General features: G+C 33.8%; 51 protein-coding genes, 1 tRNA gene and 1 pseudogene (2 of these 53 cut by a window edge). 23 read left to right on the top strand and 30 right to left on the bottom strand.

Going from position 1 to position 57,671, the window contains the following annotated elements:
• Positions 1-689: the 3' portion of a DeoR/GlpR family DNA-binding transcription regulator gene (locus H3U96_RS00825; protein ID WP_065651155.1), read on the top strand. Its footprint begins 133 nt before the window's first position; 689 of the gene's 822 nt are visible here — the last part of the coding sequence; its start codon lies off the left edge, out of view; its stop codon occupies positions 687-689.
• 460 nt (positions 690-1,149) lie between these two features.
• On the opposite strand, the gene H3U96_RS00820 is transcribed toward H3U96_RS00825, so the two are convergent.
• The 4 genes from H3U96_RS00820 to H3U96_RS00805 are packed head-to-tail and all read right to left on the bottom strand — an operon-like array spanning position 1,150 to position 5,511.
• The gene (locus tag H3U96_RS00820; protein ID WP_086360968.1) at positions 1,150-2,082 is read right to left on the bottom strand and encodes a sugar kinase; all 933 of its coding nucleotides are present in this window, start codon (positions 2,080-2,082) and stop codon (positions 1,150-1,152) included.
• Positions 2,083-2,098: 16 nt separating this feature from the next.
• Positions 2,099-3,082, bottom strand: coding sequence for an ABC transporter permease (locus H3U96_RS00815; protein ID WP_198195298.1), 984 nt, complete (start codon positions 3,080-3,082; stop codon positions 2,099-2,101).
• Positions 3,079-4,572, bottom strand: a complete 1,494-nt coding sequence (locus H3U96_RS00810; protein WP_065578794.1) for a sugar ABC transporter ATP-binding protein — start codon at positions 4,570-4,572, stop codon at positions 3,079-3,081. Before H3U96_RS00810 ends, H3U96_RS00815 begins: the two co-directional genes overlap by 4 nt.
• A 51-nt stretch (positions 4,573-4,623) precedes the next feature.
• Entirely contained in the window at positions 4,624-5,511 is an 888-nt protein-coding gene (locus H3U96_RS00805; protein ID WP_065578795.1) for a substrate-binding domain-containing protein, read from the bottom strand.
• Between the two features lie 504 nt (positions 5,512-6,015).
• On the opposite strand from H3U96_RS00805, the gene H3U96_RS00800 reads away from it, so the two are divergent.
• Positions 6,016-6,759 (top strand): Imm52 family immunity protein, encoded by a 744-nt coding sequence (locus tag H3U96_RS00800; protein ID WP_198195297.1) that lies wholly within the window; start codon positions 6,016-6,018, stop codon positions 6,757-6,759.
• Positions 6,760-6,802: 43 nt separating this feature from the next.
• The gene (locus H3U96_RS00795; RefSeq protein WP_165601667.1) at positions 6,803-7,372 is read left to right on the top strand and encodes a hypothetical protein; all 570 of its coding nucleotides are present in this window, start codon (positions 6,803-6,805) and stop codon (positions 7,370-7,372) included.
• 174 nt (positions 7,373-7,546) lie between these two features.
• Here the strand turns inward: H3U96_RS00795 and H3U96_RS00790 are convergent, their stop codons facing one another.
• A complete protein-coding gene (locus tag H3U96_RS00790) occupies positions 7,547-8,017 on the bottom strand; it encodes an ester cyclase (protein WP_065578798.1) in 471 nt (156 codons plus the stop codon).
• A 184-nt stretch (positions 8,018-8,201) separates the two neighbouring features.
• Between H3U96_RS00790 and H3U96_RS00785 the strand changes: the two genes are divergently transcribed.
• A complete protein-coding gene (locus H3U96_RS00785; RefSeq protein ID WP_198195296.1) occupies positions 8,202-8,567 on the top strand; it encodes a helix-turn-helix domain-containing protein in 366 nt (121 codons plus the stop codon).
• Between the two features lie 71 nt (positions 8,568-8,638).
• Here the strand turns inward: H3U96_RS00785 and H3U96_RS00780 are convergent, their stop codons facing one another.
• Complete coding sequence (locus H3U96_RS00780) at positions 8,639-10,168, bottom strand: tannase/feruloyl esterase family alpha/beta hydrolase (protein WP_065578800.1); 1,530 nt, start codon at positions 10,166-10,168, stop codon at positions 8,639-8,641.
• Between the two features lie 277 nt (positions 10,169-10,445).
• Here H3U96_RS00780 and H3U96_RS00775 point away from each other — a divergent pair, with 277 nt between their 5' ends.
• Together H3U96_RS00775 and H3U96_RS00770 are read left to right on the top strand one after the other, a co-directional pair.
• Complete coding sequence (locus tag H3U96_RS00775; protein WP_173795332.1) at positions 10,446-10,892, top strand: LexA family transcriptional regulator; 447 nt, start codon at positions 10,446-10,448, stop codon at positions 10,890-10,892.
• On the top strand, positions 10,889-12,154 hold the full coding sequence (locus H3U96_RS00770) for a Y-family DNA polymerase (protein ID WP_198195295.1): 1,266 nt from the start codon (positions 10,889-10,891) through the stop codon (positions 12,152-12,154). Before H3U96_RS00775 ends, H3U96_RS00770 begins: the two co-directional genes overlap by 4 nt.
• Before the next feature lie 28 nt (positions 12,155-12,182).
• Here the strand turns inward: H3U96_RS00770 and H3U96_RS00765 are convergent, their stop codons facing one another.
• From H3U96_RS00765 to H3U96_RS00745, 5 genes are all read right to left on the bottom strand, one after another.
• Entirely contained in the window at positions 12,183-12,557 is a 375-nt protein-coding gene (locus H3U96_RS00765; protein ID WP_198192069.1) for a hypothetical protein, read from the bottom strand.
• A 70-nt stretch (positions 12,558-12,627) separates the two neighbouring features.
• Positions 12,628-13,758: an ABC transporter permease gene (locus H3U96_RS00760; RefSeq protein ID WP_065578805.1), complete on the bottom strand. Its 1,131-nt coding sequence runs from the start codon at positions 13,756-13,758 to the stop codon at positions 12,628-12,630.
• A gap of 5 nt (positions 13,759-13,763) precedes the next feature.
• The gene (rbbA, locus tag H3U96_RS00755) at positions 13,764-16,559 is read right to left on the bottom strand and encodes a ribosome-associated ATPase/putative transporter RbbA (protein ID WP_198195294.1); all 2,796 of its coding nucleotides are present in this window, start codon (positions 16,557-16,559) and stop codon (positions 13,764-13,766) included.
• A 13-nt stretch (positions 16,560-16,572) separates the two neighbouring features.
• Positions 16,573-17,646 (bottom strand): HlyD family secretion protein, encoded by a 1,074-nt coding sequence (locus H3U96_RS00750; protein WP_198195293.1) that lies wholly within the window; start codon positions 17,644-17,646, stop codon positions 16,573-16,575.
• Positions 17,647-18,020: 374 nt separating this feature from the next.
• Complete coding sequence (locus H3U96_RS00745; protein ID WP_065578808.1) at positions 18,021-18,644, bottom strand: hypothetical protein; 624 nt, start codon at positions 18,642-18,644, stop codon at positions 18,021-18,023.
• A 258-nt stretch (positions 18,645-18,902) separates the two neighbouring features.
• Between H3U96_RS00745 and argE the strand changes: the two genes are divergently transcribed.
• On the top strand, positions 18,903-20,060 hold the full coding sequence (gene argE, locus H3U96_RS00740; protein ID WP_086320650.1) for an acetylornithine deacetylase: 1,158 nt from the start codon (positions 18,903-18,905) through the stop codon (positions 20,058-20,060).
• A 411-nt stretch (positions 20,061-20,471) separates the two neighbouring features.
• On the opposite strand, the gene rnz is transcribed toward argE, so the two are convergent.
• From rnz to H3U96_RS00725, 3 genes are all read right to left on the bottom strand, one after another.
• A complete protein-coding gene (gene rnz / locus H3U96_RS00735) occupies positions 20,472-21,389 on the bottom strand; it encodes a ribonuclease Z (protein WP_086320651.1) in 918 nt (305 codons plus the stop codon).
• Positions 21,390-21,592: 203 nt separating this feature from the next.
• Positions 21,593-22,021, bottom strand: a complete 429-nt coding sequence (locus tag H3U96_RS00730) for a lysozyme inhibitor LprI family protein (protein WP_198195292.1) — start codon at positions 22,019-22,021, stop codon at positions 21,593-21,595.
• A gap of 61 nt (positions 22,022-22,082) precedes the next feature.
• Positions 22,083-22,310, bottom strand: coding sequence for a YccJ family protein (locus H3U96_RS00725; protein ID WP_065578811.1), 228 nt, complete (start codon positions 22,308-22,310; stop codon positions 22,083-22,085).
• A 76-nt stretch (positions 22,311-22,386) separates the two neighbouring features.
• Here H3U96_RS00725 and yaaA point away from each other — a divergent pair, with 76 nt between their 5' ends.
• Entirely contained in the window at positions 22,387-23,160 is a 774-nt protein-coding gene (gene yaaA, locus H3U96_RS00720; protein ID WP_086360994.1) for a peroxide stress protein YaaA, read from the top strand.
• Between the two features lie 14 nt (positions 23,161-23,174).
• Positions 23,175-24,134, top strand: coding sequence for an AEC family transporter (locus H3U96_RS00715; RefSeq protein WP_065578813.1), 960 nt, complete (start codon positions 23,175-23,177; stop codon positions 24,132-24,134).
• A 7-nt stretch (positions 24,135-24,141) separates the two neighbouring features.
• Here the strand turns inward: H3U96_RS00715 and H3U96_RS00710 are convergent, their stop codons facing one another.
• Entirely contained in the window at positions 24,142-24,999 is an 858-nt protein-coding gene (locus H3U96_RS00710; RefSeq protein WP_198195291.1) for a carboxylate/amino acid/amine transporter, read from the bottom strand.
• Between the two features lie 259 nt (positions 25,000-25,258).
• Between H3U96_RS00710 and H3U96_RS00705 the strand changes: the two genes are divergently transcribed.
• Positions 25,259-26,851, top strand: a complete 1,593-nt coding sequence (locus H3U96_RS00705) for an ABC-F family ATPase (protein ID WP_065651174.1) — start codon at positions 25,259-25,261, stop codon at positions 26,849-26,851.
• A gap of 67 nt (positions 26,852-26,918) precedes the next feature.
• Here H3U96_RS00705 and H3U96_RS00700 read toward each other — a convergent pair whose 3' ends face one another.
• Positions 26,919-27,260, bottom strand: coding sequence for a YggL family protein (locus H3U96_RS00700; RefSeq protein WP_065651175.1), 342 nt, complete (start codon positions 27,258-27,260; stop codon positions 26,919-26,921).
• A gap of 27 nt (positions 27,261-27,287) precedes the next feature.
• Entirely contained in the window at positions 27,288-28,592 is a 1,305-nt protein-coding gene (rhlE, locus tag H3U96_RS00695; RefSeq protein WP_198195290.1) for an ATP-dependent RNA helicase RhlE, read from the bottom strand.
• 277 nt (positions 28,593-28,869) lie between these two features.
• Here rhlE and nikA point away from each other — a divergent pair, with 277 nt between their 5' ends.
• The 7 genes from nikA to clcA all read left to right on the top strand — a co-directional run bounded on the left by nikA (position 28,870) and on the right by clcA (position 36,726).
• The gene (gene nikA, locus H3U96_RS00690) at positions 28,870-30,435 is read left to right on the top strand and encodes a nickel ABC transporter substrate-binding protein (protein WP_065612909.1); all 1,566 of its coding nucleotides are present in this window, start codon (positions 28,870-28,872) and stop codon (positions 30,433-30,435) included.
• A 23-nt stretch (positions 30,436-30,458) separates the two neighbouring features.
• Positions 30,459-31,403, top strand: a complete 945-nt coding sequence (opp1B, locus tag H3U96_RS00685; protein WP_034903040.1) for a nickel/cobalt ABC transporter permease — start codon at positions 30,459-30,461, stop codon at positions 31,401-31,403.
• Between the two features lie 2 nt (positions 31,404-31,405).
• Positions 31,406-32,233, top strand: a complete 828-nt coding sequence (gene opp1C, locus H3U96_RS00680) for a nickel/cobalt ABC transporter permease (RefSeq protein WP_370545621.1) — start codon at positions 31,406-31,408, stop codon at positions 32,231-32,233.
• Positions 32,226-33,092 (top strand): ABC transporter ATP-binding protein, encoded by an 867-nt coding sequence (locus tag H3U96_RS00675; protein ID WP_198195288.1) that lies wholly within the window; start codon positions 32,226-32,228, stop codon positions 33,090-33,092. Before opp1C ends, H3U96_RS00675 begins: the two co-directional genes overlap by 8 nt.
• The gene (locus tag H3U96_RS00670) at positions 33,092-33,871 is read left to right on the top strand and encodes an ABC transporter ATP-binding protein (RefSeq protein WP_198195287.1); all 780 of its coding nucleotides are present in this window, start codon (positions 33,092-33,094) and stop codon (positions 33,869-33,871) included. The genes H3U96_RS00675 and H3U96_RS00670 overlap by 1 nt, the downstream gene beginning before the upstream one ends.
• Positions 33,872-33,874: 3 nt before the next feature.
• On the top strand, positions 33,875-35,200 hold the full coding sequence (locus H3U96_RS00665; protein ID WP_198195286.1) for an MATE family efflux transporter: 1,326 nt from the start codon (positions 33,875-33,877) through the stop codon (positions 35,198-35,200).
• Between the two features lie 131 nt (positions 35,201-35,331).
• Positions 35,332-36,726 (top strand): H(+)/Cl(-) exchange transporter ClcA, encoded by a 1,395-nt coding sequence (gene clcA / locus H3U96_RS00660; protein ID WP_198195285.1) that lies wholly within the window; start codon positions 35,332-35,334, stop codon positions 36,724-36,726.
• A gap of 156 nt (positions 36,727-36,882) precedes the next feature.
• On the opposite strand, the gene H3U96_RS00655 is transcribed toward clcA, so the two are convergent.
• From H3U96_RS00655 to H3U96_RS00630, 6 genes are all read right to left on the bottom strand, one after another.
• Positions 36,883-37,317 carry a hypothetical protein gene (locus H3U96_RS00655; protein WP_086356932.1) on the bottom strand — a complete coding sequence of 145 codons (435 nt, stop codon included), beginning with the start codon at positions 37,315-37,317 and terminating at the stop codon, positions 36,883-36,885.
• A gap of 488 nt (positions 37,318-37,805) precedes the next feature.
• On the bottom strand, positions 37,806-39,719 hold the full coding sequence (locus tag H3U96_RS00650; RefSeq protein ID WP_198195284.1) for a hypothetical protein: 1,914 nt from the start codon (positions 39,717-39,719) through the stop codon (positions 37,806-37,808).
• Between the two features lie 419 nt (positions 39,720-40,138).
• Positions 40,139-40,345 (bottom strand): hypothetical protein, encoded by a 207-nt coding sequence (locus H3U96_RS00645; protein WP_065578823.1) that lies wholly within the window; start codon positions 40,343-40,345, stop codon positions 40,139-40,141.
• A 979-nt stretch (positions 40,346-41,324) separates the two neighbouring features.
• Positions 41,325-41,774 (bottom strand): hypothetical protein, encoded by a 450-nt coding sequence (locus tag H3U96_RS00640; protein WP_131798842.1) that lies wholly within the window; start codon positions 41,772-41,774, stop codon positions 41,325-41,327.
• 482 nt (positions 41,775-42,256) lie between these two features.
• Complete coding sequence (locus H3U96_RS00635) at positions 42,257-43,324, bottom strand: acyltransferase (protein ID WP_065578826.1); 1,068 nt, start codon at positions 43,322-43,324, stop codon at positions 42,257-42,259.
• A gap of 232 nt (positions 43,325-43,556) precedes the next feature.
• Positions 43,557-43,633, bottom strand: a tRNA-Ile gene (locus H3U96_RS00630).
• Between the two features lie 220 nt (positions 43,634-43,853).
• Here H3U96_RS00630 and H3U96_RS00625 point away from each other — a divergent pair.
• Positions 43,854-44,213, top strand: a complete 360-nt coding sequence (locus H3U96_RS00625; RefSeq protein WP_065578827.1) for a DUF4156 domain-containing protein — start codon at positions 43,854-43,856, stop codon at positions 44,211-44,213.
• A 60-nt stretch (positions 44,214-44,273) separates the two neighbouring features.
• Here H3U96_RS00625 and serC read toward each other — a convergent pair whose 3' ends face one another.
• The 6 genes and pseudogenes from serC to H3U96_RS00595 all read right to left on the bottom strand — a co-directional run bounded on the left by serC (position 44,274) and on the right by H3U96_RS00595 (position 51,985).
• Positions 44,274-45,359 (bottom strand): 3-phosphoserine/phosphohydroxythreonine transaminase, encoded by a 1,086-nt coding sequence (gene serC / locus H3U96_RS00620; RefSeq protein WP_198195283.1) that lies wholly within the window; start codon positions 45,357-45,359, stop codon positions 44,274-44,276.
• Positions 45,360-45,516: 157 nt separating this feature from the next.
• The gene (gene argH / locus H3U96_RS00615; protein WP_198195282.1) at positions 45,517-46,893 is read right to left on the bottom strand and encodes an argininosuccinate lyase; all 1,377 of its coding nucleotides are present in this window, start codon (positions 46,891-46,893) and stop codon (positions 45,517-45,519) included.
• Positions 46,894-47,139: 246 nt separating this feature from the next.
• Positions 47,140-48,351, bottom strand: a pseudogene (locus tag H3U96_RS00610) (argininosuccinate synthase); the annotation flags it as partial.
• Between the two features lie 107 nt (positions 48,352-48,458).
• Positions 48,459-49,238, bottom strand: coding sequence for an acetylglutamate kinase (argB, locus tag H3U96_RS00605; RefSeq protein WP_198195280.1), 780 nt, complete (start codon positions 49,236-49,238; stop codon positions 48,459-48,461).
• A 73-nt stretch (positions 49,239-49,311) separates the two neighbouring features.
• Positions 49,312-50,322 (bottom strand): N-acetyl-gamma-glutamyl-phosphate reductase, encoded by a 1,011-nt coding sequence (gene argC, locus H3U96_RS00600; protein WP_198195279.1) that lies wholly within the window; start codon positions 50,320-50,322, stop codon positions 49,312-49,314.
• A gap of 199 nt (positions 50,323-50,521) precedes the next feature.
• Positions 50,522-51,985, bottom strand: a complete 1,464-nt coding sequence (locus tag H3U96_RS00595) for an aminoacyl-histidine dipeptidase (protein ID WP_198195278.1) — start codon at positions 51,983-51,985, stop codon at positions 50,522-50,524.
• Between the two features lie 150 nt (positions 51,986-52,135).
• Here H3U96_RS00595 and gpt point away from each other — a divergent pair, with 150 nt between their 5' ends.
• The 5 genes from gpt to proA all read left to right on the top strand — a co-directional run bounded on the left by gpt (position 52,136) and on the right by proA (position 57,156).
• The gene (gpt, locus tag H3U96_RS00590) at positions 52,136-52,669 is read left to right on the top strand and encodes a xanthine phosphoribosyltransferase (RefSeq protein ID WP_081298886.1); all 534 of its coding nucleotides are present in this window, start codon (positions 52,136-52,138) and stop codon (positions 52,667-52,669) included.
• A gap of 29 nt (positions 52,670-52,698) precedes the next feature.
• Positions 52,699-53,955 (top strand): esterase FrsA, encoded by a 1,257-nt coding sequence (frsA, locus tag H3U96_RS00585; protein WP_198195277.1) that lies wholly within the window; start codon positions 52,699-52,701, stop codon positions 53,953-53,955.
• A gap of 26 nt (positions 53,956-53,981) precedes the next feature.
• Positions 53,982-55,091 (top strand): glutamate 5-kinase, encoded by a 1,110-nt coding sequence (gene proB, locus H3U96_RS00580; RefSeq protein ID WP_086361057.1) that lies wholly within the window; start codon positions 53,982-53,984, stop codon positions 55,089-55,091.
• Positions 55,092-55,361: 270 nt separating this feature from the next.
• The gene (locus H3U96_RS00575; protein ID WP_198195276.1) at positions 55,362-55,892 is read left to right on the top strand and encodes a hypothetical protein; all 531 of its coding nucleotides are present in this window, start codon (positions 55,362-55,364) and stop codon (positions 55,890-55,892) included.
• 10 nt (positions 55,893-55,902) lie between these two features.
• The gene (gene proA, locus H3U96_RS00570) at positions 55,903-57,156 is read left to right on the top strand and encodes a glutamate-5-semialdehyde dehydrogenase (RefSeq protein WP_198195275.1); all 1,254 of its coding nucleotides are present in this window, start codon (positions 55,903-55,905) and stop codon (positions 57,154-57,156) included.
• A 70-nt stretch (positions 57,157-57,226) separates the two neighbouring features.
• Here the strand turns inward: proA and yegQ are convergent, their stop codons facing one another.
• Positions 57,227-57,671, bottom strand: partial view of a tRNA 5-hydroxyuridine modification protein YegQ gene (yegQ, locus tag H3U96_RS00565; RefSeq protein WP_198195644.1) — the 3' end only. It continues 893 nt past the right edge of the window; 445 of the gene's 1,338 nt are visible here — the last part of the coding sequence; the start codon falls outside the window, past its right edge — the gene reads right to left on this strand; it ends in the stop codon at positions 57,227-57,229.

Below are 57,671 nucleotides of genomic sequence, written 5' to 3'. Positions count from 1 at the left end.
TAAATTATTTAGAACAACAAGGTTATCTTAAGCGATCCTTCGGCGGAGCTATATATTTACAGCCAAAAGATAATTTTGATAAATCTCATCTCGACTCAAACAATGAAGCCAATAACTCTTACTCAGATATTAGTTTGATTATGCGATGTTTATCATTCATTAATGATGGTGATACAGTATGTTTATTAAATGGCAGGATAACTAGCAAACTGATACCATATTTATATAATAAGAAAAATCTCACATTGCTTGTAAATGATTTAAGTTTTGCTATGTTAGCAAAAGATTATATTCAAGGAGAAATAGTATTAATTGGAGGAGTATTTAATCAAAAATATACCAATTTTGATAAAAAAGATGTGCAAACGATCTTAACTAAATATGAATTATCTACTGTTATATTTGAAATAGAGGCAATCAACATCGATGATGAAATTGCTATATCTAATGGTCAATTGATGGAAGGATATCAATTATTATTAAACAACGCTAATTGTCGCATCGCACTTCTACCCAGTCGAATTGAAGAAAATGATACTTTTGGATTCGCTTCTCTTCAACAAATTGATGTCATCATTCTTTCTAACTCAACAATGGCAGAATATCATCAGCAGATAACTAATTGTTCATTTAAACAATCTAGTGTCAATAAAGATAGCGTTATCTATCAAAACTCAATGAAAAACTAAAATTAATTTAGAATTCCTGCAAATAAATATGATATCAGTCATGCTTATTTGACTAGCTGAGCGTTAGTAGTAGTTAAGTAATTTATTTCAATAATATATTTACTAAAAATATCATTAATACAAGGAGTTTATTATTGATTTCTTAGAAACAGTAATACCTTGAATACTTTGATATAAACTATTATTTAGTTAGATTTTTTTATTTGGTATTGTAAGCTAATTTTAGTTAAGATTCGCCCTAAAATTAGTGACAACGTCACTCAAATAAACAGAAATTTTGGTAGCTACTTTCAATATTATTGATTGCTGAAGGCGTAAAACAATATATAAAAATTATTGATTATTATTAATATAATATACTGTTTTCTATCGAAAAGTTAATTAAAAAGCCCCCCAGTAATTGGTTGTCCAACTATTGGGGGTCACTTCAAATTAGGGGCTTAATCATGATTGAAATAAACTATTTTTGTAGGAATTTTTCAAGCTGCTCTAATGTTGACGTACCTTGCATTGGTCCTTGTTTTGTCACCGCCAATGCACCGCAAGCATTAGCATAAGTTAAGGCTTTTTGGGCTGTAAAACCTTTATGAATTAAAGCAACATATGCGCCACCAAAGCAATCCCCGGCTCCAGTCGGATCTATTTCGCTAACTAAATGAGGTTGCACATCAAAAGATTCACTTGCTGAATAATAACTCGCTCCCTTATCACCTTTTTTTATAACAATAGACGATATACCATTATTTAAAAAATAATCGATTGCTTGTTTCTCATTATCCGTATCGGTTAATAATGTGACTTCACTTTCACTTGGTAAGTAAATATCGGTTTGTTGTAATATTGCTAACAGCGCCTCTTTCACGCCAGGCAGATTTAACATTTCCTTGCGGATATTAGGATCAAAGGAAATGATACCCTTATTTTGTTTAACTATAGCTATAGCTTTTTTAGCGGTATCAAGAATTTGTTTAGAAAACAATGAAGACCCCATTATATGAAGATGATCACAATCTTCTAAAATCTTTTGACTTACCATGTCTTCATTAATCAGAGCACAAGCAGCATTTTTTATATTAAAAATAAAATCCCGACTACCATCCTCATGATAAGTTACAAATGCGCTTCCCGTAGTTTGGTCATCCATAACTTTAATATGAGAGATATCAACACCATCATCAGCCAGTTTTTTTATATTTAACTCACCAAAGCCATCATTACCAACACAACTTATCATCGCTGCTGGTTCATCTAATTTCGCCACTTGATCGATAAAAATTGCTGGAGCGCCACTGGCAAATGGGCCCTTCCATAGTCCATCATGAGTAAATAATTGCCCTTTTTGGTTAGCCATAATTTCGACAACAATTTCACCTAGTGTAAATATTTTTTTCATATTAATTCAACTCCATTTAAACTCTGTTTTTCTTATTACGAACATCAATATATACAGCTAATAGAATGACTAATCCTTTAACAACTAGTTGATAAAAATAAGGAATGTTCATTAAGTTCATACCGTTATTAATAACACCGATGATTAGAGCGCCTATCATTGTTCCAATAATTGTGCCGTGACCACCATTTAAGCTTGTTCCACCTAAAACAGCTGAAGCAATAGCATCTAATTCATAACCTTGTGCGGTACTTGGTTGACCTGAATAGAGTCTTGATGCTAACAATAATCCACTAATTCCTGCCATTAATGCAGTTATCATGAAAACTTGTATTTTTAATTTTTTAACATTAATTCCAGAATAAACAGCGGCTTCTTTGTTGCCACCAGTGATATAAATTTTTCTGCCAAATGTCGTTTTAGATAAGATAAAATGATTGACTAATAACAATATTAATAGCACCCATATTGGATTAGGAATTGAAAAAATATCATCATTACCTAATTCAAGAAATACATCATCCATAATCATCTCGGGTTTACCATCGGTAATGATATAAGCAATTCCGCGGAAAATCCCCATGGTTGCCACAGTAACAATAAACGATGGAATACCAGCAAGAGCCGTTAAACTACCATTTATAAAACCAACAACAATTGAAAGTAGCAAGGCTATAGATATAGCAAGATAAAATGGTAATCCCCAAAGTAAAGCAAGTGCCGCTAATGTACCTGTTAACGCTATAGTTGAACCAACTGATAAATCGATATCACCAAGTAACAATACATATGTCATACCAAATGCAGTAATCGCAATAATTGATACTTGCAAGACGATATTCATAATGTTGGTACTCGTTAAAAAGTTACTATTCATAAATGAAAACAGAATGAATAAAGCAATTAGCCCGATAACAATTCCCCCATATTGACGGAATACTTTAAAAAAAGATTCTTTAAAATTACTATTATTCATCGAGGTATTTTCTTTAGTATTCATGCAGATGCTCCTGTTGCTATATTCATTACTTCTGGTTGAGTTAACCCTTCAGTATTAAATTCCTTTACAATTTTTTTATTACGCATAACAAATAGACGATCACTGATAGACATCACCTCGGGTAGTTCTGATGAGATCATAATGATTGCAGTACCTTTTGATGATAGTTCTCTTATTAATTTATAAATTTCCAATTTGGCACCAATATCTATTCCCCGAGTTGGTTCGTCTAAAATCAAAATTTTAGGTGGCTTCACTAACCATTTGGCAATAACGATTTTTTGTTGGTTACCACCACTTAAACTACCGGTTACTTGGAATGGATTATTGGTTTTAATAGCCATCTTTTTTATATATTTAGTCGAATTTAATAATTCTTTTCTATTATTGATGATAAAAGATGGCTCATATTGAAAGGCAATATGATTAATATTTGAATGAACATCATGCATCAAAACCAAGCCTTCTTCTTTACGATTTTCGGTAACGAAAGCAAGGCCATGTTCAATGGCTTGAGTTGGTGAATTAATATTGACTTTTTTACCTGAAATAAAAATCTCACCTTGGTATTTAGTTACCCCAAACAACGCTTTCATCACTTCTGACCTACCGGCACCAACTAAACCAAAAAAGCCAACTACTTCACCAGAATGCACCTTAAAGCTAATATTTTTGAATTCTCTAGAATGATCTAAATTTCTAACTTCTAATAAAGGTGGATCATCCTGAATTTGATGTGGTAATTTTGGTGGATAAATATTTTGTACTTCACGGCCAACCATTTCAGCAATCAACTCATCGATGGTGGTTTCGTTTTTTTGATGGGTGGCAATATACTCGCCATCACGCATAACAGAAATATCATCAGAAATACGCATGATCTCATCCATCCGGTGCGAAATATATATAATGGCAACACCTTTCTGTTTAAGCTTCTCTATTATATTGAAGAGTAGTTCTGCTTCATTATCACTTAATGATGAAGTCGGTTCATCCATGATTAATACTTTCGCGTCATAACTAAGTGCTTTTGCAATTTCAACCAATTGCCGTTGCGCCATAGACATGGTTCCAACAATTTGTGCTGGATTCAATTTGATACCATACTCAGCAAACAATGCATTACAATTTTTAATCATTTGATTATCAGAGATAATGCCGTATTTATTTGGTTCATTATTGGCATAAATATTCTGAGCAATCGTTAGGTTATTACTTAAACTCAATTCTTGGAAAACAATAGCAATCCCTATCTTTCTTGATTCTGTTGGATTCTTTATAGTAATAACATTGCCTTGATAAGTAATTGTTCCACTACTTGGCGGATAAATTCCGGCTAGAATTTTCATTAATGTAGATTTTCCTGCGCCATTTTCGCCCAATAGCGTATGAACTCTACCTTGGTAGATATCTAAACTAACATTTTTCAAAGCTTGAATCGGACCAAAATTTTTGGCAATAGAATCCACAGATAAAATGATATTATTCATTAGTTGATTCCTTGTGGAAGGGATAGATATTACCCTATCCCTTATTATGAATTATTCTTTTCCTGTGTATACACCAGGGGTGACTGGGATTACTTCATCGACTTTTTTACCATTTAAATAGTCAATTGCAGTAGCTACAGCGATTTCACCTAATTTATTTGGATATTGTTGAATTACAGCTACGAATGTCTTTTCTTTATCTACAGCTTTTCTTGCTTCATCCATGCCATCAAAACCAATGATTTTTATATCATTATTTTTAACAGATTTCGCCGCGATAACCGCTGATAATGCAGCATCATCACCAAAACCAAAAATTCCATTTAAGTCTGGGTATGCTTGTAACATATTTTGTGCAACAACAAGAGCTTCTGCACGAGTAATTCCTGTTTGAATAGACACTATCTTGACGTCTGGAGTTTTAGACAATCCTTCTTTAAATCCATCAACACGATCAACAACTGATTGCACCATAGGATAATCAATAACACCAACCGTTCCTTTACCGTTTAATAATTTCCCCATTAACTCACCGGCAGTAACACCACCAGCATAATTGTTGGTCGCAATATGACTAACTACTTTGACGCCAATGGCAGGAACATCAACAGTAATAACTGGAATATTCGCCTTTTCAGCTTTCATAATTGCAGCTTGTACACCTTTTGAATCAACTGGTGATAAAATAATTAAATCCACTTTTTTAATAATAAAATCTTCAATGTCTGAAATTTGCTTATTAAGATCTTGGCTAGCGATGGATAGTGATAAATCAACATTTTCCTGTTGAGCTTTTTGTTTTATAGCATCTGCTAATGAGATATAAAAAGGATGTTGTTGGGTTAATAATGAAACACCTATATGATATTGCTTAGCATGTGCGCCGAAAGTGAAAAAAAATAGAAAACACACAAAAAAGAGTTTAGATATTTTTTTCATAGAAAGAGCTCCTTAATTTCAAGCATGATAATTAACCTTATAGGAAAGAATAAATCATCCAATCTTTTATTCTTTATCATCATGCAACTATCAAAATACAATACAAAGAAAAATATTCTTAAAAAGATTTGAAACCATAATTTTTCTCTATTTACTGCAATATTCGTAACTTTACGCTACGTATTATTAGTATAGTTTTTGAAACAAATTTTATTGTGACGAAGCTCTCAAATTTTCAAAATAAAAGCAAAAATATAAAAATATATTTTCATTTTAAAAGTTAAATATTATTTATAGAAGATTTAAAAGTAAGCTAGCAACATCAATATTGACTACTACAAACTCAATTAAAAACAGACTAAATAATCTAGTTAAACCTTTTTAATCGCCAAATTTTTGCTTATTTAAATTAAAAAATAATAAGTAAAACTACTTTCATTTTTAATGATAAATAATGTTATGATTAATTTGTAAAAATGAAAGATAAAAAATAAGGATGTTTACATGGAAATAAACATGACGCAATTTGATATTAAAATTCATCTTCCTAGAAAGCAGCAAATTGTATTTACCGATCTTAATCAACAACTACATGACATATTAAATATTTATCAACACTGTATAGATGACAATGCCCACTGGTATCCAACTCGAAGTACAGCCAAAGGTAAGGCTAAAGCTTTAATTTATGGTTCTGAAGGATTTACCGAATATGGATTAAAAAAACTATCACGTGCTTGTAAACAAATCGACACAAGAGGCAGTGTTTTATTATGTTTTGCCGATAGTCAAAAATTATCTAATTGTAATCTGATGTTCTATTCCGGATACAAAGCTATCGGAGGTTTTCAGGCGGGTACATCTTCCGTTGGTTTTTCTTTTGATTTACCTGAAAGTAAACAAATTATTGATAAAATGGCATCGTTTATAACTGGATTAGCACAAAAATTTAGCCATAACTTTATTACTATGAATAGTAGAGAAATTCCTAGTTCAATTTATATCTTTCCGCCACGTATAAACTTATCTTTAATGGCTTACATACCTAGTCCATTACAACATAAAGATTATCCAGAAGTTTATCAATTAATACCAATTATAAAAGAGAATAAGCATGTTGGTACTGTCATTATTTTATTTGATCATTTTCCTAATAGACAAAATATTAATGATGATATTAAAACTATGAATAATGTGGAATTGAAATTGCGTGAAGCAGATCTTTTACCTATGAAAAACGATTTATAATCTATAACATTAATATAAAAATTTGAGAATTAAAATGGTTGAAATGATAAACAATAAATCTACTTTGTTAGATGCAACTAAAATTCTAGTTAACACAGCGGCGATTATAGCTGTAATAAAATATGACCCTGATGTCAATCCATCACGAAGTGAAATTGAAGCCAAGAAAGCGATTAAAAATGGGCCGCAAACAATTAAAAGCAACTCAAGATTAACGGCAGAACAAAAGGCAAAAATAACTCAAGATGCCGCTGATAAATTAGCCGAAGCACTATTTTTAAATAGAACAATTTATCATGTTGATGCGAATAGTTATATCGATGAATTAATTACCAATATGCAAAGTGAGCATATTTCATTACCTAATGAAAAATCAACTCAATTATTTCAGCGATTATTGGCGGCTTATCATTATTTAGTTGATTTAAAATTTACTGAAATTAAGGTCATTGAAACCTATTTATATGCTTATGCATCTGACCCAACGTTTAAAGATAACCCTATAGTTAAGGCATGGATCGAAAAAACGGATCAACCAGCACAACAACAATTTCAAGATATGATTTATGTAGCTCGTAAATTCGATTTTATTGAAAATTATCTTAACGAATAATAAAACATATAAAACAAAGCCCTTCTTTATAAGGGCTTTATAAAAGCTAATTTCAATAACATTGATTAGCATAAAATGTCTAGATTAATAACAATTAAGGTGATGACGATTAATTTAATTCAATTGAATATAAAAAAGCGCCATTAAATCGCTTATAAGTTATCGAATCAATCATTAAAACATCGTATTATTATTTTCTGCCTGCTCTGGTACATTTTGGATCACATCCCAATGTTCCACTATTTTTCCATCTTTAACTCGGAATATATCAACCACCGCTTTACCAAGATCATCATTATTGATTTTAGAATGTACATGTAACCATACAATATCGCCTTCTACTGATGAACGAATTATAGTATTACTTGATTGTGGATTTTGTTTAAAGAAGCCTTCGAAATACGTAATCGCAGGTGCTCTACCATTAGCAACATAGGGATTATGTTGTTTATAATCTTCAGACAGCGTTTTAGTTGCCTCAGCCACTTGATGCTTATTAAAGAAGTTATTATAAAAATTGATAACCAGTGTACGATTTTCTTCCTCTTGAGCAAGATTTCTTTGCTTTAGATCTTTTGCAACGGCAATACCAGTAAAACTCAACAAACAAATACCAATAACAAAGCTTTTTTTAATTACATTCATACCAACTCCAATTTCTATTTTAATTTAGATAAACTCTTTTTATAATGCTTTATTAGTCTATAATGTAGACCACTTAGATAGTAACAATAAAAATTAAATTAAACAATAAGTAACATAAATATGACTAGGTCAACTCAATGTGACTTAATCTGTTTAGGCAAACGAGATAACGATAATTATGACAATGGCTAAAACGACAAAAAGTGAACTATTTGAATTTGACCATCCATGTCCTATTCGTGATGTTCTCGATAGAATTGGCGATCAATGGAGTCTGTTAATTCTAAAATCATTAGAACATAATGCGAAGCGATTTAATTCTTTACATAGAGAAATTGGCGATATATCACGGCAAATGCTGTCACGGACATTAAAAAGACTTGAGAAAGATGGCTATATTACTCGAACCGTTTATGCACAAGTCCCTGCTCGTGTAGAGTACGCTCTAGCTGAGCTTGGTATATCATTTCTTAAACCAATGAACACATTAATACAGTGGGCGGATGATAATCATCAAGCGATTTGTCGAGCGAGAAAACGGCAAAATTAGTCATTATTTGAATAGTTATTTTTGCAAGGATAAAAAAGCTAACCAAATATATTGGTTAGCTAATGATTTAATTACTGACAGATAAAGTTTTCAGGATTATTCGTATCCCCTTTACCTTGATAAATCGTTTTTTGTGGATATTGGCATAAAGGACGTTGTATGGTAACCTGACCATTTTCAATTTTTTGGGCAGTTAATCTGTTTGGCGCTTGTTTTTTCTCAACCCAATTAACGAGCGACTCAAAACCATTAATTTTATCTGGGCCATCACCACCATTACAATGATCAACACCAGGAGCTAGGTAGAGTTTTGCAAAATCATCGACTGAATCTTTACCGCCCATAATCTTCAATACATTATTATAATATTGAATTGTTCCTTTCGGTGCGATCAGGCGATCATTCAAACCATGCCAAATAATCATTTTGCCACCCAATTTTTTAAATTGGCTCAAATCGGCATTATCAGTTCCCATTATTGGACGGAATAACTCTACTGATTCATTAAAATAGTTATCAAAACCGCTGTAACCTAATGTTTTCCAGTCAAAATTAGGATCTTGTTTAATCCAATACTTTAAATAATCCTCTGGAATAGGAAAAGGCCCTTTATTACTAGCTAAAACATCAAGTGGTGCAGTCGGTTCAATGCTAAACCATAAAGATTTGCCATTTTGATCTGTTGGTCCTTGCCAAATTTTTCTTAGTGTGAGAACTTCGTCCTTATCAAGTCCTGCTTTATTTAGCAATTCATCGCTGATTTCTACTGCTGCTGGATCACTAACTAGGCCATCTTTAATACCATCTTTTTCATCAGCCAGTTCAATAATCGCTTTTCTAACTTTTTCCAGTTTATCGTTATCGATCGGTTTACCTAGCTCTTGTTGCATAACAATTTGAGGCCATATTTCTGCTGGTACAAATTTATCCCAATGGATTGCTGGTGCTGCAATATACAAACCATCATAATCAGCCGGATACCTTTGTGCTTCCATTAGCCCTTGTCTTCCACCAGTTGAACAACCATTCCAATATGCATAATTAGCAGCTTGACCATAATATGACGCTATGACTTGTTTGGTTTTTACAGTCATCTCATGTACACTACGATAAGCAAAATCAGTTATCGAATCGGCCTGTAATTTACCATCTTTAAAGACAAATTTGCCTTCCACTAAATTACCTGTATGTCCAGTATCTGTAGCGGCAGCAACATAACCATTTTTAGCCGCTACGGCTAATTTATCAAATGGTATAAATCCTGCATATCCACCACCACCTATTGCTTGTAATCGCTGATTCCAATTAGTAGGCAACCAAACTTCGACATTAATAGCCGGTTCAATGGATAATTCGACGCGACAAATCTGCGGTAAATCAACAATTTCTTTAGCTTTAGCACCTCTTAAAGTATCAGCCAATTTAGAACTTGGTGAAAAACGATCGGCAATTATTTCGCTACTTACTACTTTAGCATTCTCTAATTTCAAATTTGCCAATGCGTGACAACGCTCTTCGACATTAGCTTTCGCGGAAGTCGCATAAGCAGAAGATGCTAAACAACTTAACACCGATAAAAACAATAAACTGTATTTCATCATATCCTCATCCCTATCCTCAAAAAATATAATTTATAAAACTAGTTATCATTAATATTAGTCATTAGCCGTATAAATAACAACATTAATCATGATTATTTTTATCAGTGAATATCACTTATCGATAGTAATTTAATACCTATTTTAATCATCTATTTTTATTTTTTTACACTCATTTTTATTGAATTAAGAATTTTATACTGTATATTTATACATATATTGTTTTTTAATACGAATTATCCAGCACTATTCGTTTTTATTAATTTTTCGGAGTCTTTTCTTGAATAAATATTGTGTTGTCCTTGGGCAAGCTAATAGTTCGCTCACTGCTTATTTACCTTTAGTTGATACACCAGTAAGAGCTGGATTTCCATCTCCTGCTGATGATTATTTAGAAACAAAACTGGATCTAACTAGTCATTTAGTGAAGCATCCTAGTGCAACTTACTATATTAAAGCGATTGGTGACTCGATGATTGATTATGGCATTTATAGTGGTGATCTCCTTGTTGTCGACCGATCTTTACAACCGAAAATAGATGATATTGTTGTTGCTGCTGTGGATGGTGAATTAACCTGTAAATGTTTAAGTTTTATTAATGGCGAACATCATTTATTGTCTGGCAATAAACTTTACCCACCGATTTCATTAGTCGGCAAAGACGTGCATATTTGGGGAGTGGTAATACATACCATTCATTCCCTACGTAAACGAGGACACTCATGATTGGCTTAATTGATTGTAATAATTTTTACGCATCTTGTGAGCGGGTATTTAATCCAAAATTAGAAGGAAAACCAATTGGTATTCTTTCAAATAATGATGGTTGTGTAATAGCACGCTCTAATGAACTCAAACCGTCAGTTGCTATGGGCATGCCGGCCTATCAAATCCCCTCCCATATTCAAAAAAAAATTACCTTATTAAGCTCTAATTATGAACTTTATGGTGATATGAGTCAGCGAGTATTTGATACCGTTCGTCATTATGCTGCGGATATCGAACTCTATTCGATCGATGAAGCTTTCATTCATCTAAACGGGTTTAGCCATGCTTTAAATCATTGTCAAAATTTAAAAGCAATAGTAAAACGTGATACAGGTATCCCAGTCAGTATCGGGATTGCCGCAACTCGCACCCTAGCAAAGTTAGCTAATCATATCGCCAAAAAATACCCTATTCATCAGGGTGTTTATTGTTTTCCTACTAATCAAGAGGAGATAGCAACCACCTTAAAACAATTTTCGGTTGAAGATATATGGGGAGTTGGTTGGCGAATTGCTCAACGGTTAAAAGTATTAGGCATTCACACCGCTTGGGATTTGCACCAAACAAATTTAAAACAAATTAGACAGTCTTTTTCAGTTGTCCTTGAACGTACCGTGCTTGAACTCCGTGGTATTAGTTGTATTGAATTAGATGACCTGCATACCGCTAAAAAAAATATTATGACATCACGTAGTTTTGGTCATTTAACCAATGATCTATTTGATATACAAGAAGCAATTCGAGTACATGCAAGTCGTGGTGCAGAGAAACTAAGAAAGCAAAAATCAGTTGTCAATGCCGTATTGATCTTTTTAAAAACCAACCGATTTCGACCAGAATTACCTCAATATAATCCGTCAGTTGTGGTGCCATTATTATCGGCGACCGATGATTCAAGAGTTATTATTCATGCGGCCCAAAAAGGGTTACAATCCATTTATAAACCGGGTTTCTTATTTATGAAATCCGGTGTGATGTTACTTGATTTAAAAACTAAAGATAATTATTGTCAATCGGATTTATTTACTGCTGAAACATCAGCAACTGAAAAACACAAAAGTGAACAATTAATGAAAACCATAGATGACATCAATCAGAAAATGGGAAAAAATACTATTCACTTAGGTGGTATCAGACAAACTGCTGCATGGCAAATCAAGCGAGAGCGACTTAGCCAACGATATACGACTCGTTGGGATGAGTTACCTTTGGTAAAATAGATAACGGGTTAACCGCTAAGATAATAATTTAATCAATCGATTGAATTGAATTACCTTGTTCATTTCTTACATCAACATATACATCCCATTTTCTATAATCACTATTAATAGATTTTTCACAAGAAATTGAAAGCCCATATTTATGAGGAAGATTTTTTAAGCCTAAGCGTATTTTATGCCACTTTACCTTTAATGGTAAAAGGCAGTTAGATGCGTAAAATTTTCTATTTGCTTCAAGTGTATGTAAATTAGTATGATGTTCTTGATTATAGGTGGCTATAAATTCAGCCGCCTTATTATCAATTTCACCGAAAACTTCATCAAGCGTCATAGCCTGTGCAAAAGGAACAGTAATAACAGCTACAATTGCGATACTATATTTTAGTAAATGAATCTTTTTCATAAAAAACTTTAATAATTTAAATTATTAAGTGCAAATAAAGTTAATTTTTGCACTTTTATTATTCATAAAATTAAGAGCCCATATTAACAATTGAGCTACGAAAGCGTTTCAGTGCAATAAGGAAAAATACACTACCAATTCCTAATAACCACGCATACGAGGTCCAAACCACACTTAAACCAGCTCCTCGATATAAAATTGCCTGTCCTAATTCGACAAAATGAGTGGTTGGCGCAAATAACATAATATTTTGCACCACTTCCGGCATACTTTCTCTTGGCGTACTACCACCTGAAAGCATCTGTAACGGTAGAAGGATCAAAATAAATAGCATCGCAAATTGTGCGGTTGATTTAGCCACCGTCGCCATAAAGATACCGAGTGACGTTGTCACGAATAAATGTAGCGCTGCACCTATTAAAAATAAGGTAATCGAGCCCTCAATTGGCACATTTAACCAACCATGAACAACGACTAACAGTGCACCCCAAGTCGAAACTAATACCACCAGCCCCATAGACCAAACTTTAGAAATCATGATTTGAAATGGTGTCACAGGCATTGACAACAAGTGATCAATAGTACCATGCTCACGCTCTTTCATTAACGCCGCACCGGTTAAAATAATCGACAACGTGGTAACAATATTGATAATCTCCATGACAGAACCAAACCAAGAACGGGTTAAATTAGGGTTAAAGGCCGCATGAACCTCAATATTAACTGGCAAACTGGTTGGTTTATCAATTTGATTAAAGTATTTAGTTATTTCGCTGGTGACAATTTGCGTAATATAACCATTACCTACAAAAGCCTGCCCCATTCGGGTTGCATCAATATTCAGTTGAATTTCTGGACTTTGGTTATTTAACACATCACGTTGAAAATTAGGTGGTATATTTAATGCAAAAGTATAACTATCGGTATCCATTCCGCGATCAACTTCATCCATTGAATTTAATTTAACTGGCTTATTAAACATTGGCGGATAAAACGCTGCGATAATTTGCCTTGATAAAGGCGAATCATCTTCATCAACCACCGCAATTGAAGCATGATGAAGTGAATCTGAAGTTGCGGTAGCGGCGGTATAAATATCCAGCGTAAAGCAGTAGGCGATTAACAATAACATGATTGGATCACGAATCAATCCCCATAACTCTTTAATACCTAAGCGATAAATATTAATAAAACTTTGCATAATATCTATCCTTCTTGTTTCTTGAGGAGGAATATACTTGCACCAAGTATAATCGGAATAGTAATTAGTAAGGTAAATATCGAGTTATGTAAATCAAAAAATCCTAATGCCTTATTGAAAACACCTCGAGCAATAATAAGCATATGGGTAGTTGGATAGACTTCACCAATATATCGCCCACTCCCTTCTAATGATGCTACTGGATTGAGTAACCCCGAAAACTGTATCGCCGGTAACATGGTACCAACACAGGTTAAAAAGATAACCGCAATTTGACTACGTGTTACCGTCGAAGCAAGTAAACCAAAGCCAGTAGCAATGATACAATAAGCTAATCCAGCTAAACATAAAGTTAGCAAACTGCCTTTTATCGGTACACCAAATATCGTAACCGCCATAAGCAACAGCAATAAAAAGCTAAGCATCGAAATAACAATATAAGGAACCTGTTTACCTAATAAAAACTCAGTTCGAGTAACAGGCGTTACATATAAGTTAATTATTGATCCCATCTCTTTTTCACGCACTACGGATAATGCTGCTAACATTGACGGAATCATTAAGAGTAAAATAGGAATGACCGCTGGCACCATCGCTTGCAAACTTTTAATATCCGGATTATAACGATAGCGGGTCTCAATATTTGCCAATGAGCTAGATGCGGTGCCGGTAGTGGTTTTTATTTTGTCACTTAACCACGAAAGGTGCATACCTTGTACATATCCTTTAATCGTGTCGGCACGTAACGGCATGGCTCCATCAATCCAGATACCGATATTAACTGGGTCACCGCGTTGAATATCACGACCAAAATTAGGGGGAATTTCAATAGCCAACGCTATCTCATTACTTCTCATCCTATGGTCCATATCATCATAATCAATGATTGGCGGTTTCTCGATAAAATAACGCTTAGAACCAGATAGATTAGTAATATAATTTTGGCTGGTGATCGTTTGATCACGATCTAATACTGCAAAATTTAAATCCTCAACATCCATCGTGATACCATAGCCCATCACCAACATTAAGATCGCTGAACCTAATAGTGCCAATAAAGCGCGCAATGGATCTCGAGATAACTCAAGTGTTTCACGCCATAGACAACCAATCAAACGAGTTAGACTAAATCCTTGTAGATGTTGATTACCTGTCTGAACTGGTTTATTCGGAACAGTTTTCGGCTCTTCACTGATTTTTTCATCGCTATGAGTATCATCTGCTCCGGCATCAACTAAATATCGAATAAAGGCCTCTTCAAGGGTTTTCGCATCTTTAGAATTAATGATATTATCTGGCGTATCACTAGCTAAAACTTTACCAGCATGCATTAACGAAATCCTATCACAACGCGCCGCTTCATTCATAAAGTGGGTAGTGATAAATACGGTGACTTTATCTTTTCGCGATAGTTCAATAATTAAACGCCAAAAGTCATCACGAGCAATCGGATCGACCCCAGAGGTAGGTTCATCGAGAATAAGAATTTCAGGATTATGCACCACAGCAACCGATAAAGAAAGTCTTTGCTTAACACCTAACGGTAGACTATCTGGCAAACTTTTCAATTCATTTTCCAGACCAAAACGCTTAACTAACTCCTCAACTCTTGCCGGTATTTTACTTTCTTCAATACCAAATAAACGAGCATGTAACACAAGGTTTTGCTCAACCGTCAATTCACTGTAAAGTGAGAACGCCTGCGACATATAACCTAAATGGCGTCTTACATTAATATCACTGGCATCAACCGGTTTACCAAATAACCACGCTTCACCTGACGAAATTGGTAATAGACCGGTTAACATCTTCATGGTGGTTGATTTACCGCAACCATTTGATCCTAAAAAACCAAAAATCTCACCTTGTTTTATGGAAAAATTAACATGATCAACCGCAATAAAATCGCCAAATTGCTTAGTTAATCCTTTTGCTTCGATTGCAACTTTTAAATCTTGATTTAAATCTAATGGTGGGATTTCAACAGCTTGATAACCTTCCCTAGCATCTTCGGGCATTAATTGAATAAAAGCATCATCTAAATTATCTTTCCCTGTTTTGGCTAACAGTGCTTGTGGTGTACCTGTTTCGAGGATCTTACCGCCATACATTGCTACTAACCAATCAAAATTTTGCGCTTCATCCATATAAGCGGTAGCAACAATAACACTCATTTGTGGACGTTGCTCACGGATTTTATTAATTAGTTGCCAAAATTGTGCACGAGAGAGCGGATCAACACCGGTTGTTGGTTCATCAAGAATAAGTAAATCAGGATCATGAATCAAAGCCGAACATAAACTTACCTTTTGTTTCATTCCGCCAGAAAGACGACCCGCAGGCCGAGATAGAAAAGGATATAAACCAGTGCTTTTAGTTAACTCATCAATACGTCGCCGTCTTTCGGCGGCATTATTACCAAATAGACGGGCAAAAAATTGTAAATTTTCTTCGACTGACAGTGTAGGATAAAGGTTTTTACCTAATCCTTGTGGCATATAAGCAATACGGGTACATACGTTTTGACGATGTGACTTATCTTTCATATCCCCATCTAAAACGTAAACTAATCCCTCTTGGATGACATGCGCGCCGGCTATCAAAGATAATAGACTAGATTTACCCACTCCATCGGGACCAATCAATCCCACCATACATCTTGGTGGGATAGCAATACTGACATCCTTGAGTGCACAAGTTTTTTTATAATGTAATGTTACATTACTGACATTGACAACTGCATCTTCAATGGTTTTACCTTCAGCAAGTAACCTCAAATCCTTTTTATCCGATTCTGACATATGCTATCTCCAATTATTTTGTTTGGCATTTTGCAACATCAGATAAACCTGAAGGCCACTCCGTATTAGGATCAAGTCTAACCCATGCAACGCCAGGAAGACCGGTTTTAACATGAGTAATATAACATCTTAACAATTCTGGGCTTAATTGTGCTTTAACTCTAAACATCAATTTTTGACGTTCATCTTTAGTTTCAACTGTTTTAGGCGTAAATTGTGCCACACTAGATACAAACGAAACTTTGGCTGAAATAGCTTTATCTGGAAGAGCATCCAACACTAGTCTAACTTCATCACCAATACCCACTTTCCCCGCAATTGTTTCTGGTAAAAAGAAAGTCAAATAGACATCGGATAGATTGACTAGATTTAACACTTTACCACCAGAAGGTAACACTTCACCAGGTTGTGCTATACGATATTGAATACGGCCATCAACAGGAGCGGTTAAGGTACTATCATTAATATCAGCTTGAATTTGATTAATATTCGCTAACGCTACATTTATCGCTGATTTAGCACTTTCTACGCCAGCTTGAGCAGCTTCAATCGCTGCATCAGCAGCGGTAACTTGTGATTTAGCTGAATCTAATGCAGCTTTGGCACTATTTACTTTAGCAGTATCATCATCAAATTGTTGTACTGAAATCGCTCCTTTTTGATAAAGTGCAGCAGTACGTTGTAAATGCTTATTGGCTATATCTAAGTCACTTTCTCTTTGTGTAACACCAGCTAAAGCAGCAACTTTATCACTCATTTTTAAAGCTACTTGTGCTTTTGATGTCGCTTCATTACTCATAGCTTGTCGATGTTGAGCTTGGGCTTCATTTAATTGTGCTTGTAACGTATCAGTTTGCATAATGACTAGCGGTTGGCCTGCAGTGACAAAATCGCCCTCTTCAACATTAATCTTTTCAATTCTACCGGCTAATTTGGTAGAGATATTGATTTCAGTAGCTTCGATACGTCCGTTGCCACTAGTAAAATCAGCACCATAGCCATCAGGCTTAAATTGCTGCCACAAAATAAAACCAATAATAACAACTACAACTGCAATAACAATCCATTTTTTGTTTATTTGTTTCATGAATAACACCTTATTCTAAAGTGACAAATCTAAAATATAACTTAACGAAAAATTTAATAGTTAGAAGCGATTTATTTTCAATATGATCATCATAGCAAATGTCTTTTATAAATAACATCAGCTCGCAATACAAACGCAGTAAAAGCTAAAAAAGGTCATTTATAATTTTAAATAGAGATCACAATAAACGTAGATGATGATTTATAAAGAAAAGCAAAAAAAAATGAATATCCAATTAATTTAATTGAAAATTATTTTAATATATTATTGATTTAGTCAATGGAAAAAGGTTAATAAAAAAAACTAAACTCCAAATCAATATAAAATTAATTTGGAGTTATCTTATAAATGTTAAACGATTATCTTGAAAAAGATCATAAATCCGGTCTAAACCGTTTTAATTCTTTTAATGGAATATCACCTTGAACTGAACATTGAATCATGACTTTGCCACTAAACCTATCATATTCAAGAAACAATAAATTTTCAGCAGTGCCTCTTACTGGAGAGTCATTGGTTAATACATGTTTATTGTCAGACCAAACACCATCTTTATAAAATAACGCATTGGCAACATCAAGCGTACCATCAGCCGATATTTGCCAATCAACCCATGGTAACGCACTTTTAATCTCTTCAAAGGTATTATCGGTGTTAAATCCCCAAAAATAGTACTTCAGATGTTCATTGTAAATATATTGGGACTGATCAAAACTTTCGATTTTTAAACCATTAAAGATAATGGGTGGATCAAATGTAAGTCTACTTTTTTTAGGATTATTATTTGATTTAGTGACAAATTTGCTATAACCATTTGGTAAATTTACGATTGGAAAATAATTACGATATATTTTTTTATTTAAATCTGAAAAAAAAGTCTTATCACATTGGGTAAAGCTTTTTAATAAATGACTAAAATCATCATCAAATGATGGATTTTGGGCATTTGCGAAAAATGGCATGAGTAAACCAATAAAACATAATGATTTAATCTTCACTGTCTATTTCCTTATTAGTGATTGATAATAATTTTTTACTTTGAGTAGCTTTAAAATAAGTTATTATATCAATAATGACAAATAATATTTAGCCTATCTTTAACTATAATAGTAGCGAAATATTCAAAGATAAAACAATTAGTTGCTAATCAATAACCGTCTAACAAAATAGCAACAAACTATTGCTAGCAGTGTTGTAAGGAAATATAGTAATTAAATATATTTTTCCCAGCGGACTTATTTAATAAAGGTGATTTTATGGCTCTTCCTTCTTTTTTGACAATTTATAATGAATTAATATCCACTCCAACTATCAGTAATGTAACCAATGAAAAATTAGATTATTCTAATAAACCACTAATTGATAAATTAGCCCAATGGTTTGCTGATTTAGGCTTTACAATTGACATTCAACCTGTACCAAATACTCGTAATAAATTTAACATGTTAGCCACCTATTCCAATAGTGACAATAAAACTCAAGGCGGCCTATTATTAAGTGGTCATAGTGATACAGTGCCTTTTGATGATGGACAATGGAGCAAAGATCCATTTAAGTTAACCGAAGAAAATAATAAACTCTATGGGCTAGGCACTGCAGATATGAAAGGATTTTTTGCATTTATATTAGATGCGTTGCGTGATATCGATCTTAAAACATTAACCAAACCAATTTATGTATTAGCGACCGCAGACGAAGAGACATCAATGGCTGGCGCTTCATTTTTTGCCCAACAAACGCAACTACAACCAGACTGCACAATTATCGGCGAACCTACCTCATTGATTCCTATTCGTGCTCATAAAGGATTTATATCTAATTCAATTAGAGTTATTGGTAAGTCAGGCCATTCAAGTGATCCAGACAAAGGTATTAATGCTATCGAAATCATGCATTTAGTGATTGAAAGATTACTTATTTTGAAGCAAAAATTCAAACAACAATATCATAATGATGGCTTTAGCGTACCTTATCCAACCATGAATCTTGGTGTTATTCATGGTGGTGATGCAGCTAATCGTATTTGTGGCTGTTGTGAATTGATTATTGATATTCGGGTTTTACCAGATAACGATATTGACTCACTTTATAATGCCCTTTGTGAAGCATTACAACCCGTTATGGACCAATATCCTAATCGAGTTTCCATCGAATATGAGGTATCACCAATACCGGGCTATGAATGTAAAAAAGATCATCCAGCATTAAATCATATCGAAAAACTGGTTGGTCACACCGCGCAAACTGTTAACTACAGTACTGAAGCGCCATATTTAAATCAAATCGCCCCAACCATTGTATTAGGGCCAGGCTCAATTGAGCAAGCTCATCAACCAGATGAATTTATTTCAATGGATTTCTTAAAACCAACCAAATTAACCATTGAAAATTTAATTAAAGATTTTTGTTTATAAAAAGTACATTCGCCGGCAAAGTCGGCGAATCAGCTTAATGCTATTAAAGCACAATAATTCATTATTTTTATATTAAGACAGTATAGACTTCTCAATATTTTTTACAAAAACTTACTTTTTCATCCTACATTTATCACTTAATAAAATTTATTTATAAAGTTATCTAACCACTACAATCATAAATAAAAATTTTCTGTAAATAGTGATACTAAATGATATTAATGAATCATTTTAATCTTAAGACGGTATAGACTCCTCAATATTTTTTACAAATATGGTCATCTTGATTTAGTAAAAATATACAAGAAAAGTCATGTTTTAATTATTGTTATAGTTATAGTTATAGTTATAGTTATAGTTTTGGCTTTGATTAGTTTTATTAGTAATAGCCGACAAAGTCGGCGTGATTGATTAAACTTGAAAAGTAGCAAAATCAGTAGCAATTTCAGTATTAGCAAAGATGCTCCTTGCTTCATTAACCAGTTTTTGATTATCTTGAATACTATATCTAGGGCTAATATGCGTTATGATTAACCGTTTAGCATTAGCTTGCTTAGCTATATTGGCAGCGTGTATTGTCGTTGAGTGCCCACGTTCAATGGCTTTTGCCTCAAGAGCTTGCTCTTGAGTGGCCTCATGCACTAATAAATCGACGTTTTCAGCTAAATCAATGGATGCTTGACAAGGGATGGTATCACCCAAAATAGCTACTTTTTTGCCTTGCTTAATATCGCCTTGATAATCCTTACCATTAATTGTTCTACCATCTTCTAAAGTAACGGTTAAACCTTCTTTTAAATGAGCATAATGTGAACCTATTTGGATGTTATCTTTTTTTAATTTATCAATATCCAGCGTTGCAGGAAGATCCTTTTCAACAATACGATAACCAAAACAAGGCACTCGATGTTGTAATAATTTGGCGTCGACGCGAAATTTATTATCTTCAAACACTAAGCTATCTTGTTCAAGTTCAATAATATTTAAAGGGTAAGTAAGCCATGAAGAACTAATTTCAATCACTGTTTGAATAAATTGTTTAATACCTTTAGGTCCAACTAACGTTAATGCCGATTGATTTTGCATTAATGAACGAGTTGTCAACACCCCCGGTAAACCAAATAGATGATCACCATGTAAATGAGTCAAAAATATCATCTCCAATTTGGCTAAACTAAAATTGGCCTTTTGCATTTGCATTTGCGTTGCTTCACCACTATCAAACAGCCATAATCGCCCTCGTTCTTGTCGGAGATCAAGCATAACACTACTTACATTACGTTCTGCGGTTGGTGAACCGGCACTTGTCCCTAAAAAAGTTAATTTCATATCAAGATCAAATTGTCATTTAAAATTTTATTATATACTGAGAATAACTATTGATAATTTTATTTTGCTATAAGAGATAGAAAAATTATTATAATAGTAACTATAATAATTAATTCATTTATAACAGTAGGTTAAAACCAAAATGTTTATATCTCAAAAATCAATACAATAATTTAAATAAGGATTTCATCTTGTACTTTAATTTATTTAAGATAAAGATCTAGTTGTTTTGCTCGTTGAAAATTTAGTTCAGCAAGGCAAGAAAATTTCATCATATCTAGCGCATTATCAATTGCTCCACCACCTAACGAACGTGCAAAATCACACTGCAGATTGCGATATTTAATAAATTCTTGGTTAGATTTTTTCAATCTAGTTTTGGCAATTACGATGTATTCTTTATCTTCAAACCAATTATCAAGTGCATTGAAAAATTTCTTTTGCGATTTATCTAATTCCGCTTGACTAATATAAAAAATTTTTTCTAAACATTCAGTCATGGCTCTTTCTGAAGGCTCGCCACTACAGTAGATGCGCAATTCGTACTGATTTAAATCAGCATATTTTGAATTAGCAAAAACCTGTAGTGGCATAAAAATAATAAATATAGTCATTAATTTTATTATTTTCACAAAACTCTACAATCCTATTGATAACACTAAATTTAGTTAAATTATTGATTTATAATACATATTAAACGTTTTTACGTTCAATGGTCTGTTCGCCCCAAAAGAGCTTATTAGCTTTAGTTTTAGCGAAGGCGCGTTGTAACACTTCATCGCTACCTTCTTCCCAAATTTGTTCTGCTAATTTTTCATCATCATTAGCGAGTTCAAAAATAGCCTCGGCAATTTCAATAGAGGTTTCACGAATATTTGCCCAAGATCGAATATCATGGATTTCTTTTTTGGTACTATTCATATTTATTCTCCTTATTTGCTAAGATTACAGGTAAAATAAACCCTATTCGCACAAAACACAATAGGTAACACTCTTTATGCTAACTATCATCTCTCCAGCCAAAACCCTTGACTATCAAAGTCCATTAATCTCTACAACCCATACCCTACCCGAATGTTTAGAGGCAACAAAACAACTTATTACTGTTTGTAAAAAGCTAACTAGCGATGATTTAGCTAAATTAATGTCTATCAGCCCCAAACTTGCGGCAGTCAATTATGAAAGATTCCAGAATTGGCATCCTGATTTTAATTTACAAAATGCCAGACAAGCGATCCTAGCTTTTAAAGGCGATGTATACGAAGGTCTACATGTTGAAGATTTTACTGCTAGTGACTTGCAATTTGCGCAATCACATTTACGTATTCTGTCTGGGTTATATGGCTTATTAAGGCCACTAGATTTAATTCAACCTTACCGTTTAGAAATGGGTATTCGGTTAAAAAATGGTAACAATACTAATCTTTACCAATTTTGGGGAGAAAGCTTAACCGATAAACTCAATGAAGAGTTAGCAAAATCATCTCAACCAACTTTAATTAATTTAGCCTCTAATGAATACTTTAAAGCGATACAAGTTAAACACTTAAATGGCAAAATTATTCAACCGATTTTTTTAGATAAAACCAAAGATGATTATAAAGTGATCAGCTTTTACGCCAAAAAAGCACGCGGATTAATGAGTCGATTTATTATAAAAAATAACATTAATAATTATAATGATATTAAAAGTTTTAATTTAGATGGCTATCAATTTGATTCTAATCGCTCAACTGAATTAGAATGGTACTTCACCAGAAAACATGCATAGAAAGATATATTAAGATGGAATTTCTAATCACATTATGGCAGCAGTTTTTAACCACCTTACCTTTATTTATCTTAATTTTGTTAGGTTATATTGCTGTAAAAATGGGCCGTTGGCAAAAAACGGTAACCGATAGTGTAACTAAATTCACTTTTTATATTGCTTTCCCAATTATGCTCTTTCAAATTATGAGCCACTTTTCTGAACATTCAGAAATCGATATTAATCTTTTATTAGTATTTTTTGGTGGCTCATTTATTGTTTTTGCCTTGAGTTGCTTTATTGCGGTTAAATTTTTTAAACTTAATGGTTCTGAAAGTACCATGTTTGCTATGGGTGGAATTTACACAAATACCGTATTTGTTGGTATTCCAATTATCAATATGTTATTGGGTGAAAAAGCGATTCCTATAGTCGCCATTATCGTAATATTTAATGCTTTAATTTTATGGACTTTAGCAACAGTATCCATTGAATTTGTGCAAATGGGTAAACTATCAAGCAAAGGGTTTATCAAAGCCTTTAAAAATGTATCGAAAAATCCAATCATCATCGGCATATTTGTCGGTATAGCGGTTAATTACTCTGGTATACCTTTACCTATATTTATCGAGAAATCGACCAAAATGGTCAGTGATATGACCGCACCGCTATCATTAATAGTATTAGGTATGGGACTGGCTGAATATAAAATTCGTAATGATCTCCATATTACTATAGCAATCTGTATTATCAAGCTATTTGTGTTACCAATTGCGACTTATATTCTAGGTAAATTGTTAGGATTACCTCTTTTAGAGCTACAAGTTATTGTATTATTAAGTTCCGTATCAATAGCCATAAATTGCTATATGATGGCAAGACAGTTTGAGGTTTTACAAGGACCTATCGCATCTAGCTTATTGATATCAACGGCGTTGTCATCGATAACAACACCGTTAATTCTATCAATAATGTTACAGTTACCTTTTGCTTAAGATTAACTTATTTCACCGCAAAATTTTTGAATTTGTGGTGTAAAATCAAGGCAAAAACAATAACTGCACTACCAATAGTGAATCGCCCCCAATCTATTGATTGGTGCCAAATAACAACATTAACTAAAATACCAGCCGGAATAACCAAATTATTCATAATCGCCAGTGTACCAGAATCGACTTTAGTCGCGCCTAAATTCCATAAGAAATAACATAATCCCGAAGCCACAACACCTAACCAAATAATAATCCCCCACTGTAATTGAGTGGTAGGCAGTTTGTCAGCATTACCAAATAATAACCAACCAATAGTTGCTACAACTATTGCGCCAAAATAGACCCAAGCAAAAGCTTGATGTTGCGATAATGGATAGAGTTCCATAATACGTTTATAACCGACTTGTCCTAAAGCAAAGACGATATTGGCACCCTGAATTAATAAAAAGCCAATGATAAAATCACGACTGATGTGGTCATAACGGATAATTGCCGCACCAATGACCGCTATAATGGCCGTTAATAAATAATTAAGTCTTAGTCGATGCCCTTGCAGTAAATCATAAATAATAGTGACATAAATTGGTGTTGAAATGGTAAATAATAAAACCTCTGGCACCGAAATATATTGGAATGAGTTGTAATAAAAGAAGTACATAATTCCTAATTGGCATGCACCTACTCCCATCAAAAGCAACATCTGCTTTACAGAGACATTTTTAAAACGTAAAAAAGGAATAAAGGTAATAAAAGCCAGCAAAACGCGCATGACTACCGCAAACCAAGTATCAACTTGACCACTTAAATAAACCGCAATAAAACTAAATGAAAACGACCAAACAATGGTGACAAAAATAAGGTAATACATAGCAAATTTGTACCGAAAATAAAAAGTCAGGCATGGTAACAATTCGTTTTAATAATGTAAACAATAATTAAAACCAAATGTTTACCAATGGTGAAAAATTTTGCCGAACAAAACTTTTTAAGTACAAAATTAACAACTAAACTGCTAAAAAGGTCATTATTATGGCATAATGTGAGCTAAATCACATTTTTGCCAGTTACTTTAAATCTCATAAAGAGTTTTATGGTTTAGTTGCAAATCAATTCGAGAGTAATTATCAGTGTTAACAACAAGCAATATCACAATGCAATTCGGCAGTAAGCCACTATTTGAAAATATTTCCGTCAAATTTGGTAATGGTAATCGTTATGGATTAATTGGCGCCAATGGGAGTGGTAAATCAACTTTTATGAAAATTATTGGTGGCGATTTAGTGCCAACTTCAGGCAATGTATCGCTTGATCCACATGAAAGATTGGGTAAATTACGCCAAGATCAATTTGCTTTCGAGGAGTTTACTGTTCTCGATACCGTAATTATGGGACATACAGAATTATGGCAAATCAAGCAAGAACGTGATCGCATTTACTCGTTAGCAGAAATGAGTGAGGAAGACGGTTTTAAAGTCGCTGATTTAGAGACCCAATATGCCGAAATGGATGGTTATAGTGCGGAGGCCAGAGCTGGTGAATTATTGCTTGGAGTTGGTATTCCTATCGAACAACATTATGGCCTAATGAGTGAAATTGCTCCAGGTTGGAAACTACGGGTATTATTAGCCCAAGCGCTATTTTCAAATCCGGATATTTTATTACTCGACGAACCAACCAATAACTTAGATATTGATACTATCCGTTGGTTGGAAGATACCTTAAATGAACGTGAAAGCACCATGATTATTATATCGCACGATCGCCATTTCCTTAATATGGTCTGTACCCATATGGCTGATATGGATTATGGTGAACTTCGTATTTATCCTGGCAATTATGATGATTATATGACTGCCGCTACTCAAGCAAGAGAACGTTTATTAGCTGATAATGCGAAAAAGAAAGCACAAATAAGTGAATTACAATCCTTCGTCAGTCGCTTTAGCGCTAATGCCGCTAAATCAAAACAAGCAACATCACGAGCGAGACAAATTGAAAAAATAAAATTGGAAGAAGTCAAGGCATCCAGCCGACAAAATCCATTTATTCGCTTTGAGCAAGATAAAAAACTATTTCGTAATGCACTAGTGGTAGAAAACCTCACTAAAGGTTTCGACAATGGTCCTTTATTTAAAAATCTTAATCTCATGGTCGAAGTTGGCGAAAAAGTAGCAATTTTAGGGACTAACGGTATCGGTAAAACTACCCTACTCAAAACATTGATGAATGAATTAACGCCAGAACAAGGTGATATAAAATGGTCAGAAAATGCCAATATTGGTTATTATGCGCAAGATCATGAATATGAGTTTGAACAGGACTTAACTGTATTTGAATGGATGAGTCAATGGAAACAACCTAATGATGATGAACAAGCGGTACGAAGTATTTTAGGTCGATTATTGTTCTCACAAGATGATATTAAAAAGCAAGTTAAAGTTCTATCTGGTGGTGAAAAAGGCCGTATGCTGTTTGGCAAATTGATGATGCAACGACCAAATATCATTGTCATGGATGAACCTACCAATCACCTTGATATGGAATCGATCGAATCATTAAATATGGCATTAGAGCTTTATCAAGGAACGTTATTTTTTGTATCGCATGACCGCGAATTTGTCAGCTCACTGGCTAGCCGTATTATTGAAATCACGCCAGAAAAAGTGATTGATTATACAGGTAATTATGAAGATTACTTGCGAAGTCAAGGCATCGAATAAAGGTGCATAAAAAGCAATAAAAATAGCCACATAAGTGGCCATTTTTTTATTGGCTGGTTATAAAGAATTAAAAATCTAATTCATCCCACCAAATATCGATTAAAGCGCTGGTTTTAACATTTTTTAAACCATGACTCTCAAGCCATTTAGTGACATTGTCACGGTCCTCTTCAGTACAATTACCTAATTTTTGAGTACAAATAATCCCCTTCCAAGTCAAATAACCACTTCCTTCGTAAGCCAAACCATTAGCTTGTATTGCTTCAACGATAAATTGATCGACAACGTTATCGATGGTTTCTTCATTAGTACCTTCGTCAAATGACCAGCTTACAGTAAAACCTAACTCTTTAAATTCTTCAATATGTAATTTTTTTCTTAAACGACGACTGCGATTAACCTTAGCCATAATAATATCCTTCTTCTTTTTAATAATTTAGTTAGTTTTAGAATGTGTATGATGGCTTGATTGCTTCATACTATTCTGATGATTTTTAGAAGTTCGAGATTTATCAGCACTTCTTCTTTTTGTTGGAGCTCGTCTGGCTGGCGCTTTTTTGACTGGCTCCGCTTTAATTCGAGGATCGACTTCAAATCCTTGAGTAAAAATTTCTGGAATCGGCTTTCTAAGTAATTTCTCAATTGATTTTAATTGAGGAAGTTCATCAATACAAACCAGCGATATAGCTTGACCTTGATTTTGCGCTCGCCCTGTTCGACCAATTCGATGAACATAATCTTCTGCTACTTGTGGCAGCTCATAATTAATAACATAAGGTAATAACTCAATATCCAATCCTCTGGCGGCGATATCTGTAGCGACTAATGCACGTATTTGTCCCGACTTAAAATCAGCTAACGCTTTCGTTCTGGCGCCCTGACTCTTATTACCATGAATTGCTGATGCTTTAATTCCATCTTTGGTTAACTGTTCCGCTAGATGGTTAGCGCCATACTTGGTTCGCGTAAAAATTAACACCTGTTGCCATTGATTTTTGCCAATTAAATAAGAGAGCAATTCACGCTTACGACGCTTATCCACCCGATGCACATATTGTGTAATTTGCTCAGATGCACTATTGGTTTTCGCCACAGCAATCGATTCAGGCGAATTTAAGATGGTATTCGCTAATTCTTTTATCTCGTCAGAAAAGGTGGCAGAAAAAAGTAAATTTTGGCGTTTTTTCGGTAATTTAGCAATCACGCGGCGGATGTCATGAATAAAGCCCATATCTAACATACGATCGGCCTCATCCAAGACTAAAATTTTTATCGGCGAAAGATCGACAGCATTTTGGTGCACTAAATCTAATAATCGTCCTGGAGTGGCAATTAAAATATCCACTCCACCGCGAAGTTTCATCATTTGTGGATTGATACTAACACCACCAAATACCACTAATGAACGAATAGTTAAATAACGGCTATAATCACGAATATTTTCACCGATTTGCGCTGCTAGCTCACGTGTTGGTGCTAAAATTAAGGCATATAAAGGGCGTTTACCTTTCCTTGGTTCTGAGTTAGCTGAATTTTTTAATTGCATTTGATGCAATTTTTGCAATATTGGTAAACCAAAACCAGCAGTTTTACCGGTACCAGTTTGGGCACTAGCCATTAAATCTTTACCTGACAGTATTACTGGAATAGCTTGTTGTTGGATAGGAGTGGGATCGGTATAGTGTTGCTCTTCAATAGCTTTTAATATCTTGGCATCTAAGCCAAGAGAGTCAAATGACATGTAATGATTCCTAAATAATCGAAAAAATGAATAATCGTAAACATTATAAAGCAATTTGATAATAATTGTCTGATTATTTTATCTTTTCATTGCTAGTTATTTAATATATGCTACCATTTTAGTAAATAACCCTATAAAGTTTAGAGTTATTTGTCGCTTAAAATTTATTCATAGTATTTTGCTTATATTTTAAGCGATTTGCGTAGTCAATATTGATTATCATTATCATTTATTGTATTGTTGCTACCCCAAAATATAATTATTTTATGGAATAGGTATGTCTTTTAACTTTCCTCATTTAAAAAAATTACTTATCGTCTTGGTCTTAAGTTGCTTTAGCCTTAATTGTTTAGCCAAAGATGATATTACTTTCGCAAATTTTCGTGATATTCGTGATTTAAATCCACATTTATATTCAGGTGAAATGTGGGCACAAAATATGTTGTATGAATCATTAGTTCACTATAATGAAGATGGAACTTTTTCTCCGTGGTTAGCAGAAAGCTGGACTATCACTAATGAAGGTAAAACTTACACCTTTAAATTAAGAAAAGATGTCACATTCAGTGATGGAGCAAAATTTGACGCGCACAGTGCCAAGCTAAATTGGGATGCCGTGTTATCCAACAAAGTTCGTCATACTTGGTTAGAAATGGTGCGTTTAATAACCGAGATCAAAGCAGTAGATGATTATACTCTTGAAGTTAATCTTTCTGAGCCTTACTACCCGTTCATGATTGAAATCGCCGTCACTCGCCCTATGCGATTTATTTCCCCAAATTCTATGATTGATGGTGAAACTAAAAATGGTGTGAAATCTTATATTGGTACCGGCCCATATGTTTTAGGTGATCATAAGAAAGATCAGTATGCAGTATTTAATGCTAATCCAACTTATTGGGGAACTAAGCCATTACTGAAAAAAGTAACTATGAAAGTAATCGCTGATAATCAAAGTCGACTAATGGCCCTTGAAAAAGGTGAAATCGATCTGATTTATGGTAAAAATATGGTTGATGCGGATTCATTTGAGCGTTTTTCTAGCATGGATAAGTTTCAAACCTTAATGTCAAAACCGGTTTCCAGCCGAATTGTTTTAATGAATACTACAAGAAGCCAATTGAGTGATGTTAATGTCCGCCAAGCTATTGAACATATTATCAGTAAGAAAGATATCTCAGAAGGTATATTCAATAATAGCGAAGCTCCAGCGGATACGTTGATGGCAACCAATATTCCTTATGCCAACATTGGTTTAAAACCATATGTATACGATACAAAATTAGCTGAAACGTTACTGGATAAAGCTGGCTGGCTAAAAGTTAAAGGTGAAGATTATCGCCAAAAAGATGGTAAACCGTTTGAGATCACTCTTTATTATGATAGTAATACTGCCTCTCAAAAAACTATTGCACAATATATGCAAGACGAATTTGAGCAAGTGGGATTAAAGCTTAATATTCATGGTGAAGAAGAGCAAGGTTACCGTGATCGCCAAAAAGCGGGTGATTTTGATATGGTATTCGATATTTCATGGGGAACACCATATGATCCGCAATCATTTTTATCAGGAATGAAATTACCGGTTTATGGTGATTATATGGCGCAACAAGGCTTGAAAGAAAAACCACAAATTGATGCGAGTATTAGTAAAGCATTAATTTCAACTGATGAAAAAGAGCGACAAGATCTATTCCGTTATGTGCTAGAAACCTTGCATAATGAAGCGGTTTATATTCCGCTGACTTATGAGCGTAATCGTGCGATTGCGGTTAAATCTCTAAAAGGAATTGAGTTCGCCCCTTCTCAATTTGATATTCCATTTGAGAAAATGCATTTTTAATAAACTAATATTATTGGCGAATAATGTTAAATTATATTATTAAACGTTTAATGATGATGATACCGATATTATTCGGTATCTCTTTTATCGCTTTTTTTCTTATTAATTTAGCTCCATCCGATCCTGCAGAAGTTGCATTACGCTTAAACGAAATCATGCCAACACCAGATGCTATTGAAAGTATGCGTCAAGAATTGGGATTGAATAAACCTTTTTTAGAACGCTATTTTATTTGGCTATATGATGTTTTACATCTTGATTTTGGTCGTTCATTTATTCATCGAGATAGACTCGTTTGGGATGAGATGATCCGCAGTTTAATTCCAACATTAATTTTAGCGATGTCGGCATTTGCATTAACACTTATCATCAGTTTAATTTTAGGTGTTTTATGTGCCATCTTTGCCAACTCAGCGTTTGATCATATTGTTCGAATTATTATCTTTTTGGGTACTGCAATGCCTAGTTATTGGTTAGGTTTACTCTTTATTTGGCTATTTGCCAATTATTTAGATTTACTGCCAACCAACGGTTACGGAACATGGCAAAATCTCATTTTACCTACCTTAACCTTATCATTTGTCTATATCTCAACTTATATTCGTTTTATCCGTAATAATATGTTGGAAAATATGCATAATTATTCGGTGTTTTATGCTCGTAGCCGTGGTTTAAAAGAAACAACGATAATTGTTAAACATGTGTTAGTTAATTCTCTGCATACGACTATCACCGCCTTAGGCATGACTATTCCGCAATTAATAGCAGGATCTTTTGTCGTCGAATATATCTTTTCGTGGCCAGGACTTGGTCGTTTATGTATAGCAGCTATCATGAACCGTGATTATCCGGTCATTCAAGCTTATATTCTTATCATGGCAATTCTATTTGTAGTTTGTAATTTTATTGTTGATATCATTCATCAATGGTTAGATCCACGATTACGAGATAATGGTGGTGCCGTATGAATATAGCTAAACAATTGATTAACAATAAAACAGCTTTAATCTGTTTAATCATCATCACAACAATCGTTATATTAGGTATTTTAGCACCTTATATTGCACCGTATGATCCCAATAAAGTTCGTATTGTGCGTAAATATGCTGCCATGTCTAGTCAACATTGGCTTGGTTGTGATCATCTTGGTCGCGATATTTTATCGCGTTTGCTTTATGGTATCCGATCTACCCTGTTTTTATCCTTACTTACCATGATCATTACTATCGTGGTTGGTAGTCTGATCGGCCTTATCTCAGGTTATCAACGAGGCAAACTTGATGAATGCATTATGCGCCTTTGTGACATTATGCTGTCATTTCCTAGCCAAGTCATGATTTTAGCGATTGTTGGTGTGTTAGGTGTAGGTATTGAAAACGTCATTATCGCCAATATTGTGGTTAAATGGGCATGGTATAGCCGTATGATTCGTAGTTCAGTCATAAAATATAGCCGAAAAAATTATATCCTTTTTTCACGTGCAATTGGCGCACCACATTCGTTTATTATTTGCCGTCATTTATTACCTAATGTTATGTCAGAGCTGGTAATATTAGCAACCTTAGATACCGGTTGGGTGATCTTAAATATCTCAGCACTATCCTTTATTGGATTAGGTGTTCAAGCACCTACTGCCGAGTGGGGGTTAATGTTAAGCGAAGCGAAAAATGTCATGACTCAACATCCGATGCAGATGGTCTTTCCTGGTATCGCAATTTTAATTGTCGTTGCCGCATTTAATATGTTAGGTGATTGTTTAAGAGATATTTTAGATCCTAAGGACCAAAAGCATGAGTAGCTCGCTATTAGAAGTGAATAAACTTACGGTTACCCTCGACAATGGTAACAAGCTATTAGATGATGTCTCATTTACAATTAATCGTCATTCATGTTTAGGTATCGTTGGTGAAAGTGGCAGTGGCAAAAGTTTAACATGTAAAGCCATTATCGGATTGTTAGAGCCCTATTTTAATGTGTCAGGTCAAATATTATTTAAGCCACACCAAGCTAAACTAACCTTAGCTAATAATGGTGATCTATTACAACAGAATAAACAAACCTTAAAGCAGATACGTGGTAAGGTAATTTCGATAATATTACAACATCCTATGAGTGCCTTCGATCCGCTATATTGTATTGGCAAGCAAGTAGTTGAAACACTGCAAGCACATCAAGATATTAACAAAAAGCAAGCCATGACAAAAGCGTTAGAAATGATTGAAAATATTGGCCTTAATAATCCACAAGAGATCTATAAAAAATATCCTCATCAATTAAGTGGTGGCATGTTACAGAGAATAATGATTGGTTTGGCATTAATGCTTGAACCTGAACTCATCATTGCTGATGAACCTACTACAGCACTCGATTCAATTAGCCAATTTCATATTTTAAAAATGTTTACCGAGATAAAACAGAACTCGAAAACAACCGTTATTTTTATTTCTCATGATTTAGGTGTGATTCATCATATTGCTGATGATATTATTGTGATGAATAAAGGGAAGATTGTGGAATCGGGTAGTCGTGAACAAATTTTTTACCATCCTCAACATGACTATACTCGTTACTTGATAGATACACGCAAACAGTTATTAAATAAGTTCAATGCTATTATTGGTTTCAATAATCCAAATTTGATCACGGAGACAACTTAATGCCACCGTTATTACAAGTTGAAAATGTAAAAAAGTCTTTTTTACAACCGAATCAAAATCTGTTTAGCCGAAAAAAGAATACCGTCATCAATGGCGTTTCATTCGAACTAAAACAAGGTGAATGTCTTGGCATTATTGGCGAAAGTGGTAGTGGTAAAAGCACATTAGGTAAACTGATTTTAGGTTTAGAAAAACCTGATAGTGGTAACATCTATTTTAATGGTCAGGATATAGCTAAACGGGCTTGGAAAAAGTCAGCAATGCGTAAAGATATCAGTGCGGTATTTCAAGATTATAATGCTTCAGTCAATCCGTATTTTACTGCATCCCAAATTATTGCTGAACCAATTGACATCTATGAAAAACTAGCCAAAGATGACCGTAAGCTGCGTATTAACGCTTTATTAGAACAAGTCGGTTTAGACAGCTCTTTTTATAATCGTTTTGCTCACCAAATGAGTGGTGGTCAATTACAGCGTGTTTGCATTGCCAGAGCAATTGCCTGCTCTCCGCAATTTATCTTATTTGATGAAGCTGTGAGTTCATTAGATATCTCAGTACAAACCCAAATATTGTCACTACTTGCCGATTTACAAAAGCAATTAAATCTTACCAGTATTTTTATCACCCACGACTTAACGACCATTACTTATCTTTGTAACAAAGTGGCATTTTTTTATAAAGGTGAGATCATTGAATATATTGATAGTATAGACAAACTTAATCAAGTCAAAAACCCTTACTCTATCCAACTTCTCGAATCAGTTTTAGGTTTTTAAAAAATGGCAAACCCATCAATATCAAATCAACAGTATCAGTTTAGCGATTATCTTAAATTAGTGATTCCCTTTGTACTGTCAACTATCACCACTCCCCTGCTTGGCGTAGTTGATACTGCTTTAGTTGGTCATTTACCTAATCCTGCTTTTATTGCTGGCATTGCCATAGGAACAGTAATATTCAATACCATTTACTGGTTATTTGGCTTTTTAAGAGTCAGTACCACAGGTTTCGCAGCTCAAGCCTTGGATAACGCATTATTACTAAAATCTTCGCTTATTCGCCCCCTTTTTATTGCGATTTTTTTAGGTTTGGTATTTATTATTTTTCAAAAGTTCATTTTTTCTGCTTCAATGCAGATCATTAATCCTAATCAAGAAGTTCAACACTATGCTGATAGCTATTTTTCCGTATTAATTTGGGGAGCACCTTTTGTGCTTATCAATTATGTGTTAGTTGGTTGGTTAATGGGTATCTCTAAAGTGAAAGCAGTATTATTTTTGCAAGTTTTCATCAATGTACTTAATATCATAATGGCGATGCTTTTTGTCTGGTGGTTTCGTTGGGACATCAAAGGAGTCGCATTCGCAACGTTAATCGCCCAAATAAGTTGTTCTTTAATCGGGATTTTGTTCATCTATCGATATCTACCAAAAACGCATCAAAAAACTGACTTAAAAGCTATTTTGTCATGGCAATCATTAAAAGGGGTCATTTTAGTCAATACCAATCTAATGATAAGGACTATCTGTTTATTAATAGTCACCAATCATTTTATTTCGATTGGCTCAACATTCGATACCGAAGTATTAGCCGCTAATACCGTCTTATTTCAGATCCATTATATGATGGCATATCTGTTTGATGGTTTTGCTAATGCATCAAGTGTATTTAGTGGTCGCGCGAAGGGCAATAAAAGTATGGAGCTCTATAACCAAACTTTACGCTGGTCATTGCAAGCCTGTTTTATTTGCCCAATTATAATAATTGCTATTTGGTTGGCGTTTGACACCTCAATTATCAAGTTACTTACTAATCAAACGGAAATTATAAATCTTACTCTGCAATATCAATCATGGTTAATTATATTCCCTATCGTTGCCGCAGGTGGATTGATTTATTATGGTGTTTTTTCAGGTATTAGTTATACTTCATCAATCCGTGATTCAATGTTATTAGCGTTATTGCTTTGGTTTATAGCACAATATTTTGCAGTGCCAGTTTGGGGAAATCATGGATTATGGCTGGCTTACAGTTTATTTAGTTATGGCCGAACAATATTTTTAGTTATTTGGATTAAAAAATCGCGCAGCTATATTACTGCTTAATGGCGCATTATCGCAGATTTTTAATCAGATAATCGTCCTAGTAGCAAGTATTTTAGTACAAATTTGAAACTATCTTTTTCGATTAAACAGGCGTAAAATTTGCCTTCATTGTTCTAATTACAGTCAATATTGTGCCTAGTTATTCTGCTATCAAAAAAAGAATTCAACTTTATCATAAAATACGTAGTTTTCAGGATAAAGCCCCACTAATCGTACTAATAGTTGCCGGTGTTATCGGCACTATCACGGGTATTGTTGGCGTATTATTTCAATATGCAGTGAATTGGGTTATCTCACTGCGTAAAACATTATTATTTGATCTAATCGACAATGAAATAATTAATTATCTGTTAATCTTTGCTATCACAGGAACAATGGGCGGGTTAGCTTACTATTTAGTCAAACGTTTTGCTCCTGAATCTGGCGGTTCAGGTATACCAGAAATTGAAGGTGCATTACTTGATTTACGTCCAGTTCGTTGGCGATCTGTCCTACCAGTTAAATTTATTGGTGGCATTGGTGCTTTGGGCTCTGGTATGGTGTTAGGTCGTGAAGGCCCTACTGTTCAACTCGGTGGTAATATTGGTGCAATGGTCTCTGATCTGCTCAAAGTTAAAAATAAAGCTTATCGGCATACTTTTTTAGCAACCGGAGCCGCCGCAGGCATTACTGCAGCATTTAATGCGCCGTTAGCTGGAATACTGTTTATTATAGAAGAGATGCGCCCACAGTTTCGCTACAATTTGACCTCAATAAAAGCCATTTTTGTTGGCGTGATTATGGCCAGTATCATGTATCAATTTTTATATAATCAGGAATCAGTCTTTCAAATCGGCCACTTTAATGCTGTTCCTATTGAATCTTTATGGCTCTATCTCTTGTTAGGGACTTTTTTTGGCGTTATTGGTGTTTTATCAAATAAGTGCATATTGACCTTACAAGAGCAATTCAAACAATTTTATCAATTTAATCAATACTACTTTGTTATCACTGGATTTTGTTTGGCAGGGTTATTTGGAGTTATAAGCTTCAACCTCCCTGAAATAACCGGTAGCGGTTTTGATTTTATTCCTAATGCAGTTGCAGGTAATTATGCAATTAATAGTTTGATAATGATTTTATGTTTGCGCTTTGTCACTACCGTTTTATGCTTTAGTTCCGGTGCGCCAGGTGGCATTTTTGCCCCAACTTTAGCCCTAGGGACAACGGTTGGGATCGCTTTTGGGGTGATTGCGCAACAAATTTACCCAAATTATCATATTGAACTCGGTGCTTGCGCTATTATTGGAATGGGTGGATTATTTGCGGCAACTATACGCGCGCCACTCACAGGGATTGTCTTGGTAATGGAAATGTCAGATAACTATCAGCTTATTTTACCGATGATTATTACTTGCTTAGGTGCGACACTCATAGCCCAAGCGCTAGGAGGAATGCCACTATATACGTCTATTTTGGAAAAAATCTTATTAAGAAACAAACTTCAATCAGATAACACTACTCAGCTAACGGCAAGTAATTCTTGATAAATTACAGCATAAGTAAACTAGCTGTTGAGGATGATTGAAAAATAAGAACAAGATTTGAGTTAAGCCATTAACTTAGTAATGAATCAAAATTAATACCTCAATGTTTCGATTCATTACTAAAATTCACCTAATAGCGAATAATCTAATATTTACCTAATCTAACTCACAGATTTCTTTGATTGATAAAGTGGTAGGAATATTACGATCATCAGAAAATTGAAAACGGAAAATAAAACGAATGTCATAAGTTTTTAAGACATTTACGACATCAGGTTTATCACAAAATTGACTATTAAGCCCTAATCTAATATTCTCCATAAAATCATTCAAAGGGGTATTTTGGCTATCTGAAGGCATTTTGTATTCAAAAACCACATTATTAATATTCGCGGTAATATTGGTAACTTCATAACCGGCCTCTACTTGAATAGGAAATTTCCCTTTTTCTCCTAACAATGAGCGTTTTGCACTATCTGCTAATGCTTTAGTAACCTTTACTCCCGTATTTTTATCGGCTGTAGCTGCATTTACGGTCGTAAACATAAAAAGGCTTGAAAGCAACACTGTCAATTTAATAACTTTTTTCATCATTTTTCCTTACTCTATACCTTATAACTCTATTTCTAATCAAAACTATTGATAAATAATTATATTTTTATTGTTATCTTAAATATTTTAATTTATTTAATGGTCTAAATAATAATGATTAATAAAAATATCTGCTATCTTACACAATATTTCTGATAAAAAAAGCCAACTTAACAATTTATTGTAAAAATTTAAATGAAATTAAACAAATATTGATCATTTCAACTTTGAATATTTTTATCACTAATGCCAATTACTCAGCAAAAATTTTTCCTGAATTTAATAATCTTTAAACCAAAATTTAACTAGATATGGGGATTTTTTAGCTTTAATTTTGAGATACCCAAATATATAGGTTATAGAGGATAAGTTGAATTTTTTTTTGACAAAATTTATTTACTAAATTTATCTATTGATAGTAAACATAATTCCAAATAAAATCTTGAAAATTAAGTGCCTTACCTTTACATAGTAAGGCACTTTATAGGTTATTGTGGGGTTAATGACATGATAACTGTTTCAAAAGGTTCAAGCGTTAACATTGCTGTTTTCGAAATAGTTGTTGGTTTCTTTGCATGTAACTTACTAGCATAATCAATTTTAATTTGAAAACGATCAGTTGCATTATTTGGTAATTCTAAATCATTTTGTAAATCTAGATAGTAAACTTGCTGTTTATCAGATGGATTACGTAAAGTGATAATTGCTTTATCTTTACTCCAACCAGCCCAACCATATACTCCTAATTTTGTCGGGTCTTTACCTATCCAATGGCTATCAAATAAAACATCTTTATTAGTTCTTGCCCATTTTGCTGCTGTAGCAAGAGTATCCCAATTTTGGGTCGTTAATAATTCAGGTGTAATATACATCTCTTGCAATTGAGTACCTGTTGCAAAGTAGCTCCATACCTGATCGGCAAAATCTGTTTCACTTTCTTTATCAAGATTTTTCGCCTGTTTTGCATAGACAATACCATGCAACATTAAGGAGTTAAGCGGAAATAGTGGACCTTTCAGAACTATAGAACGATAAGTCTCTGCATCACGATAAGTTAACCATTGTTGCACTTTGCTACCAGGTCCATAGTAGTTAACATCATCCCCGCCGCGCCATATTGAATCGGCATAGAATAACCATGAAGGCGTTGCTTGAGTACCGGTGGTTAAATTAATGTAGAGATTTGGGTTAGCACTGCGCATATCTTCAATTAAATGGATAGCAGCATCAAAATCACTAGTAAATTGACTACCAGCAATAACCTTATCAGCATTACCCGTTCCATCAAGTTTAAACATGGTTATGTTTTGATTATTAATCAATTCGAGGATTCGTTTATGGAAGTTAGTATAATAATTTGGCCCTGACAAGGCTAATTTACCGTCCATAGTTTCATAACCAAATTCAGGCGCATTAGCAACACGTTTATCACGTGGTTTATTATAACCGCCCCATGGTGATAACCAAATACCGAGTGCCGTTTGATATTTATTAGAAGCTGTTTTCAAATTATTAAATTCATTAGGGAAATTGGCACTAAATCCCCAGTTACCCTTTAGATTATCCCAACCATCGTCAAATAAATATCCATCCAATTTTACCTGACGTTTTTTTACCAACTCTTCACCATATTGATCAATTCTCAATAAAGCTTCTTTTTCTGTATAAGGATTAAAAAATCCTATATCAAGCCATGAATTATAGTGTAAATAAGGACTATATGGACGTTGACGAACACTATCAATGAACTGGTTAATGTTACGTCTTAACTGACCTTTTTCATAAGTACCAATGTAAGTTTTATAACTTAAAGTATGTTCAGCTTGTAATGGAATAGCTTGTGGAATTTTTTGTGATACACCGCCTTCATAAGCAACGGTATTGGTTAGTGGATTTTCTGGAATGATAAAAAAAGTATCACTAATAATCGGTGAACTTACTACTGAACCATACACAAATGGTGCCTGTGAATGGAATGGCATTAATGAAACTGATGACATTGAAAGTGCTTTATTTTTAGGCGTGATTCTTAATTCATAACTCGCAAAATGTTTATCATCATTTAGATTAACAACAGTCTCAATCGACATATCATGACCAGTATAATTTAATATCATACCTGTATCTTGTTGTTGCACTTTATCTAGTGAAAAATCTTTATCGGTTAACTTATCTCCTGATGCTAAAACAATCTCAAACAACGTTTCAATTTTTACCGAATCATTATTCAATGGATTAATAATATTTAGTGCTGTAATACTATTTTGACTGTCATCCTTAGCTAATTTAACTTGAGCATTTTTTCCTGATAACTGATAATCTTTCGCCCAAGCTGTGCCTGTTGGTAAACACAATGCAGATAACACACCTAACACAACCAATTTTTTCATATTTTTTTTCATTACTACCTCCTAAAGGACAAACAATTTTTTCAATAAGCACATATTAGACCTAGTATAAACATCAAATATTGATGAAATTGTGATCTTCTTGGCAGTTTATTCGAATGGCTAAACTGCCAAAAAATGACTGAATTTCCTTTTTAGTGAAAGACATATATTTGGCCGAAAATGATTACAACTAATTTTTTATCACCATAAATCAAGTCATTTCTAAATTAGCCATAGGTAATAATGAAAGGTAGGGTTAGCAATGAATGAAATATTGCTTTTATTTTTCGACGTGATAAAGATCACAATTTTAAAATAAACTTATTGGCAAAAAACAAAAATTCAAAAATAAAATTTAATAACGATACTTAATAACCAAAAAGGTAACACTGAGTGTTACCTTTTAAAGTTACAACATAAAATTATTACTGTTATTTTTTAGTATGATGAGGATCTTTAACTGAATCACCTTGACCACTAACCACATACCAACCATTCTTACTATGTGGCTTTTTATTATGATCAGGACAAGGGGGTAACGATTTTTTACTTTGGTTTGAATATACATAGCCACAATCAGCACATTTATAAGTGCCAGCTGAAACATCACTACCGTATGCAGCAAATTTTTGTACCATTATAAGCTCCTCCAGTAAAATGTTAAAAATAATAAGCCGATTAGCTTATTACAGTTATATATAAACGCTGATTGAAACAAAAATCAAGTCAAGATTGAATAAACTCTCAATATCTTCGCTAAAAGAGCTTTAAAATATAAAAAATTTAGATTTTTAAGTTTAAATACTCGATAAAATGAGCAACGTAATTCTGTCTTATCTCAAATTGATAATAATGGCGTATTAAAAGCAATTAACAAATGAGAAAAGGTACTCAATCATTTTAAAATAACTGACGAATACTTAATAAAATGCAGCTAATTTTTAAAAGGCTTTCTTAATATATTTTACTTTATGGATAAGAATCATTGGATTGTTTAACAAGCAAAAAACAACATAAACATCTTAAAATTTTAATCAAAACTAAAATAATGTAACCTAAAAAGCAACCTAGCGCAGGAATAAACGCCGCAAGGATGAATCCCAAATCATTGTTATAACCATAATCAAAATAATCAAAATAAAAATTTAAAAAACCAAACCAGCCAAAAGAGAAAACTAATCCACAAAATAATCCTATAAAAGAAGTTAATAAATGTGTCCGAGGTGTAATAAATAATTTTATTAATTGTATTAGGAAAAAAACAATTTCAAAAACTATTATTATACAAAATATTATCTGAAGGACATATGTAGCTACATGACTAATATAGAATATGCTTTTTAATGAAAAAATATTATAAGTAATTATAAATGCCAAATAAGTAACCCCAAAAAGACAGATCCATAATTTATCTTTAGATAAATATTTAATATAATTAATTCCTTAAAAACTTAAGTTAACTTTACTGTTAACCTAAAAAATCCATCCAATTAGATATGGTGACACTCTGATAAAATTAATATTTAACTGCTTAGTAATCAGTTATTCATTCTACTTTAGATGGCTAAATAATTCTCTCAAGCAATATCAAAAAAACGACAGGTAGTCCAAAAAATATTATTTAGATAAAACACAATATAAAAAATATAACATTCTGATAAGTATTAAAATAATATAACTTATAAAACTGCCAATCGCAGGCAAAAACGCCCAAACGAGAAACCCTAAACCATCCCATCCCCCACCATTATATTGGTTGAAATAAACATATAAAATAAATAGCCAAACAAAAGAAAATGCTAACCCAAATATTAATCCTAAATAAGAGGTTAACCAATGTGTACTATTAACAACAAATAGTTTTATCAACATTGAGAGAAAGAAAATAATTTCAACTACAACCGCTATAGTAAATAAAACATCAACAATTGGCTTACCTATATTGCTAATAAACGAGTGGCGATTTTCTAAAACTACATAATATGTTATGTCCATACTAAAGTAGAATATGAAGAAGAAACCGATCAATACAGAATCTTTAAGCAAATATTTAATAACGTTTAACACATCTAATCCTTGAAAATATCATTAAGCTTCCTGTTTATCCGTTGGAGAATTGTTTATTAATAACGTTTTTTTAAGGATTTAGATTAGTTTAATATTATTAAAAAAGCAATTTAGACATGGTGAAATTGATATCTATATTTTAAAAAATCACCATCACTGATATTGTGTAAACAAAATAGGTCCTAGCACATTTTTAATGCATTTTTGTTTAGGATTGAGCTGCAAGTATCAATCTTACAGCCTTTTGAATTGGCAAAATTATTCTAACTAATAAAATGCTACATAATAAATAGTCATGACGTGACAATCACAATTACATGTTCTATCAAAATGATAAAATAATGTTTGATATCGCAGATTTAGTGACTCTATGACGCCATTGAATATTGTAAGTTGAAGATAGATATGTAATAAAGATTACTACTTAATATATTAAGTAGTAACTACAGGAGCAATTCAGCAATCCTGTAGTTATAAATACTCTATTTTATAACAATTTGTTTTATTATAAATGATTTCAAGAAGTTACAAGAAAAATATAAAATTGTCGCAAAGACAATACTAATAATAATTGATAAAACAAATAGTAATACAACATTCATACCTAAAAATACTGAGTATTTTTTAAAACAAAACATTAGCGTAATATGTGATAAGTAAAGTATGTATGATATATTCCCAATTTTTGCTAGAACTGGATTAGATAAAAATCGCAGAAAAAATTCTTTCTTATAAAAGAGCAATATTATAATAAATGCAAATGGGAAATAGATATTAAAATATTGAAAACTATCTTTTTTACTACTACACAATAGAATCAGTAGTCCTACAATAGATAGTAACTCTATAAAAATTAGAATGAAATGAAGCTTTTTCTGGTTTATCCAGTTCCAATCATTTTTATTTATATAATCCGAAATCATGTAAGCAAAAATACCTACCGACAGACCTAAAAAACCTCTTACCATATCTTGTGACAAAAAACCTAATACCATTGGTACAGAATAACCCAAACCTACAACTGGACCTGTGTTTGATGTTATAGCAAATAAACAAAAAAATGATAATAACGGGATATATAATTGGAGTGCCTTTTCTTTAAAAAAGTACATTAATGCATACAATAAACAACTAAGCCAAAATAGGACAACAACGTACCAAGCACCTAGCAACATCGTCTCAATTCCGCTAACATCAGTAATCATAATAAAATTTAAAAAAAATGCTTTACCGCTACCCATGTTAACGTTTAAACATCTCATTAAAGTAAATAATAAAATCATACAAAATAAATATTCTGGATACAGCCGTTTTATTCTAGATATAAAAAAATCTATTAACCCTTTTGGGTTTTCTGTATATAGCGATTTTAAATAATACGACCTAGCCAGCAAGAAACCAGATAAAACAAAAAAACAGTCAACAGCCAAATAAGCCGATCTAAAAATTTTATATCCTGTTCCATTAGCTAGTATTACTTGAGTGTGAAATAAGCAAATAAACAAAGCCAACAAAAATCTTAAACTATTAAAAGATGTTATATTATTCATCGTAACATTTACATAAAATTAAAGTGCCAAAATATTAAGCTATTCATAATATTAACTCAAGCGTTTATTTTATTGACCGTGTTAAAAAACTAAATCTGATTTACTGTGGTTTCTAGCCATAGTTATATCATGTTAGTTATACGGATTTTAGTTATATTAACACCGTATAACTAAAAATTTTAAATCTCGTTGAATTTCATTGATGTTTAGTGAAGTGTCTTGAATTACGTGATGGTGGCCCCTACTGGACTTGAACCAGTGACCAATCGATTATGAGTCGACTGCTCTGACCAACTGAGCTAAGGGGCCGTGTTCTGATGTGCTACTGACTTAGTAGGGTTGCGATTATAATAGAGTTAAAATTAATTTGCTACAATTAAATAACTAAATAGGTTGATTTGGTCAATTATTAAGCTGACATTTGTCATAATAGCATCATTTATAATAAGCGATATTTTTTAATCAATTATCCTGATACAATGTTTTATATTATTATTACTAATGTTTTTTTATTGGTTGAGGAAATATTATGTCTATCAAAAAAACTCTTTTTATTAGTGCTGCGCTGTCAATGACTTTATTTTTAAATGGTTGTAGTAGTTCAGATTATCAAGCTACCTCTGCTGGTCGCCAAGTTCAGTTTATTGATACGAAACCAGCAGCAACTTGTCAATTTATTGGTAAAGCTGAAGGCCGTCGTAGTACTTTCTTTTCTGGCTTAAAAACGCATAGTGAATTAATCCGTGATGCAGCAACTGACTTAATGAATAAGGCTGCTGCTATGGGTGGTAACGTAATTTATAATGCACAAGATGCATCTTTACAATATGTTTCCGATATTGCCCCAACAGATGCCGTTATGGTTGGTGAAGTTTTCAGCTGTAAATAGCTAATTAACAAATAAAAAGGGATATATTGATATCCCTTTTAGTAAAATTTGCCAAAATAATTAGCCATTTTGCTTTTCAAACTGTTTCATAAATTCAATAAGGTATTTGACTCCTTCAATTTCCATTGCATTGTAAATTGATGCGCGCATTCCGCCTGCAATTCGGTGACCTTTAATACCGATAATATTTGCTTGAGTAGCCTCACTAACAAACTTTTTATCGAGTTCTTCATTTGGCGATAAGAATGTTACATTCATAATAGAACGATTTTCAACCGCTACAGTATTGCGATAAAAATCAGACTGGTCAATAAATTGATAAAGTAATTGTGCTTTTGCTTGATTTCGTTGTTGCATTGCACTTAAGCCACCTAAACTCTTAATCCATTTGAAGACTAAACCTGACATATACCAGGCAAAAGTTGGTGGAGTATTAAACATTGAATCATGATCTAATAATATTTTGTAATCAAGTACTGAAGGTAACACTTTTTGCGCATAACCTATCAGATCTTCACGAACAATGACAATAGTAATTCCGGACGGACCGATATTTTTCTGTGCACCAGCATAAATAATACCGTAACGCTTAACATCGATAGGTTGTGATAAAATACAAGATGATAAATCAGCTACGACAGTTTTATCGGTAAAGTCAGGTTGTTCAAATATTTCAACTCCGTCGATGGTTTCATTTGGACAATAATGAACATAAGCACTATTATCGCTTAATTGCCATTCAGACATGGGTTTGATCGAGGTTATTCCTGCATCTTTAATAACGACATTTTGCTCAATTACATTACAATATTTTGCCGCTTCTTTCGCTGCACACTTACTCCAATAGCCACTATTGATGTAATCAGCATGAGTGTTATTAGCTAAAATATTTAATGGAACAGCAGCAAACTGAGCTCTAGCTCCACCTTGGCAAAATAAGATTTTATAATTTTCTGGTACATTTAAAAGATCACGAAGGTCGTTAGTTGCTTCAATCGCACATGCATCAAATTCTTTACCACGATGACTTAGTTCCATCACCGATGCTCCGGTGTTTTGCCAATTTAATAATTCAGCTTGTACTTGCTTTAAGACATCCGCCGGTAGTTTGGCTGGGCCTGCACTAAAATTATAACTTTTACTCATTGCGATTCACTTTCATCCATCAAAAAACAGAAAATCTATTTTTACACTCTATGAACCAATATACAATCAGATTTTTAGCAAAAAATTTTGAGGAACGGGGTTTTTGAAGCATAAAAATACCGACAATAGTCGGCATTTGTCGCAAAGAAAATAAAATTTAGAGAGCTAGTTGCTGTTTAGCGTTTTCGATGGCGAATTTTACTTGTTGCGGTGATACGCCACCTTTTGCAGATCGTTTCGCTAAGCAAGATTCTAAAGATAATATAGGATAAACATCATCCTCAATGACTTGGCTGTATTGTTTTAATTCATCTATAGTTAGCTCTTCTAATGCTTTTTGTTTAGCTATCGCTGCTACTACCGCCTCACCAACAATATGATGAGCTTGCCTAAACGGAATACCTTTAGCAACCAGATAATCAGCAAGTTCGGTCGCATTAGAATAACCTTGTTTAGCAGCATTTTGACAATTTTGGTAATTGATTTTTATATCTTCAAGTATTAATACCGCCATATCTAAACACTCTTGCCAACTGTCAAGTGCATCAAATAAGTGCTCTTTATCTTCTTGTAGATCTTTATTATATGCCAGCGGTAATCCTTTAAATGCAACTAATGCTCCAGTTAGTGCGCCAATTACTCGCCCTGCTTTACCACGAATTAATTCCAATGCATCTGGATTTTTTTTCTGTGGCATTAATGAAGAGCCTGAAGTAACGCGGTCAGATAATTCAACAAAGTCGGCTTCACCACTATTAAAAATAATTAAATCTTCAGCAAAACGTGATAGGTGAACCATTCCGATTGATGCATTATTGAGTAGTTCAAGTACATGATCCCTATCAGAGACCGTATCCAAGCTATTGTTGGTTGCAGTTGCAAAACCTAACCAGTTGGCTAACATATCACGATCTATAGGATAAGCTGTACCGGCTAAAGCACCACAACCTAAAGGACTAACATCCAAGCGTTTTAGGGTACCTTGTAAACGACTTTCATCACGCGTTAACATTTCATAATATGCTAAACACCAATGCGCAAAAGTTATAGGCTGAGCTCGTTGTAAGTGAGTATAACCAGGCATAACCGCATCTTGATGTTGTTCTGCAGTTAACACCAGTGTTTTACGTAATTGATTGATAGCTGAGATAAGATGAGCAATTTCATCTTTACACCATAATTTCAGATCGGTGGTTGACTGATCATTACGACTGCGACCTGTATGAAGTTTTTTACCTAAATCACCAACTTTTTCTATTAGTTTTTGTTCTACCCAACTATGAATATCTTCAGCATCACTTTGCAAGATCTGCTGCGGATCTTGTCGTACCGAACTCAATAATTCATTTAACGCTTGTTCTAACTGTTGTTGTTCATCATGAGATAAAACGTTGACAGTGACCAATGCTTTAGACCATGCAATTGATCCAATGATATCTTGCTCTGCAAGCCGATAGTCAAAGCGCAGAGAATCATTAAAGTGTTTAAATCGTTGATCTGCTGCTTGGCTAAAACGCCCACCCCATAATGCCATAATCACCTCAAATGTTTTATTTCTAATCAGTCCTAAACAATTAAAATTTATTATTTTTTTAATAATTTTAATGATAAGTTTATCTATAACAATACTATCGAAAAATATATACAGACCAAAGTCTGTATATATTAGGTTGTATATCTAATAAAAAAGTCTTAAAAATTACTTTTTAGTTTTAGTTTTAGTTTTTGATTTTGTGGTTTCTTTTGCTGACGATTTAGCTTTTTTAGTCGGTTGATTTTTCTTACCTTCATTTAAAGCACGGATACGTGAAGATAGAGAGAATAGACGAATAAAGCCACCGGCATGACTGTGATCGTAAACCTCATCTTCACCAAACGTTGCAAACTCTTCGCTATATAAGCTATTTGGTGATTTCTTCTGTACTGCAGTTGCATTACCTTTATAAAGTTTAACTACAACTTCACCTGTCATATCTTCTGCTAAGACTTCTGCAGCGGCTTGAAGAGAACGGCGATATGGTGCAAACCAGCGACCATCATAAACAACATAAGCCATTTCTAAACCAAGTTGTTCGCGCCATTTGAAGCTATCATGATCTAAGATCAGTTGTTCTAAACCACGTAACGCGGTCATCATGATAGTTCCACCAGGGGTTTCGTAACAACCTCGAGATTTGATGCCGACTAAACGATTTTCAATAATATCTACTCGACCTACACCATGTTTTGAACCAATTTTATTCAACGTGGCTACACAGTTATATGGTGATAATTTTTTACCATTAACGGCAACAACTTCGCCTTTTTCAATACCAATAGTGACAAATTCAGCTTTATCTGGTGCATCTTCTGGCGATACAGTCCATGCCCAACAATCAGCATTGGCTTGATTCCAAGTGCTTTCTAACACCCCACCTTCGGTTGAAATATGCCAGGCATTTTCGTCACGACTGTAAATTTTTTCAACTGTTGCTGTAGTAGGAATTTTTCGTACTTTTAGATAATCAATTAACGCTTCACGTGAACGTAAATCCCATTCACGCCATGGCGCAATTACTTTTAATTGTGGCGCTAAAGCAGTATAAGTTGTTTCAAAACGGACTTGGTCATTACCTTTACCTGTCGCACCATGACAAAGGGTATCCGCGCCAACTTCTAATGCATATTCTACTTGAGCTTTAGCAATGATTGGGCGAGCCATTGAAGTACCAAGGTAATAGGTTCCTTCATATAATGCGCCAGTTTTTAAAACAGGGTAAACATAATCTTTAACAAACTCTTCGCGTAAATCAACAACTTTACAAGCTACTGCGCCAGATGCTTTGGCCTTTTTTTCCACATCTTTTAGTTCTTTAGGATCTTGTCCAACATTGGCGACTAAAGCGTAAACTTCACAATCGCCATAATTCTCTTTCAACCAAGGAATAATAGCTGATGTATCCAAGCCACCCGAATAGGCTAAAACTACTTTTTTTGTTGCACTTTTTTTCATGTTATACCCTTTCATAATTTACTGACGAAAAAAATAAATGTTTTAAACACTAAGCCAAGTATATCTAACAATAAATATACTTGTTTAATATACTGACTGATTTATATTTAAGCAATAATTCTTGTACCCGTTATGCCTGATTTTCCATTAAATAATTCAATGAGTTTATCTGATTCTTTCCAGCTAGCGATATCTATTGGTCGACCTAATGTTTTAGCCGCTTCAAATGCAGAATTCACTTTCACGATCATTCCATCGGTAATAATTCCTTGAGCAATTAGATGATCTGCCTCAGCTTGTGTTAACGATTCGATTAATTGTTTGTTTTCATCTAACACACCGAATACATCAGATAGTAAAATTAAATCTGCATTTAAAGTTTTTGCCAAGGTAACGGCTGCGTGATCGGCATTGACATTCATCATCTTGCCTTCATCGGTAATTCCAATTGAACTAACAATAGGTAAATAACCATTATTAAGGAGTAAATTGATTAAGGCCGGATCGCCTTGTTCAGCTTCACCTACATAACCTAACTCTTCAGAAATTTGCTTAACTTTAACACTATCACCATCGGCTAAGCAGAGTCCAATACTGGCTATTTGTAATTTTTTGGCTTCTGACAAAATTGTGGTATTCGCACTACCGGCAAGACTACCAACAATGACATCTATTTGATCTGCTGGTGTAACGCGTAAACCATTACGTCGAACGACAGGTAAAGAGAGTCGATCCATTAATGAATCAACCACACTACCACCACCATGAACAATAATTAAAGGACGTTTAAAATTCTTTTTGTATTCGCTAATAACAATAAATAATTTACTTAATGCATCTTTATTATCGAGTAATACACCGCCAAACTTAATAATCAATGGTTTCATTTTTATTTCCTATTCACTCTAATAAAAGTTCACTGATATAAACTTGTCATTATTAACAAATTAGTATCTATCTTTATAATAAGGCTGTTGTTTCATCAAAACCAAATCGAATATTCATACATTGTACTGCTTGCGCAGCTGCACCTTTTAATAAATTATCTTCTACAGAAATTAAAATCAGATGTTGGCCTTTAAGCACAAAACCAATATCACAATAAGGTAAGCCGATTACTGATTTTAGGGCTGGCCATTGTTTTTGGTAAACTCTTACTAATGGTTTATCATCATAATATTTATTTAAAGCGGCAAGAATATCTTCCTCACTCACCCCTTCTTTCACCTGACATGTGATAGTGGCATGGATACCATCTTTAAAACAACCTAAATGTGGAGTAAAAATAACTTCCTGCCCTAAATGTGTCGCAATTTCAGGTTGATGACGATGAGTAAATATGCCATAAGCATGTAAACTAACCTCACAAAATAGATTATTTGTAGAAGGTTTACGGCCTGCACCACTAACGCCACTCACAGCATTAATGACAGGCCATTGCCTTTTGTCTAGTAAATCTTCTTCAATTAACGGTTTTAGTGGCAGTTGCGATGCGGTTGGATAACAACCAGGTACAGCGATTAATTGCGCATTTTTTATCGCATCAAAATTCCATTCAGCTAGACCATAAACAGCTTTATCTAACCACTGTTGGTGCTTATGTTCAAAACCATAAAATTGGGTATAAAACGAGGGAGAGTTGACTCGAAACGCACCCGATAAATCAAATACTGTACAACCATTTTCAAGAAAGAATGGTGCGATATCGTGACTAACAGAATGTTCAGTAGCTAAAAATACAATATCAATATCTTTGACAAGATAAGAATAATCAGCCGTGGCAATTAAAGGTAAATCAACAACACCTTTCAATTGTGGGTATAAAAATCTATCAGAAATAAGTTTACCCGCATCAAGGCTATTTTCTGATACCGTTAAAGCGACTAATTCAATATTTGGATGTTTTGTTAAATAGTAAGCTAATTTTGCACCTGCATAACCACTCGCCCCAACAATTATTGCTTTTAACATATCTTTCCTTATCTATCATTCAGATTTTTATGCAGTATAGTAGGCGATTTAAAGCAACAAAACAAGAGGAAATTGAATTTTTATTCACTTTTTGTGAATTTATTTTCAAAAAGACAATTACTGCCACGATTTTAACGTTAGCAGTGAGGTGAAAATGTCGTCCTCCTACATATAAGAGTTGTAGGAGGAGGATTAATGATTATTTTAGATAGCTGGCAGATTTTAAGATTGCTATGAGTAGTTCCCAATAACGATAAACACTTTGAATATTAACTTTTTCATCAGGTGAATGAGGTGAAACAATGGTCGGTCCTATTGATATCATATCCATATCAGGATAAGACTGTTTAAATAGACCACATTCTAAGCCGGCATGAATCACCATAATTTTTGCTTGTTTTGAGAAAATCTCTTGATATTTATCTTTAGCTAATTGTAAAAGACTGGAATTTAAATTAGGCTCCCAGCCCGAATAACCACCACTAATTTCGTAATTGGCATTAACTAATTGGCTTAATGAGATTAATGTTGCAACGACAGCATCTTTCGCACTATCAACTTGAGAACGGATTAAAAAATTAACATTCAGTTGATTATCGCTAATACTCACAATACCCAGATTTAAAGATGTTTCAACAACACCATGAATTTGCGTACTCATACTCACCACACCATTTGGCGCAACATTTAATAAATTGATAATTTTACTTTGCTGTTCAACGGCGATGACTCGTTTTATGTGATCATTATTAACCTCTTTTAGGGTTAATTCTATATTGGGTTCAACCTGTCCAAACTCATTTTGTAAAATAGATTTATATTGGTTAACAATCTGTTCTAGTTTTGGCAAATCTTGTTTATTTAAGGTTAATTCAGCGAATGCTTCTCGAGGTATTGCATTACGTAAAGAACCACCTCTTATATCAGCTAATCGATATGAGATATCTTGTCCATATTCCGCTAAAAATCTTGCCAGTAATTTTATTGCATTACCACGGCCAAGATGAATATCACAACCAGAATGTCCTCCTTTCAAACCTTTTAGCGAGAGTTGAATATAGCAATCATGTATTTCTGGCATTACCGCATATGTGATGGCAAAACTGGTCGTAAAATCAACACCACCAGCACAGCCAGTAAATATTTCGCCTTCATCTTCAGAATCAGTATTAATCAAATAATGACTTTGTAACCAATTAGGTTGTAGACCAAAAGCGCCATGCATCCCCGTCTCTTCCGAAGTTGTAACCAATACTTCAAGAGGTCCATGTTCAACTGAAGGATCAATCAATACAGCCAAGGCTGATGCCAAACCTACGCCATTATCTGCACCTAATGTGGTTCCTTTAGCTTTGACCCAATCACCATCAACATAAGCTTGAATTGGATCAACAAGAAAATCGTGCTGGGTACCTTCATTTTTTTGCGGAACCATATCCATATGAGCTTGCAAAGCGATTGATGGACAATCTTCCATCCCTTTAGTAGCAGCTTTACGCAGTAAAACATTACCAGCTTTATCTAGCTGACAATCAATATGATGAGTAGTTGCAAAATCGACTATATATTTAGTTATCATTTGTTCATGATGAGAAGGATGGGGAATTTTACAAATATCATTAAAAATCTGCCAAACAAATTTTGGATTTAAGGTCGATAGCATATTTTATCCTCAATATTAGGTGGGTAATGAATTAATAAGTGGTTTTTTTTATCTAACCACTCTATAATAAGGTGCAATTTTACATCTATTTTTAGCCCATTAATATTAATTTATTAAATTCGTATATTCGATTAAAATTGCAGGTTACACATGTCAATAGAACAAACTTTAACAGAAGAAGAAATCAAAGCCAAAAAACAGCATAAAGCAGAGATTATCGCTGAAAAGAAAAAATTCAATGTCACTTGGGAAATGCTACAAGCTTATGGTCGTCAGCTTTCTGAGAGATTATTACCCGCCAATCAATGGAAAGGCATCATTGCAGTTAGTCGTGGTGGCTTAGTACCAGCAGCTATTTTAGCTCGTGAACTTAGTATTCGTTATGTCGATACAGTTTGTATTTCTAGCTATGATCATGATCATCAACGTGAAAAATTAATTTTAAAACAAGCAAACGGTGATGGCGAAGGCTTTATTGTTGTTGACGATTTAGTTGACACTGGTAGCACTGCACATACCATTCGTGAGATGTATCCTAAGGCTCACTTTGTGACTATTTTTGCTAAACCAGCAGGTAAACCATTAGTTGATGATTATGTTGTCGACATCGCACAAGATACATGGATTGAACAACCATGGGATACTGGTGTCATGTTTGTTAAACCAATTAGTGATAATAAATAATCATCTAATATAAATAGGTTGCTATGGTTATGACTGAAAACCTTTCTGAAAAGATATTCAAACCACAATATGACTACCCTGAAACATCATCGCTAATCAATCGTCTTGACAGCAGCAATGGCAGCAGTATTAGTCCTCTTGATGGTGAAATTGATTCAAAATGGTATCGAATCATTAACCCTCTTTTATGGTATTGGCGCGGTCTTCCTAAGTTAGAAATCGAAGCGGTTTTATCAAGAATCGCTATTTCAACTAAGCGCCATACTAATGATAAATGGTTGGATTCAGTTATTGGTTATCAATCTGGCAACTGGATATATGAGTTTTTAAATCAGGCTGCAATGTGGCAAGCTAAAGCTGATAATGCCGCTCAATCCAGTTTAACTGAAGAATCAAAAAATAGTTTACATCAGGATTATCTCATTGCCAGCGAATATGCCAGTATTGCTAGTTATCCTCATTTTAAGAATGATGAGCTAGCGATGTATGCTCAAACCTGTGCCTATCAATCATATATGAAGGCACTTGAATATTCACCTTATTCAACCAAGCAGTTAGAGTTTAAGGTTGAAAATCGGGTTATCAAATCCATTTTGCATTTACCAAACAATAGTAATAGTGGTGTTTGTCCTGTCGTTTTAATCTGCAATGGTTTAGGTAATTTACAAATTGATTATTATCGTTACTTTAGTGAATATCTTGCTCCACAAGGTTTTGCTATGTTAACTGTCGATTTACCAACCGTTGGATATAGTCGTAATTTTGTATTGAGCCAAAATAGTAGCCAAATTCATCAAGCAGTGATCGAACAACTACCATCGGTTCCATGGGTTGATAGTAATCGAGTGATTGTTGCTGGATTCCGCTTTGGTTCACATATTGCAACACGACTTGCCTATTTAATGCCTAATAAAATAAAAGGGTTATTTAATTTTACTCCATTTATACACCAACTCTTTGTTGATAAGGCATTACAACAAAATCTACCTAATAGCTATAAAGATATGCTGGCCAGTCGTTTAGGTTTAACTTCTGTATCAAATCAACAATTAGCGGCCGAATTGAATTATTTTTCTCTTAAAAATCAAGGGTTATTAACCCATTCTTGTCCTGTACCGGTTATGAATATTATCTTTGAAGATGATAAATTAAGTAATTTGAGTGAAGCAAAATTAATTCAATCAACAAAACAAAGCAAAATTGTCACAATCCCCAAAACACCATTGCAAAAAGGTTTACAAAACGCCTTTACTCAATCAGTTAAATGGATGGAGTCTATTTTGTAATAACTAATCTGAATAAGAGTATTGTTATGAATAATAAAAAACAACAAATTGTCGTTGTTAAACTCGGTACCAGTGTTTTAACTGGAGGAACTAAACAGTTAGACCGTGCGAGAATAGTAGAACTGATTCGACAATGTTCTTATTTACATCAAACTGGTCATAAAATTATTATCGTGACTTCGGGTGCTATTGCTGCTGGTCGAGAATACCTCAACTATCCTAACCTACCCAATACTGTTGCCACAAAACAATTACTTGCTTCAGTTGGTCAAAGTAAATTAATCCAACTTTGGGAACAGCTGTTTTCGATATATAAAATTTATATTGGACAAATGCTATTAACTCGCGCAGATCTTGAAGATCGCGAACGCTTTTTAAATGCTCAAGATGTATTAAAAGCAATGCTAGAGAATAATATTGTCCCAGTGATTAATGAAAATGATGCAGTTGCTACTGCTGAAATTAAAGTTGGTGATAACGATAATTTATCAGCACTTGCCGCAATTTTAGCTGAAGCAGATAAATTGATATTGCTTACCGATATCGAAGGTTTATATACAGCCGATCCAAGAAGCGATAGCAATGCACAATTGATAAAAGAAGTAAGTCAGATTAATGATGATCTGCGCAGTATCGCCGGTGATAGTGTTTCAGGTTTAGGAACCGGTGGCATGAGCACAAAAATTCAAGCTGCCGAAGTAGCTGGGAGTGCTGGCATAGAAGTAATTATAGCTGCAGGAAATAAAGCCAATGTGATTGTTGATGCAGTCAATAATCAATCGGTTGGTACCCGTTTTTTACCGCAAAAAACCCCATTAGAACATCGAAAGCACTGGCTATATGGCGCACCAAACGTAGGCAAAGTGATACTTGATGATGGTGCGATTAACGCCATTTTAAATAATGGTAGTTCGCTATTACCAAAAGGCATTATCGCAGTCGAAAAAGATTTTTCACGTGGTGAAGTCATTAATATTTGTGATAAATCTGGTATGCAAATAGCTCGAGGAGTCAGCCGTTATAATAGTGATGCATTACGACAAATAGCAGGACATCATTCACAAGAAATTAGCCAAATAATTGGCTATGAATATGGTCCTGTTGCCGTACACCGAGATGATATGCTGATTAAATAATAGATTTAGGATAGAGACATTCGGCCAAATCGTTACAAAAACTTACTCTATAGCGTTGTGTTCAGTATTATCCTTTATTAATAATAATGCCTACAATCAAGCTTTTGTCTATGCAAAAACTAACATCAGAGAAGGTTATTATTGGCATGTTTATATTTTTATAATACAAAAATATATTGATGAATTAATATATAGCATAGCGTTCTGGATAGATTACCTATCTTATCGATAAATAAAAAAATAGATGAATAAGATAAAAGGCTTATAAAATTGAGTATTGAAGTTAATAGCTATCACGAAAAATGGCAAAAAGATGATCAGGATTTAGTCTTTTATCGACGTAAATATATTAAACCCCTTATAATAATTTTACTTGCCTGCTTTATAGCATTCTTTATATTCCCTCACATAATCGAAATCCCTTTTCATCTCGGTCTCATTTTATTATTAATGATTGTTTTTTTGTTATTACAATGGGCTGAAAAATATATCATTTTGGGTAAAACATTTATTAGTATTAGGAATAGTCAGTTTACCGTTACGAATCTTATCCTGTTTACCCTGTTTTTTATTGTTTATGTCTTTTTAAAAAGAAAAGATAAAAATAAAATGACCTGTATCCTATTTAAGAATATTATTAATATCTCAGAAAAAAATCCTAATACCATGATAATAAAATATAAGACAAACGATATTATTGAGGATTATGTTATCGACCTAAATATGATGTTGGAGTCAGAAAAGCCGTTATATTTAGAAAAAATGCAATCTATTAAAAAACTTTGTGGACAAAATCAATAAAGGTTAAGCAATGATAAACGAAATGGGTAAAGCAGCCAAACTTGCTTCATATCAATTAGCACAATGCGCAACAAAAATTAAAAATCAGGCTTTAATTCATATCGCCGATTTATTAGAACTAAATGCTGACAAGATTCTTGATGCTAATCAAAAAGATATAGCTATGGCAAAAGAACAAGGATTGAATGAGGCAATACTTGATCGTCTGTTATTAACTTCCGAACGATTATCATCTATTGCTAATGATGTTCGAAATGTTGTTTCTTTAACCGATCCAATTGGCCAAGTTATTGATGGTTCGACATTAGCAAGCGGATTAAAGTTACAACGTCACAGAGTTCCATTAGGTGTGATTGGTGTTATCTATGAAGCTCGTCCTAATGTGACTATTGATATTGCGGCTCTTTGCTTAAAAACCGGCAATGCAGCTATACTACGTGGTGGTAAAGAGACGGTTAATACCAATGCCACTATTATAGCTATCATTCAGCAAGCTTTAAAACAAGTCGGTTTACCTGAAACAGCAATTCAATCTATCAATAATCCTGATCGCAAATATATCACTGAATTACTCAAGCTTGATAAATATGTTGATATGATTATTCCTCGAGGTGGCGCAGCATTACACAAACTTTGTCGAGAACATTCAACCATACCTGTTATTACTGGTGGTATTGGTGTTTGCCATATTTTTGTCGATGAAAGTGCTGATTTTGATAAAGCGCTATCAATAATACTTAATGCAAAAACTCAGCGACCAAGTACCTGTAATACTGTTGAAACAGTACTTGTTCATACTGAAATTGCCAATACTTTTTTACCAAAACTTAGTCAAATCATGGCCGATAATCAGGTGATATTGCATGCCGATCCCGATGCTTATAAGATTTTGAATGCTGGAGTGGCAAATGTTTTTGCCGTTGAGGATGATGAACTAAGACAAGAGTGGCTTTCCAAAGATCTGAATATTGTCATTGTTGATTCATTGGAATTGGCGGTGGAACATATTCGCGAATATGGTAGTGGTCATTCAGAAGCCATTTTAACGCGTAGCCTTGTAAATGCAGAACAATTCGTTAAGTTAGTCGATGCTGCTGCAGTTTATGTTAATGCATCGACCCGATTCACCGATGGTGCACAATTCGGTTTAGGTGCTGAAGTTGCAGTTAGTACGCAAAAATTACATGCTAGAGGACCAATGGGCCTTGAAGCCTTAACAACGTATAAATGGATTGGTTATGGCGAAGATTTAATTCGTCAGTAATGATAACAACTAACTGTTCATAACCCTGAACAGTTAGTTATATAGTTATTAGTTATATAAGTTAAATAGATTAATCAAAATTACGCATTAAAAGCGCATAATTTAAATCAATATCTTCGGCGATTGGAATATAAACAATGTGACCATCACCAAGTCCTGCTGGAACTGGTTGACCTTTTTTATTTTCCATTCGTTCAATAATAAAGGTCGTATTACCTTTAGGGGTCATCATTTCAACACTATCCCCTACTGAAAATTTATTTTTAACAATAATTTCAGCTAAGCCATTTAGACGTTGACCACTAAACTCACCAACAAATTGTTGTCTATCAGATACAGAATGACTATGCACATAGTTTTGCATATCTTCATGTTTATGGCGACGTAAAAAGCCTTCGGTATATCCTCGATGAGCTAAAGAATCAAGTTCCGCCAATAAGCGTGGATCAAATGGTTTACCTTCACTGGCGGCATCAATAGCTTGACGATAGACTTGCGCAGTTCGAGCACAGTAA

This window comes from Gilliamella sp. M0364, assembly GCF_016100565.1.
In the GTDB taxonomy this organism is placed as follows: Bacteria; Pseudomonadota; Gammaproteobacteria; order Enterobacterales; family Orbaceae; genus Gilliamella; species Gilliamella apis.
This window is presented reverse-complemented; position numbering and strand designations above follow the sequence as displayed.

Coding starts and splice junctions, on each gene's coding strand:
- H3U96_RS00715 (WP_065578813.1), top strand. CDS start 23,175: ATGGAATTTCTAATCACATTATGGCAGCAGTTTTTAACCACCTTACCT.
- rbbA (WP_198195294.1), bottom strand. CDS start 16,559: ATGTCAGAATCGGATAAAAAGGATTTGAGGTTACTTGCTGAAGGTAAA.
- rnz (WP_086320651.1), bottom strand. CDS start 21,389: ATGAAATTAACTTTTTTAGGGACAAGTGCCGGTTCACCAACCGCAGAA.
- H3U96_RS00795 (WP_165601667.1), top strand. CDS start 6,803: ATGATAAACAATAAATCTACTTTGTTAGATGCAACTAAAATTCTAGTT.
- H3U96_RS00760 (WP_065578805.1), bottom strand. CDS start 13,758: ATGCAAAGTTTTATTAATATTTATCGCTTAGGTATTAAAGAGTTATGG.
- H3U96_RS00670 (WP_198195287.1), top strand. CDS start 33,092: ATGCCACCGTTATTACAAGTTGAAAATGTAAAAAAGTCTTTTTTACAA.
- frsA (WP_198195277.1), top strand. CDS start 52,699: ATGACTGAAAACCTTTCTGAAAAGATATTCAAACCACAATATGACTAC.
- H3U96_RS00675 (WP_198195288.1), top strand. CDS start 32,226: ATGAGTAGCTCGCTATTAGAAGTGAATAAACTTACGGTTACCCTCGAC.
- H3U96_RS00785 (WP_198195296.1), top strand. CDS start 8,202: ATGGCTAAAACGACAAAAAGTGAACTATTTGAATTTGACCATCCATGT.
- opp1B (WP_034903040.1), top strand. CDS start 30,459: ATGTTAAATTATATTATTAAACGTTTAATGATGATGATACCGATATTA.
- argB (WP_198195280.1), bottom strand. CDS start 49,238: ATGAAACCATTGATTATTAAGTTTGGCGGTGTATTACTCGATAATAAA.
- H3U96_RS00635 (WP_065578826.1), bottom strand. CDS start 43,324: ATGAATAATATAACATCTTTTAATAGTTTAAGATTTTTGTTGGCTTTG.
- gpt (WP_081298886.1), top strand. CDS start 52,136: ATGTCAATAGAACAAACTTTAACAGAAGAAGAAATCAAAGCCAAAAAA.
- argH (WP_198195282.1), bottom strand. CDS start 46,893: ATGGCATTATGGGGTGGGCGTTTTAGCCAAGCAGCAGATCAACGATTT.
- H3U96_RS00790 (WP_065578798.1), bottom strand. CDS start 8,017: ATGAATGTAATTAAAAAAAGCTTTGTTATTGGTATTTGTTTGTTGAGT.
- H3U96_RS00805 (WP_065578795.1), bottom strand. CDS start 5,511: ATGAAAAAAATATCTAAACTCTTTTTTGTGTGTTTTCTATTTTTTTTC.
- serC (WP_198195283.1), bottom strand. CDS start 45,359: ATGAGTAAAAGTTATAATTTTAGTGCAGGCCCAGCCAAACTACCGGCG.
- H3U96_RS00665 (WP_198195286.1), top strand. CDS start 33,875: ATGGCAAACCCATCAATATCAAATCAACAGTATCAGTTTAGCGATTAT.
- H3U96_RS00725 (WP_065578811.1), bottom strand. CDS start 22,310: ATGAATAGTACCAAAAAAGAAATCCATGATATTCGATCTTGGGCAAAT.
- H3U96_RS00710 (WP_198195291.1), bottom strand. CDS start 24,999: ATGTATTACCTTATTTTTGTCACCATTGTTTGGTCGTTTTCATTTAGT.
- H3U96_RS00770 (WP_198195295.1), top strand. CDS start 10,889: ATGATTGGCTTAATTGATTGTAATAATTTTTACGCATCTTGTGAGCGG.
- H3U96_RS00655 (WP_086356932.1), bottom strand. CDS start 37,317: ATGAAAAAAGTTATTAAATTGACAGTGTTGCTTTCAAGCCTTTTTATG.
- H3U96_RS00700 (WP_065651175.1), bottom strand. CDS start 27,260: ATGGCTAAGGTTAATCGCAGTCGTCGTTTAAGAAAAAAATTACATATT.
- H3U96_RS00780 (WP_065578800.1), bottom strand. CDS start 10,168: ATGATGAAATACAGTTTATTGTTTTTATCGGTGTTAAGTTGTTTAGCA.
- H3U96_RS00765 (WP_198192069.1), bottom strand. CDS start 12,557: ATGAAAAAGATTCATTTACTAAAATATAGTATCGCAATTGTAGCTGTT.
- H3U96_RS00750 (WP_198195293.1), bottom strand. CDS start 17,646: ATGAAACAAATAAACAAAAAATGGATTGTTATTGCAGTTGTAGTTGTT.
- H3U96_RS00820 (WP_086360968.1), bottom strand. CDS start 2,082: ATGAAAAAAATATTTACACTAGGTGAAATTGTTGTCGAAATTATGGCT.
- H3U96_RS00645 (WP_065578823.1), bottom strand. CDS start 40,345: ATGGTACAAAAATTTGCTGCATACGGTAGTGATGTTTCAGCTGGCACT.
- rhlE (WP_198195290.1), bottom strand. CDS start 28,592: ATGTCATTTGACTCTCTTGGCTTAGATGCCAAGATATTAAAAGCTATT.
- H3U96_RS00815 (WP_198195298.1), bottom strand. CDS start 3,082: ATGAATACTAAAGAAAATACCTCGATGAATAATAGTAATTTTAAAGAA.
- H3U96_RS00810 (WP_065578794.1), bottom strand. CDS start 4,572: ATGAATAATATCATTTTATCTGTGGATTCTATTGCCAAAAATTTTGGT.
- nikA (WP_065612909.1), top strand. CDS start 28,870: ATGTCTTTTAACTTTCCTCATTTAAAAAAATTACTTATCGTCTTGGTC.
- H3U96_RS00800 (WP_198195297.1), top strand. CDS start 6,016: ATGGAAATAAACATGACGCAATTTGATATTAAAATTCATCTTCCTAGA.
- argE (WP_086320650.1), top strand. CDS start 18,903: ATGGCTCTTCCTTCTTTTTTGACAATTTATAATGAATTAATATCCACT.
- proB (WP_086361057.1), top strand. CDS start 53,982: ATGAATAATAAAAAACAACAAATTGTCGTTGTTAAACTCGGTACCAGT.
- yaaA (WP_086360994.1), top strand. CDS start 22,387: ATGCTAACTATCATCTCTCCAGCCAAAACCCTTGACTATCAAAGTCCA.
- proA (WP_198195275.1), top strand. CDS start 55,903: ATGATAAACGAAATGGGTAAAGCAGCCAAACTTGCTTCATATCAATTA.
- H3U96_RS00650 (WP_198195284.1), bottom strand. CDS start 39,719: ATGAAAAAAAATATGAAAAAATTGGTTGTGTTAGGTGTGTTATCTGCA.
- H3U96_RS00625 (WP_065578827.1), top strand. CDS start 43,854: ATGTCTATCAAAAAAACTCTTTTTATTAGTGCTGCGCTGTCAATGACT.
- argC (WP_198195279.1), bottom strand. CDS start 50,322: ATGTTAAAAGCAATAATTGTTGGGGCGAGTGGTTATGCAGGTGCAAAA.
- H3U96_RS00595 (WP_198195278.1), bottom strand. CDS start 51,985: ATGCTATCGACCTTAAATCCAAAATTTGTTTGGCAGATTTTTAATGAT.